Raw genomic sequence first — 55,755 nt, 5'->3', positions numbered from 1 at the left:
CGCCCAGCGCATCACCTCGGAGACCCGTCCGGGGGTGTGCCGCCGGTCCAGCGCCGCCAGCACGTGCGGCCGGTCGCTCTGCATGCCGAACGAGACCCGGGTGAAACCGGCTGCCCGCAACTGCTCGAGCTGGGCCGGGTCGACCGATTCCGGGTTCGCCTCGGTGGTGACCTCCGCGTCGGTGGCGAGTCCGAACTCGGTGTCCAGGGCGCGCAGCAGTCGGGCGAGGTCGTCCGCGGAGAGCAGGGTCGGCGTACCGCCGCCGACGAACACGGTGGAGATCGGCAGGTCGGTGTCGCCCAGCACCGCCCGGGCCAACCGGATCTCCTTCGTCGCGATGTCGACGAAGGTCGTCAGGCCCACCGAGGAGATCAGGGCGCCGCCNAGATCCGCCGCCGTGTAGGTGTTGAAGTCACAGTAGCCGCAGCGTGCCGCGCAGTAGGGCACGTGCACGTACGCCCCGAACGCGCGCTCGGTCAGCTCGGCCAGAGCGGCCGGCGGGAGAGCGCCGTCGTCGGGCGGAGGTGACCCGTCGGGAGGCTTTTGTGGCATGCCCCCAGTGTGCCCCCAACGGATGGGGTTACAGCAACGCCACGTTTGTCAAGCGCACGAGCGGGCCGAAGATGGCCACACCGGGACCACGCCGGGATAAGCACCGGAAACGGGGGTCCCCGTCGGCGCCGACGAGAGGTCGAGCACGTTTTGCCCCCGTTGTTGACGGAAGATCAGATATGGGCGGAGCATCGTCGANCGGTCGAGCCCGGTGCGAAAAGATCCGGCCATGGACGATGACGTCAGGGCCGTTCTCGAGGAGATCTCCGAACTGCTCCCGCCCCGAACCACCGTGTATCGTTCCAACGCCGCCGCGCCCGCCGGGGACCTCTCGCTCNCCGAACCGGCGACCGAACCGATCCGCCTGCCGGCGAGTCCGCTACCGACGAGCTGACGACGCGGGACCCCCCGGGGGGTGGCCGTGATCGGCGGTCTCCCCCCGGGTCAACCCGCCCGGTCTTCCCCGGCCGGGGGTGGGTCACTTGCTCGTCGCGGGCTTCCCGGTGTCGGTGGACAGCGCGGCGATGAACGCCTCCTGCGGGACCTCGACGCGTCCGATGGTCTTCATCCGCTTCTTGCCCTCCTTCTGCTTCTCCAGCAGCTTGCGCTTGCGGGTGATGTCACCGCCGTAGCACTTGGCCAGCACGTCCTTGCGGATCGCCCGGATGTTCTCCCGGGCGATGATCCGGCTGCCGATCGCCGCCTGGATCGGCACCTCGAACTGCTGGCGCGGGATCAGCTCGCGCAGCTTGGCCGTCATCGCCACGCCGTAGGAGTAGGCCTTCTCCTTGTGCACGATCGCCGAGAAGGCGTCGNCCGTCTCGCCCTGCAGGAGGATGTCGACCTTGACCAGGTCGGCGAGCTGNTCGCCGGCCGGCTCGTAGTCGAGACTCGCGTACCCCCGGGTCCGGGACTTCAGCGCGTCGAAGAAGTCGAAGATGATCTCACCGAGTGGCAGGGTGTACTTGAGCTCGACCCGGTCGGTGGACAGGTAGTCCATCCCCTTGAGCACGCCGCGGCGCCCCTGGCAGAGCTCCATGACCGCGCCGACGAAGTCGGTGGGCAGCAGCAGNATCGCGTCGACGATCGGTTCGTACACCTCGGCGATCTTGCCGCCGGGCCAGTCGCTGGGGTTGGTCACGGTGACCTCGGAGGCGTCCTCCATCACCACCCGGTAGACGACGTTCGGCGCGGTGGAGATGAGGGTCAGGTTGAACTCGCGTTCCAGGCGCTCCCGAACGATCTCCAGGTGCAGCAGGCCGAGGAAGCCGCAGNGGAAGCCGAAGCCGAGCGCCGCCGATGTCTCCGGCTCGTAGGTCAGCGCGGCATCGTTGAGCTGGAGCTTGTCGAGCGCCTCGCGCAGCGCCGGGTACTCGCTGCCGTCGATCGGGTACAGCCCCGAATACACCATCGGCAGCGGGTCGCGGTAGCCGCCGAGCATCTCCGTGGCCGGATTGCGGGCGGTGGTGACGGTGTCACCCACGCGGGCCTGGCGGACGTCCTTGACCCCGGGGATGACGTAGCCGACCTCGCCGACCGACAGCGAGCCCGTCGGATGCGGATCCGGCGAGATCACCCCGACCTCGAGCGTCTCGTGGCTGGCACCCGTCGACATCATCAGGCAGCGGTCCCTGGTGGTCAGGGTGCCGTCGACGACCCGGACGTAGGTGATGACGCCGCGGTAGATGTCGTAGACACTGTCGAAGATCATTGCCCGGGCGGGTCCGGCGGGGTTGCCGACTGGCGCGGGCACCTGCCGGACGATCTCGTTGAGCAGCTCCGGCACGCCCTGGCCGGTCTTGCCCGACACGCGCAGTACGTCACCCGGGTCGCAGCCGATGATCGCCGCGATCTCCTCGGCGTACTTCTCCGGCTGGGCGGCCGGAAGGTCGATCTTGTTCAGGACGGGGACGATGGTCAGGTCGTTCTCGATCGCGAGGTAGAGGTTCGCCAGCGTCTGCGCCTCGATCCCCTGCGCGGCGTCGACCAGCAGGACCGCGCCCTCGCACGCGGCCAGCGACCGGCTCACCTCGTAGCTGAAGTCGACGTGGCCGGGCGTGTCGATGAGATGCAGGATGTAGTCCTGCCCGTCCTGCGCCCGCCAGGGCAGCCGCACGTTCTGGGCCTTGATGGTGATCCCACGCTCGCGCTCGATGTCCATCCGGTCGAGGTACTGAGCGCGCATGTTGCGCGCCTCCACGACTCCGGTCACACCGAGCATCCGGTCGGCAAGGGTCGACTTGCCGTGGTCGATGTGGGCGATGATGCAGAAGTTGCGAATCATCGCGGGGTCGGCGCCGGGCGCCAGGTGCGGGGCTGCGGACACGCGGAGAGTTCTCGTTTCGCTCGCGGTGGTCACGGGAGCCGTCCCGTGCCGGGATCTGGGTCGACCTCCCTTCATCGTGCCAGGAGCCGGCACGGAGGTTGCGCCGGTGCACCGGCCGGCAGCGGTTTGATATTCTGGGCGCCGCCTTGGTGGGCCGCGTCGCCAACCCGAGCGGTCCGGCCGCCTCCGACCCCGCGTGACACCGGGTTCGGCGCAGGTGGCCGGCCTCCGAGGCGCCGGTACTCCGAGCCCGCCGCGCGCGGCCGGCGTCCGTATGATGACGTGTCCGCACCATCCCGACTCGACAACCAGAGGTTCCTCCGCGTGGCCAACATCAAGTCGCAGATCAAGCGCAACCTCACCAACGAGAAGCGGCGGCTGCGCAACAAGGCTGTCAAGTCCGAGCTCAAGACGCACGTGCNCCGGTTCCGCGACGCGGTCGAGGCGGGCGACGCCGAGCGCGCCAGCGAGACCCTGCGGGTCGCCTCCCGCAAGCTGGACAAGGCTGTCAGCAAGGGCGTCATCCACCCGAACCAGGCCNCCAACAAGAAGTCGGCGCTGGCTCGCGCGCACGCGAGCCTGACGGCTGGCTGAAACCGCGCGGCGGAGCCGGGGCGCCAGGGGTGCTCCGGCTTTTCTGCGTGTCCACGTTGCCCGCGGGCCCNCTCGATTCCCTGCCCGTCTGCCTACCGCCCGTCGCGGGTGCGGTGCGGGTGCGGTGCGGGTGCGACCGAAGCGGTCCCCAGCGGATCGGAGCGGTCCTAGCGGGTAGCCGGGTCGCCCGGCGGCTTCTGCGCACCCGCCGGATCGGTGTGCGCCGGCTGGATCAGCCGTTCGAGCACCTCGTGGTACGCGACCATCGCGGCGACGGTCACCGGCAGGACGCCGACCACCCAGGCGCTTGCCAGGTCTCCCAGCGCGACGACCACCGTGACCAGCCCTGTGACGGTCGTGAGCAGCCCGCGCATCCAGCCGGCGGGCAGAACCTGCAGCCCGAACCAGCCTCCCGGCGGCGGCGCATCGGTTTCGTCGGGATCCACGGCGTCGTGCCCCCTGGCCGGCTCTGGCCGGCCACCTGCCCCGCCCGCCGGGGACGACCCCTCCGGCCGCTGCGTCCCGCTCATCGAAGCCCGCCGCGGTGGGCGCGATCCCGGGGGAAGGACCGCGCCACGGCCACCTCACGCAGGAGCTTCTCCAGCGCATAGCCCGCGTCCACGGACGCCCCCTTCACACCGGCATCCGCCGTCGCCGACGCGCGCAGCGCGAGCGCCAGGCCCGGATCGGACCAGGCGCGCGCGGAACGCTGCGCCTTCTCGACCTTCCAGTCGGGCATGCCGAGTGCGCGGGCGAGGTCCCACTTCGTCCCCGGGCCGGCCGAGGACACCCGCGCGAGATCCCGCAGGCCGCCGGCGACGGCGCTGGAGATCAGCACGGCCGCGGTCCCCCCTTCGATGGCCTGGCGCAGCAGCGTCAGCGCCTGCGGCAGGTCACCCCCGATGATCGCGTCGGCGACGGCGAACCCGGTGGCCTCGGCGCGCCCCCGATGGAACCGGGCCACCGCGGCCTCGTCCAGCATGCCGCCCTCGGTGTCGGCGACGAGCTGGTCACACACCGCGGCGAGCTCACGCAGATCGCCACCGACGGCATCGAGCAGGGCCCGCACGGCACCGTCGCTGATCCGCCCACCGAGGCGANGGACCTCGGCGACCACGAAGTCGTGCCGTTCCCGGGGCTTGGTGATCTTCGCGGCGGGCACGACACGGGCNCCCGCCGCCTTCATGGCGTCGGCCAGCTTGCGGTTCTTCACCGCACCGCTGTGCACGAGCACGAGCACGACGTCGTCGAGGGGATGGCTGATGTAGGCCAGCAGCGCGTCGCGCAGCTCCTCCCCGAGGTCCTGGACCCCCCGGACGACGACCGCCCGGCCACCGCCGAACATCGACGTGGCACCGAGGTCCACCATGTCCGCCTCGCTGAACTCGGCGGCTGCCCGGTCCACGATCTCCACTTCGGGATCTCGGGCGCGGGCCGCGTCGAGGACCTCGCGGACGGCTCGCCCCACGAGCAGGTCCTCGTCGCCGGAGACGAGAACGAGCGGGGGTGCTGGAGAAGCTGGCACGCGGGTGAGCATGTCACGATCCCTCCCCCGACCGGCGGCGCACCACCGAGACCGGGTTGCGGGCCGGCGCGCCGGGCCGGTCCGGCCGATCCGTCCCAGGCTCGGGGCAACGCTGACCGGGCTGACCGGCCCCGGGCGGCGCCGCGGGTGCGACCACCGCCAGCGCCCCGTCGCGATCGGTCCGGGCGACGGCCATCCCGGCCCGGTTCAGCGCGCGCAGCGTCGATGCCGCCGGATGACCGTAGTCGTTGCCCGTCCCGACGCTGATCAGCGCGAAGCGGGCCCCGCTCGCCGCGAGGAATCCAGGGTCCTGGTTGGCGGACCCGTGGTGCGGAACCTTGAGGACGTCCGCCCGTAGCCCGGCCCGGTCCTGCGGACGGCCGAGCGACAGCCGTTGGGCGGTTGCCTCCACATCCCCCGTGAGCAGGATGGTCGCGGCGCCGACCCGGGCGGAGAGCACCAGGCTGTCGTTGTTGGGATCGCTGTCCGTGCCGTGCAGGATGATCCGGGGCGCCAGCACCGTCCAGCAGACCGCGCCCGCCCGGCCCCAGGCACCCGCGCCGATGGTGCGCAGCGGCACGCGCGCCCGGTCCGCCCATCGACGGACCGAACGCCACTGACCCGCCGGTTCCCGCAACGGGCCGACCAGCACCTCCCCCACCGGCAGCCGGCCGAGCACGCCGGGGAGCCCGTCGACGTGATCCGCGTGNAGATGGCTCAGGACGATCACGGGCAGGCGGCGCACGCCGAGCTCGTTGAGGCAGCGGGCAAGCAGGTCCGGATCCGGTCCCGCGTCGACCAGCACCGCACTGCCGGGCCCGGCCGACAGCACCAGCGCGTCCCCCTGCCCGACGTCNCAGGCCACCAGCCGCCAGCCGGCGGGCGGCCAGGAGGCGAACCGCTCGACGACGGCGCAGCGCGCCAGGAGCAGGCCGACGACGGCTGCGGTGGCCACCCGGCGCCCCCACCGCCGGCGCAGCACCGCCACCGCGACGAGGGCGGCGAGCGCCGCCGCGCCGGCGCCCAGCACCCCTGCGGGCCAGCCAACCGTGGCCGCCGGAAGGTGGGCGCAGCGGCGCGCGACCGTCACCAACCACCAGCAGGGCAGGTCCGCAAGGTGCGCCAGCATCCGGGCCAGCGGGGGCGACACGGCGGCGACGACCAGGACCAGGACGCCCAGCATGGTCGCCGCGGGCACCGCTGCTACGGCGAGGACATTCGCGCCGATCGCGACCAGGCTCAGGCCCCCGCCGATCCACGCCAGCAGCGGCATGCAGGCAAGCTGAGCGGCCGCCGCCACCGCGAGCACCTCAGCGAGCCGGTCGGGCAGCCACCGCGCGAGGGCGGCGTGCCAGCCCGCCGCGAAAACGATCATTCCAGCGGTGGCCTGGACGGACAGGGCAAAGCCGACGGAGACCGCGAGGGTGGGCTGCGCGAGGACGAGCACGGTGACGCTCGCGGCCAGGGCCGGCAGGACCGCGCGAGGTCGGCCGGCAGCGAGTGCTGCCAGCCCGATGAGCCCCATCACGGCGGCGCGCAGGACGCTGGCGGAGGGTCGGGCGAGGACGACAAACCCGACCAGTGCGGCCGCGCCGCCCGCCGCCCGCCCGCGCAGACCACGCCGCGCCCGCGCCGCCACGACCAGGGCGGACGCGGTCACGACGGCGACATTGCCGCCGGAGACGGCGGTCAGGTGCGACATCCCGGCGCTGCGGAAGTCGGCGCGCAGGTCCTCGTCGAGTCCGGAGACGTCCCCGACGACGAGCGCCGGCAGCAGGCCGCGCCGCGGTTCGGGCAGGCCGGCGGAGGCATCGCGCAGGCCGGCCCGCAGTCGCCCGGCGAAGCGCTGCAACGCGTCGGGATCGCCCCTCAGACGCGGCGCTCCGGTGGCCAGCACGACCGCGGCGACGGTGTCGCCCGCTCGGGGAACGGCGAACCGGCCCACGACCTCCAGATGTTGGCTGGGCAGCAGATCACCCCAGCCGGCGCCCCGCCCGAGCAGGATGGCCGAGGCACGCAGCCGCACCACGACGGGCCCGGCGATGACGCGCTCCAACCGGACGGCCACGACGAACGTGGTGGGGGTAGCCGTCGGCGGACCGACTCCGGGCGCGGCCGGGGCGGCCGGCCGCGGATCGTCCGTGACCACGGCCTGGGCGGTCATCGGTACCCCCTGCCGCACCAGGTCGGCGAGCGGGCCTCGGTCACCGGGACGCGTCGCCAACCCGCCTGCGAGGACTCCGGCGGCGAGGAACACCACGGCTGTCAGAACCACCCTGGCAGCCGTGGGCAGGATGCCATCCTGATCGCCGTCGCCGTCGGCATCGCCGTCGCCGATCGGCGTCGGCGCCGCGATGCGCCCGCTGCCGGTATGGCGCCGGCGGCGGGCCCGGGTCAGCAGGCCCGCCGGCACCGTCAGGACTGCCGCGGCGGCGAGGACGAGTGCGGCGTCCGGCAACGACCAGTGGACCGCGACCGCCGCGCCGCCCCAGGCCGCCAGCGCGGGCGTGACCAGCCGGGCATCGGCCGGCGCAGCCGCGGGCGACGGCCGCTGAGGCAGCGCGAGGCCGGTCTCCATGCCCACGGCGACCATCGCCGCGTCACACCTTCACCAGCGGCAGCAGGTCCGCCAGTCGCTTGTCGCCGAGGCCGGTGACCTCCCCAAGCTGTTCCGGGGAGCGGAAGGGCCCATGCTCGGTGCGCCACTGGACGATGCGCCCGGCAAGCACCGGACCGACCCCGGGCAGGCCGTCGAGCTGCTCGGAGCTGGCGCTGTTGAGATCGATCGGGCCGTTCTGTGTGCCACCGCCACCGCCACCGCCACCACCGCCACCGGCGGCGGGGGACGCGCCCGCGACGGACGCCGGCGCGGCCACGGCGGGCGGCGGCCCGGGGCGGCCATCGACGAGGATCTGCTCACCATCGACCAGCACCCGGGCCAGACCGATACCCGTCGTGTCGGTGCCGGCAAGCACTCCCCCGACCCGGTCGATCGCGTCGACCACCCGAGAACCGGCAGGCAGCCGGACAACACCGGGCCGCGTCACCCGGCCGGCAACGTCGACCACCACCTCACCGGCGGCGCCGGCGAGGGCCGGGGTGGCCGCCACACCCACGGCCGCACCCGCCGCTGGGGTCCGGCCGGCGTCCGTCCTGGCAGCGTCGACGAAACCGCCGTCCGCGGCTGCACTCGACGCGACGACCACCGCCGAGGGCCGGCCGACCGGCGCGGCGACCGACACCGGCCGGTGCTGCCAGGCGAACCAGGTCGCCAGGAGCGCGGCGACGAGCGCGACCAGGGCCAGGACCAGCGTCGCGCTCGCGGCCGGCGCCGTCACCACACCGCGAAGGCTGGCCGGGAACCGCCGCGCCAGTCGCTCTCGAACCGCCCGCCAGCCACCTTCCGGTAGCGCAGCGCTCCCCGTCCAACCGGCCGCGTCGTCCACGACCGGCGCCGCAGAAGGACGGGCGGCCGACCGGTCCGGGGCGCGCAACGAGCCGTCGTGTCCCGTCTCCGGACGGGCGTCCAGGTCCGTCTCGCCGGCGATGACGCCACCATCGGTGCCACCCGAGCTGGGTCTCCCGTCGGCATCGCCGTCGTGGCGGTCAACCCGGCCTGGGACGGCGGCGTCGGCGATGGCGTCGAGCCACTCCTCGTCATCGGCGAAGACGCCCTCGCGCACCCCACCGGGTGGATGCGGTTCGCCGGCGGACACCGGTGGGGGCGGATCGGGCGGGAAGGGCTCGGGGAACCGAGCCGCGAGAAGGGGGGATGGGGACGGGCACCCGGGACCGGGGGTGATTGTGACCATGACCGGACCGTAGATCGATCTGCGGTCCATGCGCCGGGCCAGATGGCGATCTGTGGACAACGGCGGGTTATCCACAGATCGGCCCGGGGCTCTGGGCGGACGACCGAGATCTCGTTACGGTCGTCACAGATCAGCAGGCAGCGCCCGGAATACGTCTCCCGCCGGGACGTTGACCCGAGCTGTAAGTTGCGCCTGCAACGACCTGGCGGCGGAACCTGCCGACCGGTCAAGCACGCCACACCACTCCGTCGCCGGGCAACCGACATGTCCGGCGGCTCCCTCTGGAGGACGCGATGACCACGACCACCGCCCTGACCGACCTGACCGGCACCTGGACGATCGACCCCGCCCACTCGCGGATCGGCTTCGCCGCGCGGCACGCCATGGTCACGACCGTGCGGGGGCAGTTCACCGCCATCGAGGGCACCCTGAACCTGGACGGTGCCGAGCCGACGGCGTCCACCGCCACCGTGACGATCCAGACCGGCTCCTTTGACACCGGCGTGCCGGACCGCGACGGCCATGTGAAGTCGGCCGACCTGCTCGACATCGCGACCTACCCGACGATCACCTTCGTCAGCACCGGCGCGGTCGCCGGCAAGGGCGACGACGAGTACGTGCTCACCGGCGATCTGACGATCCGCGGCGTCACCCACCCGGTCGACCTCGACATCGCCTTCGAGGGCAGCTCCAAGGACCCGTTCGGCAACGTCCGGGCCGGCTTCACCGGCACCACGACCCTCAACCGCAAGGACTTCGGCCTGACCTTCAACGCGGTGTTGGAGACCGGCGGCGTCCTCATCAGCGACAAGGTCAAGGTCGAGCTGGACATCTCCGCGATCAAGGCGTCCTGACGGCCCACCTGGGAGCGGCGCATTGCCACTGTGGCCTGCGGAGGTGACACTTCTGTTCCTCCACCGGGCCCAGCGGTAGGGTCCACGCGACGCCGACATTCTGGGAGCATCACGGGAGGTGCGCCGATGCACGTGACCGTCAACTTCGACCGTTGCGCCAGCAGCGGCACGTGTGTCCAGCTCGTTCCGGACGTCTTCGAGATTCGGGACGACGGCTACCTCTATCTGCTGATCGAGGAGCCGGACGACGCGCGGTGGGACGACCTTCAGGAGGCAGCCGACTCCTGCCCGACGGAGGCGATCAGCATCAGCGACGGCTGACGGGCCCGNCGGACCGCGGGGCGGTCGAGGGGCCGCCGAGCGGTGCGGTCGGGCCAACACCGGGTAGGAACTCGGTACGGATCCGCACGGGTGGTGCGGGTCGGTACAGGAGGTGCCTCGATGGCGACGATCTACCGGCACCAGCGACACCGGCAGACGCCCAGCGCCGTATGGCCGGCGCTACTCGTCGTCGGTCTGGCTGTCACGGTGCTGGGACTTCTGCTGATCCTCAATCCGTTCGCGACGGCCGGCACCCTGGCCGTGCTTGCCGGGGTGTCTCTGGTCCTGTCCGGGATCGGCGAGACGCTGGCCGCCGCCAGGGCCGAGAACTCCGCGGGCACCGCCTTCTTCGGGATCCTGCTCACCCTCGGCGGCGTCGTCGTCCTCCTGTGGCCGGGAGTGACGTTGCGGGTGCTGGCGTTGCTCGTCGGCGCCATCCTGATCATCACCGGCGTCGCGCGGGCGCTGGTGACCCGGGCGTTGCAGTCGCCCGAGGCCGGTGCCCGCAGCACGGTGCCCAGCTACGCGGTGGCGGCTGTCAGCGTGGTGCTGGGTGTGCTCGCCCTCGCCTGGCCGGACGCGACGATCGTGGCGCTTGCGGTGATCTTCGGGATTCAGCTCGTCGTCACCGGAGTCACCGAGATCGCGCTGGGGCTGGCGTTGCGGCCGCGCACGCCGGCCTGACGTGGGTCTGGCGGGTTGCTACCGACGGTCCGGCCGGCGCCGGCCGGACCGTCGGTAGACGGGCCACCACTCGCGGGTTGCCGGCCCGCTCAGGCGTTGCCGGGCCCGCTCAGGCGAGGAGGCGGTCGCGCCAGCGGCGGATCGACTCCTCGCCGGCGCCGTGAGCCCGGACCCAGCCGGCCACCCCGCCGGGATGAGCGTCGGTCGTGGCGATGACCGCCTCCGCGGCGGCGAGCGACGTCTTGACCAGCTCGCGGCCCCGCTTCGGGTCGCTCACGCCGGGCAGCAGGGCGTGCCCCTTGAGCCGCCTGACCACGCCGCGCATGTTCTGCTCGGTGGCCGCGTAGTCGGCGAGGACGTTCTCCTCGACGACGCCGGCGAGGCGCAACAGCACGGCGATCGTGACACCGGTGCGGTCCTTCCCGGCGGCGCAGTGCACGAGCACCGGGCCCGGCGCCTCCCCCACGACATCGACGATCGCGGCGAGTTGGGGCGCGGCGTGCTCGACCATCGCCACGTAGAGCGCCTGCAGGCCGCCCTCCATCGCCCCCGAGGTGGCGGTGTGGCGGCCGGGCGCCGCCTCGTCGCCGAGCAGCGGGAACACCCTGATCTCGGCGCCGAGAGCGGCGAGCGGGTGCGGATCGGGCCCGCGCTCGACGGCCGAACNCAGGTCGATCACCGTGCGCGGCGGCCAGGTCATCGACTCCGGCGGCGGGCGGTCCCCGACCTTGGGCATCTCGCTGCGGTAGAGCACGCCAGGGCGGGTGCGACGGCCGTCTGCGGTCGTCATGCCTCCGACGTCGCGGAGGTTGACCAGCCCGGCGACGTCCGCCGGCGCCGGCGCCTCGAGCGGCGGGGCGGAACCGGCGCCCGCCGCGTCGGTCGGATCGGTGAGGGACGTCATCGGGTTCTCCTCCGGCCGTGCGTGCCTGGTCATGGTCATGGCCGGTCGGCGCCGGTCGGGCTGGACCGCCGCCGGCCCGAGTCGCATCGGACCCAGACGGCGGGCCCGTCCGCCCGTGACGCCGCCGCCGGCGGCATCCCCCATCCTCGCGGATTTCCGCCGGATGAACCTGCAATCACATGATGCGTCCGTCCACTCACCGTTCGCCGCGGGCGGTGACGTCGCCGGTCACCGCGTCGGCCGGATCGAGTTCGAACAGCGACAGGTCCACGGCGGCCCCCGCCGGGCGCGCCTCGGCCGATCCCGCTCGGCTGCTCGCGGCACCGCTGCCGGTGGCCAGGTCCACAGCCGCCACCGTGGGACCGCCCGCCAGCTCCACTGCCTCCGCCACCGCCGGATCGAGGTCGACCGGGTCGGTCAGCCGGGGATCCTTGTTGCGGACGTTGCCCACCGCCGCGCCCACCGGATGGGCGGCGAGCACCCCGACCGGCGCCGGACGCAGCAACGGGGCGAGCGCGGCAGGGTCGGCCGCCGGATCGATCCACCGGTCCCAGGCCGCCGCGGGCAGGATCACCGGCGAGCGGTCATGCAGGAACGCCAGGCCCTCGGCCGCCCCGGTGGTCAGGATCGTGAAGGTCACCAGCGGCGTCTCCCCCTTGCGCCACACCTCGTAGAGGCCGGCGAAGGCGAAGATCCCCCCACTCTCCGGATGACCCGCCGGGTAGATGTAGAACGGCTGCCCGCGCCGGGATCCGCCGCCCGGATGGAACCACTCGTAGAAGCCGGTGGCGGGCACGAGGCAGCGCCGGGCCGCGAAGGCCGCGCGGAACGCCGGCTTGGTCGCCACCGTCTCCGCCCTGGCATTGATCATCTTGGTGCCGATCGCGCGGTCCTTGGCCCAGGACGGCACCAACCCCCAGGTGGCCAGCCGCAGGACCCGGCCGGCCGGCGCCCGTCCCGACCGATCGTCACCCGACGGGGCCCCCGAGTCGCCGCCGGCCGCGCCACCCGGTCCGCCGCCGGCCGCGGGCGGCTCCGCAACGACGATCGGCATCGTCGACGTGGGGGCAACGTTGTAGCTCTCCCTGACCCCACCGCCGGTCTCGTCGCGGGCAGACATGGCGGCGACCAGATCGTCGGCCTTCAACTTCTGCGTGTAACGACCGCACATGCCGACCAGTGTGGCAGCCGGGTCCGACATTTCCTGGCAGCGCCCAGCACCCCATGATCCCCAGTGCCCCTGATCCCCAGCGCCCCTGATCCCCAGCGCCGGTGACGCCGACGCCCGCCGACGCCGTCACGCCCGGCGGGGTCCTGGCGCTCAGCCGAACAGCAGACCGCCCCCGCCGGCGAGACACGCGAGCCCCGTCAGGCCGAACAGGCCCACCCAGAAGCCCGGTGGAAGCCCGGTCAGCCGGGCGAGCTGATCCGGATCCGAATCCCTCCCCCGGCGACGCCGCCGTTGCCGCTGCACCTCGACCACCGGCCGCAGCGCCCCGAACAGCAGGAAGCAGGCGACGTAGGCGGCGAACCCGGCGCGCGCGGTGGGCGGCGCGAACCAGGAGACCGCCAGGATCGCCGCGGTGCTGACCAGCAGCGACATCACCCCGAAGCCGTTTCGGATCACGACGAGCATCGCGAGCAGCATCGCCACGCAGAGCTGGAGCACCAGGCTCGTGCGGCCGGTGGCCAGCAGGGCGGCGGCGCCGAGTCCGATCAGCGAGGGCGTGGGATAGCCGGCGGCGACCGTGGCGATCACGCCGGGGCCCGTCGGTCGCCCGGAGGAGACGGTGACCCCGGAGGTGTCCGAGTGCAGGCGGACGCCTGCCAGGCGACGGCCACTCGCGACCGCGGCCAGGGCGTGCCCGCCCTCGTGCGCAATCGTGATGACGTGTCGGGCGACGGGCCACAGCCGATCGCTGAGTACCGTCACGGCCGCGAGGACCGCGGCGACNACGAACACCCACTGCGGCGGCGCCGCCTGCGCCTCGATGCTGCGCCGCAGGATCTCCATCCGGCCGCTCCCTCCCAGATACGTGCGCGTCGCCCGATGCGTCGCCACCTCTTCCGATACGTGGCCGTTGGCCCCACACCGGCCGACGGCGCCCGTTCGGACATCATCGATCCTCGGGCCGGGGGAGCGCGAAGGTGCCGGCGGGGGTCCTCGAAAGGGCGAGCGCTCCCCTGTCAGGCGCCCCCGTGGTCGGGGGGCGGCGGTAGGGTCGGGAACGCGTTTGGGTGCCTGGGGGAGACCGCGAGGACAAGCTGAGGAGTGGCCCGTCGTGGCGGAATACGTCTACCGGCCGGTTATCACTGTGGCGAGGGGGCTGTTCGGCGCGCTGCGCCTGCGGCTCGACATGCGGGGTGCGGAGAACATTCCCGCCTCCGGTGGCGGCATAGTCCTGATCAATCACGTCTCCTATCTCGACTTCGCGCTCGCCGGCCTACCGTTCTGGACCGCCCGGCGGCGGCTCGTCCGTTTCATGGCCAAGAAGGAGGTCTTCGACCACCGGATCTCCGGTCCGCTGATGCGCGGGATGCACCACATCCCGGTCGACCGGCAGGCCGGGGCCGCGTCGCTGCGGGACGCGCTGAAGGCGCTGCGCGCCGGCGAGTTCGTCGGGGTCTTCCCCGAGGCGACGATCAGCCCGAGTTTCTGCCTGGCCTCGTTCAAGTCCGGTGCGGCCCGGATGGCGGCGCACACGAACGTCCCNGTGATCCCGGTGATCCTCTGGGGCAGCCAGCGGGTCCTCACGAAGGGGCATCCGTTCACGCTGCGGGACGCGATCGGCACCCCGATCTCCATCACGGTGGGCCGCCCGGTCCCCCCGGCCGAGCTCACCGACCGCCGGACTGGGACGGACGTCCTGCACAAGGTGATGACGGAGCTGCTCGACGAGGCGCAGCGAAGCTATCCGCGCCCCGCGCCCGGCGAGCCCGACTGGTGGGTGCCCGCGCACCTTGGCGGGTCGGCCCCGTGGCCGCCCACCGAGCCGGACGACCCGGAGGCGTGAGCGGCCCACAGCCCCGGACCGGCGCCTGGCCCTGACCCGCGCAGGCATACCGACCCTGGGCAGGCTTGCCAACCCTGGGCAGGCGACACGGCCCGCAGCCTTGACCGGCCGCGGCCTGCGTCGNAGCGGATCATCCGGGGCCGGCAGCTCCTCGTCAGCTTTCTTGACCACCGGCACGTGCCTCCGGAAATCTCGAGCCGAGGAATTCGGGCTCCGCACCGCCGAGCGGGCGACGGCGGGGTGCGATGGCGATCGAGGTGTTCCAGACCGGCGATGACAAGATGTTCGTCGACGCGCCACCCAAGGTCGATCCNCACATCCGGCTGGAGCCCGCATCGACCTGCGAAGCCTCTCCCGCCGACCCCGGCCGCCCGCCCGGTAATCCGCATCGATCCCGCCATTCAGACCGGGCGGGATGGGAGCNCCGGCGGCTGGTAACACCGGCTGAGGCGGTAACGCCGGCTGAGGTTCCTGCATCCGGTGACGGGGATATTCTTCCTTCCTTGCTCAGGGCGCGGCCCTGCTCCTGGCCGATCAGCGGGTGCGTTATGCCGACATCACCGTCGTCCCCCGGACCTACCTCCATCGGGGGTTTCAGCCCGCGACCCTGTTCGCCGCCCTCGACGGCGGCCGGCACGCGGGCGAGGACGAAACGGGCATCCAGCTCCGTCGGCTCGCCGGAGTGCCGGACGCCCGCGCCGGCGAGCCGCGCGTCGCGGCGGAGCGCACCATGGAACTCGCGCTGACTCTCGGCCACGAAACCGTCATCGAGATCGAGATCGAGATCGGGATCGAGATCGGGATCGAGATCGGGATCGAGATCGGGATCGAGATCGGGATCGGGATCGAGATCGGGATCGGGATCGGGATCGGCGCCGGGCGTACCTGTCCGCCTGCAGGTGCTCGGCCTGATCGGGCGCACCTGGTCGCGCCGATCCGGTCGGCCGTCGACACGTCGTTCCCGCCGAAGCCGGGGCGGACGATCCTGCGCGCCGAACTCGCCGAACTCGCCCTGGCCTGGAATGCGGCGAGGCGGAACGAGGCGCGTCGCCACGCCCCCGACGGCACTATCGGGGCCCTGGTACGCCCGGTTCCGCTTTCCCCGCGTTTACCGTGAAGGCACCTGGGTACCCGACCGGGCGGATCATGATGCGGAAGAGGGACGTCAGGCGGAGGTTTTCCCGTGCTCACCGTAGGCTGGATTTTACTGGTGATCTGCGCCGTCGCCGTCCTCGCCAGCGTCATGCTCCTCGGGCAGCGTGACAGCCGACGGGCAGGGCTGCAGCGGCGATTCGGTCCCGAGTACGACCGCGTGCTCGCCGAGCACGCGGACCGGCGATCGGCGGAACGCCAGCTCCGGCAGATCGCCGACCGGCGCGACGCGCTCACCATCAACCCGCTGACCCAGACCGACCGGGCGACCTACACGGCCCGCTGGGAGACGCTGCAGACCCGTTTCGTGGACGATCCCGCCGAGGCAACCAGCCTGGCGGACGCTCTCGTCGGTGAGGTGATGCGGGCCCGGGGCTATCCGGCCGGCAGTTTCACCGAACGCGCCGAGCTGCTGTCCGCCGACCATCCGCGTGTCGTCGCCGGCTACCGGGAGGCGCATAAGCAGACCACGGCCAAGCCGGACGGGAAAGGTGCCGCGGGCCGGCGGGACACCGAGAGCCTGCGCGCGGCCTTCGTGCGNTACCGCGAGGTGTTCAACCAGCTTGTCGGCGTGACCGCCGGCGCCGGCAGCCACGCCGGCTCCACCGGCGACCGGACGAACCGGCAGGACCGGCAGGACCGGCCTGCCGCCGGCCTCGCCGCCACGCCCGGTCAGCAGGAGGCGTGAACCCCCGCGAACCCGGATTCGTCCACCAGAACCCGTCTCTCGGCCGGGTGACCTCCGCGGTCACCGCGCCGACGGCACCGACGCCGCCCTGTGGCCGGCCCCCCTCGTAGCACGACAGGAAGGACCGTCATGAGCCTCGACGGCATTAGGCACGACCGCCGCCCCGCGGCGAACTCCCGGCCCGGCCAGGGGCGCGACGCCGACCGGTGGCGGGAGATCCTGCTCGGCTTCGTCGACGATCCTCGGGCCGCGGTCGAGCAGGCCGACCGCCTGGTCGACGAGGCGGTGCGCGCCCTGCAGGATCGGATCGAGGCGCAGCGCGGCGACCTGCGCGAAGCCTGGCGCTCCCGCGGCGAGGCGTCGACGGAGGATCTGCGCATGGCGCTGCGTGGTTACCGCGATCTCTGCCAGGATCTGCTCGCCTACGACCGCGGGGAGTCCCGCAGCTTCGCCCCGGCGGGGTCGACGTCGGTGGTGGCGCGGGACGCGGGCCGGGCCGCCGCCGGGCCGAACGGCGCCGCCGATCCCGCCGCCGACGCCCGACCGTCGGCCGCCGCCCCGGCCCGGCCGGCCTCGGACGACGAACGGCCCCGGACGCCCATCCCGATGGAACCGTCCCGGTCGCGGATCGCGCCGGCGGGTGCGATGTGGGACGGGATCCGCTAAGCGCGGTAACGGGCCGCCAGAGCGCGCCGCCGCGGCGGATGTACGTTCGCCCGGCTCAGGTCGCCGCCGTAATGGGCGACGACGCGGTCGTCCATCAGCCGGAACCACACCGGGGGCAGGTACGCGGCGAGCAGCAGCGTGGCGTATCCCGCCGGCAGTTGCGGCGACTCCTCGAACGAACGCAGGACCTGGTAGCGCCGGGTGGGATGGGCGTGATGATCGCTGTGTCGTTGGAGCTGGTAGAGCGCCAGATTGCTGGTTACCGCGTCGCTGTTCCAGCTATGTCGCGGGGTGACGGGCTCGTGACGCCCGTCGGCGGTACGGACCCGGGCCAACCCGTAGTGCTCGATGTAGTTGACGCCTTCGAGCAGGGTGAACCCGAACACCGCCTGCGCGGCGAGGAAGACGAGCACCGACGGTCCGAAGGCGGCGGCCAGCGAGCCGAACAGGGCGGCGGTGAGCAGCCAGCCAAGCAGCACCTCGTTGCGCAACGAGACCACCCGCGCGCCGCGCAGCCGCAGCCNGCGGCTCTCCAACGACCAGGCCGACNGCAGGCTACCCACCACGGTGCGCGGCCAGAAGCGCCAGAAGCCCTCCCCGAGACGGGCGCTGGCCGGGTCGGCCGGCGTCGCGACCCGCACGTGATGACCCCGGTTGTGCTCGACGTAGAAGTGGCCGTAGCAGGTGGGCGCGAGCATCAGCCGCGCCAGCCACCGTTCGAGCCGAGCCCGCTTGTGGCCCAGTTCGTGGGCCGTCGTGATGCCCACCCCGGTCACCGTGCCGACCGAGACCACCACGCCGACGCGGGCGGCCGGCGACAGTTCGCCGCCCGCCCAGGCCGCGGCGCCGAGGACCAGACCGATGCCGGCCAGCGGCAGGTAGAGGTAGGTGCACCGGCGGTAGAAACGATCCGCTTCAAGAGCGGCCCGGATCTCTTCGGGAGGATTCACCGAATCCGCGGGCGTCGATATGTCCAGCAGCGGGACAAGGACGAAGACGAACAGCGGGGTGATCCACCAATGCACCCCGAGGCCCGTACGGTGCCACAACCCGTAGCTCACGATGGCGAGCAGTGGCACGATGATGGCGGTCAGCCACATATACCGTTTACCGTCACGCCAGGCAATCCCACCGGGCGCGGTGAGCACGGGAGCCGCCACCGGCACCTCCGATCCGCCGGGCCGACCGGCAGGTCACCGACCGGGCCAATGCAGGCACGAAACGGGCATCCGACGGTTCGGCAGAACTGATCCGTCAATCTGCCATCCGTCCTCCACAATGACAACAGGATGTCCGCCACAACGACCCGTGAGGAGTAACTCGGCAGTGGCGATGGACGGTGCGCGTTCCCGGCCGGCGGGCCGGCGGTCGCGGTCGATGAGCGACTCGCCGCCCTGGATCGGCGGGGTGATGGTGGGCACCCTGCTGCTGGCGGCCCTCGTCCTGATCACCTACACACTGCTGCCCCTACCCGGTCAGGAACGCCTGGGCGAGGGTAACTACCTGCTCGCCGCGGCGCTGTTCGCCGCGAACATCGCGTTCCCCCGGCTGCTGCGCCGGGTGCGTCGGGCGCGCCGACGCCGGGCGGAGCGCCGCTGACCGGCTGAGCTGCCCGCTGACCGGCTGAGCTGCCCGCCGACCGGCCGAGCTGTCGCAGACCGTGACGTGGGCTGGCCCACGTGCGGCCCTGCACGGCGGCGCCGACTGCCACGATGGCCGGATGTCCGCCCTGGTCGTCCTGCTTGTCGGCCTGGTTGCGGGCATCGTGGTCCGGCGCCGGCAGCGGCTGCCCGCCCAGNCCGCCGCGGTCGTGAACACCTGGCTGCTCGACATCGCGCTGCCGGCGCTCGTCCTGCGCGCCATGCATACCGTGACCTTCCCGGGCAACCTCGCGCTCGTGGTGGCCGCGCCCTACCTGCTGTTCGTCCTGTCCACGGCGCTGTACCTGCTCGCGGCGCGGCCGATGGGGCTGTCCCGCCCGACGGTGACGGCCCTGGTCGCCGCGACGGCGGTGGCCAACACCAGCTTCGTCGGCTTTCCGATGGTCACGGTCTTCTTCGGGGCGTCGTCGGTGCCCATCGCCGTGCTCGTCGACCAGCTTGGTTCGTTCCTGCTGCTCAACACCGTGGTGCTCGGCGCCGTCACGATCATCGCCGGGGCGTCCCTGCCGCGCGCGGAGCTGGCTCGCCGCGTCCTGACCGCGCCGGCGCTGTGCGCCCTGGTGGCCGCGTTGGCGCTGCGGCCGTTGGCCTTCCCCGACTGGCTGGACTCGGCGCTGGCCTCGCTCGGCGCGACCCTCACCCCGCTCGCCCTGTTCTCGATCGGCCTGCAACTGGAGGTGCGAGCCGTCCGGCAGTGGTGGCGCGAGCTGGCGCTCGGCCTCGGTGTGAAGCTGGTCGTCGCCCCCGCGCTGGTGGTGGGGGTCTACGCGCTGACCGGAACGCTCGGCGACCACGACGTGACGATCGCGCTGTTCGAGGCGGCGATGCCACCGATGGTCGCGGGCGCGCTCATCGCCGCCCGGCACGATCTCGCCACCCCGCTGCCCAGCCTGCTGGTGGGGGTCGGGGTGCCNCTGTCGTTTGCCACGCTGCCCATCTGGTCGTTGCTGTTGAAGTCCTGACCTGGNCCGACGTCCGATCTGATGAGCGGAACAGGCACACGGACTAGGCTGGACGTGGACACGGAAGCGGTGTCCGGAGCCGTCGCCCCCAGCCGCCCGACGCCTCGTGGAAGCGGGCCGAGATCCGTCGCGCGCCGCCTGCGGTTGACGTGCCGCGCCCGCGTGGCCGATCGTCGTGGCTGCCGCGGTTCCGGCACCGTCGATGTCCCCCAGCAGATTCGGGATCAGGCGAGCGCGAGGAGTGACTTCGGTGGATGCGGTGCAGACAGCGGACCCCGTCGCCCGGGCGGCTGCCGCCGAGGTGACTGCCGCCGAGGCCGACTCGGGTTCCACGTTCACCCGCCTGGGCGTGATCGGGTGCGGGCTGATGGGCTCCGGGATCGCCGAGGTCGCCGCCCGCGCGGGCCTGGACGTCGCCGTCCGCGAGATCGACGAGCCGGCCCTGAGCGCGGGTCGCACGCGGCTGACGTCCTCGCTGGACCGCGGGGTCCGCGGCGGCAAGCTGACCGAGGCGGACCGGGACGNGGTGCTCGCGCGGCTGACCTTCACCACCGATCTCGGCGACTTCGCCGACCGTGACGTCGTGATCGAGGCGGTCGCCGAGAACGAGCAGCTCAAGGCGGACATCTTCGGGGCACTCGACAAGGTCGTGACGCGGCCGGACGCGATCTTCGNCTCCAACACCTCGTCTATTCCGATCATGAAGCTGGGCATGGCGACGTCCCGGCCGGAGCAGGTCGTCGGCATCCACTTCTTCAACCCGGTGCCCGTCCAGAAGCTCGTCGAGATCGTCCCGTCCCTGCTGACGGCGCCGGCGACCGAGACCGCCGCCGAGGGCTTCGTCACCGGCCGGCTCGGCAAGGAGGTCATCCGCTCGAAGGACCGGGCCGGCTTCGTGGTGAACTCGCTGCTCGTTCCCTACCTGCTGGCCGCGGTACGGATGCTGGAGTCCGGCTTCGCCGTCGCGGAGGACATCGACCGCGGCATGGTGCTCGGCTGCGCCCATCCGATGGGCCCGCTGCGCCTGTGCGACCTCATCGGCCTCGACACCATCAAGGCGGTGGCCGAATCGATGTACGAGGAGTTCAAGGAGCCCCTGTACTCGCCGCCGCCGCTGCTCATGCGCATGGTCGACGCCGGGNTGCTCGGCAAGAAGACCGGCCGCGGCTTCCACAACTACGCGGCCTGACCGACGACGCGGACTGACCGACACGGTCTGAACAACGACGCGGACTGAATCCCGTGCGCGGCCTGACCCCTCGTGCCATCCGAGGACCCGACGACCAAGGCGGCCTGCTGTGAACCCGAGCTTCGACCTCTACCAGCTCGCCGAGGAGCACACCGCGCTGCGGGAGGCGGTGCGCACGCTCGCCGAGAAGGACATCGCGCCGTTCGCCGCCGACGTCGACGAGCACGAACGGTTCCCGGACCAGGCGCGCGAGGCGCTCGACCGGGCCGGCTTCGCCGCGGTGCACGTCCCGGAGAGCTACGGCGGGCAGGGGGCGGACTCGGTGGCCACCTGCATCGTCATCGAGGAGGTCGCCCGCGTCTGCGCGTCGAGCTCGCTGATCCCCGCGGTGAACAAGCTCGGCAGCATGCCGATCATCCTCGCCGGCTCCGAGGAGCTCAAGCGCCTCGTGCTGCCCTCCCTGGCCAGCGGCGAGGCGATGATCTCCTACGCGCTCTCCGAGCGGGAGGCGGGCTCCGACACCGCCTCGATGCGCACCCGCGCCCGCCTCGACGGCGACCACTGGGTCCTCGACGGCACCAAGACCTGGATCACCAACGCCGGCGTGTCGACCTGGTACACCGTGATGGCCGTGACCGACCCGCACGCGACGAAGAAGGCCGACGGCATCTCCGCCTTCGTCGTGCACCGCGACGACCCCGGCTTCGAGGTCGGCTCGAAGGAACGCAAGCTCGGCATCAAGGGCTCCCCCACCCGGGAGATCCACCTCACCGGCTGCACGATCCCCGCCGACCGCATCATCGGCGAGCCGGGCACCGGCCTGCGCACGGCGCTCGCCACCCTTGACCACACCCGGCCGACGATCGGCGCGCAGGCCGTGGGCATCGCCCAGGGGGCGCTCGACGCCGCCATCGCCTACGTCAAGCAGCGCCGCCAGTTCGGCCGGGCGATCGCCGACAACCAGGCCGTCCAGTTCATGCTCGCCGACATGGGCATGAAGATCGAGGCGGCCCGCCACCTCGTCTACGTCTCCGCCGCCCGGGCCGAACGCGGCGAGCCCAACCTCGGCTTCGTCTCTGCCGCCGCCAAGTGCTTCGCCTCCGACGTGGCGATGGAGGTCACCACCGACGCGGTGNAGCTCTTNGGCGGCGCCGGCTACACCCGCGACTTCCCGGTCGAACGAATGATGCGCGACGCCAAGATCACGCAGATCTACGAGGGCACCAACCAGGTCCAGCGCGTCGTCATGTCCCGCGCGCTGCTCAAGGGCTGACCTCAAGTCGTTTCCCCTGTCAGGAGCCATGATCTGTTCTCCCTGTCCGCTCGCGACGGTCCCGACTATTCCCGACCGGTGGCGACCGACCCCGATCGTTTATGGACGTGGCATGGACTCATCGGCAGGCGCATCGAGTAGCAAGGCGGCTTCGATGCGCCTGCGGGCCGCTTCGTCCTGGCCGACGATGCATCGGGCGTAGGTGTGCAGCAGGACGGCTACCGAGTGCCCCGCCCACTCCGCGATCTGGGTGGGCGCTACGCCGGCGTTCAGCCACGTCGACACCGCAGCGTGTCGAAGGTCGTATGGTCGGCGCGCAAGCGGTGAGGCTACTTCAGCGGGGGTCAATGCTCGCTGGCGTGCCTTCGCCCATACCTCCCGATGGCGGACTGAGGTGACCGGGCCGCCTTTCAAGCCGCGAAACAGCCGTCCGTCCGGCGCAGTGCCGAACTTGTCCAGGTGCGCCCAATACAGGTCGACCAGCGGTGGAGGAACCGGCATCTCCCGGGTCTCGCCGGGCGCGCGGTGCTTAAGCTCCCGGGCTCTCCGCTCCCCCTCGTCCGTCCATCCGGGCGCCATCTCCGGGTTGTTGCCGACCAAGACGATCNCTCCCCACCGACCGGACCCACGTGGTGGCAGCGTCAGGTTCTCGGGGTAACGCAGCTCCTGCATCTCCCCTGGTCTTTGCGCCCCGTAGTACATCCCGCCGTACCAGGCGACCAAATCCGGCGCCACCGGCCGCACCCCCATCTCCAGGAGTGCACGGGCCTGCATGTGGTTCACGACGACTCGTCTGTCCACCTGGTCCCGGGTCTTCGGTGCGGCCCGGTCCAACGCAGGCAGANGGTTGGCCGGCAGGTCGCCACGGACGACGGCGAAGTTCAGGCAGGCTCCGAACGCGATCCGCTTGCGCAGCTCGGTGTTCGGCGCAGCGGGTCCGCCGGCAAGTTTGCGTCCCAGAAGGGTCAGGCAGGCACGCATGAGGTCGGGATCCATCAGCTCCGGAAGCGGCATGGTGTGTTCTTCCAGCCAGGCCACGGCCTGCGTCAGTTTGGCCGGCGGCGGGTTCTCCGCCCACGTGCCGTCGTCGGTCGACGACCGGCGGGATCCGCTCTGAAACAGCCAGCCGAACAGTGCCTCACGCACCAGGTTAGAGATCTCGTCCGGTGGTCTCTCGGAGAAAAGGGCTGGTGTGACCGTCGCCAGGGCGTCGGCGAGCGCCCGGCGGGTGCCTGGGGCCTGTCGCTCGTCCCATCGGGCATCGGCGTAGTCGCGGGCGTGCTCCAGCCAGGTNCGCGGACGTGTAGGCACCTCCGCGGCCAGTGCAGCGCGGACCTCACCGATCGGGACTCCCAGTTCGACGTCGAAGGCCTCGCCCTTCTTCGTCGCGGCAAATAGCTCGGCATGACGGGCCTTGGCGAGTGGCAGCGTGGCGAAGTTCTTCGAGTTGGGCTTTGGGCGTCCTGCAACCCTCCAGCGGACTTGGTAGGTGTCCGGCCGCGACTTGTTCCTGATCGTCTTGATGGCCCAGATGCGAACGTCGAAGGTGGTGGGCCGGCCGCCCTGGTGGGGGCGGCCGGCGTCGTGCGGGGTGGTCATACGGCGGGGTCCTGGGTGCGGCTGTCGAGCCAGGCGTTGAGGTCGGCGCGGTCGATGCGGAGTTGCCCGTTGGGCAGCTTGATGACCTTGGGGGCGGCGCCGCGGGCGCGCCAGTCGTCGAAGGTGCTGCGGGCGAGCGGGCCGCGCTCGTCGCCGAGCTCGGCGAGGACCTGGGCGAGCGGCAGGAGCTCGCGGGGGCCGGGTTGCGGTGGCGGTGCCATTGCCTTCCTGGCCCGTGTGGTCGGCGAGCTTCGACGGGTTGGGTGTCTTGGTGTGGTCCCGTCCGTGACTGGGGTCGACGGCGTGGCGCTCGGGGTCATGCTGGGGTTGCTCCGTCCTNCTTCGGGTGGGTTGGGGTGCGGTCCCGGCGGGTTGCTTGGTCGGCTGGTCGTCGGGGCCGCTTCGAGCGGTCGGTCGGGGGTGCGGGTTGGCGTCCTGGCGGTGGTGGGGCGCGGGAGGCGTTGACACGTTGACAGTCGGGCCGCATGGGAGCGTTCTTGCGGTTCATGGCGGGTTTTTGGGTGTCAACGGGGGTGTCGACAGGGCGTTGACAGGTGTTGACACCTCGCCCGTCTCGCCTTGGGCGTCAACGGCTGTCAACGGGGTGTCGGCGGGGGTGTTGACACTGGTTTCGGTGTCCTGACCTGCGGTGAAGGCGCTGTTGATGTTGGTTGTCAACGTGTCAACGGTGTCGGCGAGGTCTGCGGCGCGGGGGTGGAGTTCGTAGCGGCCGTCGGGGCGTTGGCGGGTCCAGCCGAGGGCGCTGAGGGTGTCGAGGACGGCGGCGACGTCGCCGGTTTTGGGGAGTTGGCGGATGAGGCGGCGGTGGAGGTCGCGGCGGGTGAAGTCGGTGATCTTCTTGTCGATGAGGAACCGCAGGGTCCGGCCGGCGGGTCCGCTGTTGGGGTCGGCGGTGACGGTGTGCAGGGCGGTGGCGTAGTGGGCGGCGAGGACGTCGGCGAGCCGGATCGCGCCGGCCATCTGCTCGGCTTGCAGGGGGCGGCGCCAGCCGTCGGTGGGGTGGTGGGCCATGTGCAGCAGGCCGGCGATGCGCAGGGTGGTGCCGGCGAGCTTGTTGGCCCAGTCGCGCATGTCGCGGTAGGTGCCGCCGGGGCGTAGCTGGGTCTCGATGCGTTCGGCGTGCGCGACCCGTAGGGCGGTGGCGTCGTCGGTGAGGGCGACGACGGCGGGGTCGGTCCATTCGGCCAGCGTCGCGGCGAGGTCGTGGATGCGGCGGGCGTAGACGTCGGCGACGGGTTCGGGGACGGGTGGGGCGTCGACGTCACGCCAGCCGGCGAGGGACGCGGGCAGGACGAACAGGAACCGGGCGACCAGGCCGCGGCCGGCGAGGTCATCGTTCTGACCGAACTTCCGCAGGACAGCGGGTTGGATCATGACGCCGACGGTGAGGGCGGGTGTGGCGATGAATTCCGAGGGCCGGCCTTTGCGGTCGACGCGCATGGGCCGTCCGGCGTGGCCTTTGAGGTAGGGGTCGAGGTTCGGGGCGGAGGAGAAGCGGCCGGCGAGGACGTCGAAGATGCCGCCTTCGTCGCTGATCAGGGCGATGCGTCCGCCGTGTTCGGCCATGAGGGTGGTGAGGGCTTCGGGGGTGGCGTCGTCGCCGAGGAGCCGGGGTGTGGTGGGCACGGTGATGGCTTCGGCTTCCAGGGCTGCGGCGACGGCGTCGTCGGTCAGACCCTTGCGCTTGTCCTTCGCCGCGCGGGCGGCGGCGTTCTTGGCCTGTTCGGCGGTGCGTTCGGCGATGTCGCGCAGCGCGGCGTTCTCCGCGGCCAGGGGGGTGACGCGGGTGATCAGGGTGTGTTCGGCGGCGAGCAGGGGGGCGACCAGGGCGCCGTGGACGGGACTTTTGCGTTCCCCGGGGTCGGCGACGGCGGCGAGGAACAGGTTCACTGGTTCCCGCCAGCCGGGGCGGGGTTCGACCTGTAGCCGGCCCCCGGCGCAGGTCGACAGGACGGCTAAGGCGACGGCGCCGGCCATGGCGGGGTCGGTCTGGGTGAACGTCGCGACTGCGCGGACCATGTCGGCCAGCCAGCCGGGGAACACCTCCAGCGGGAACGGCTGCGGTGGCGCGGCGCGGGCGAGCGGGACGGGAAGTTCCCACATCGGCCCGTCGCCGATCGGTGGGGTCAGGGTCGGGTCGTCGGGGCGGATCGGCCAGACGTTGCCGGATGGTGGTGGGCTCATGGCACCTCCTTCGATGTGCGGGGGCCTGCGGCGGGCCGCCGGGCGGGGGTTAGACGGGTGTGGGCATGCCTTCGGCTTCGAAACCGCCTTTGATCGCCCCGCGGATGTCGCGGGGGGTCTGGCCGTTGCGTTCACCGGTGGCGGTGAGGGCGGCGACGGCGTCGGGGGCGGTGAGGGCGTCGGCGGCGACCATGCGGGCCAGGCCGCGGGCGGCGCCGTAGAGGGTGACGCGGCGGCGGCCTTTGGGGGCGTGGTCGACGGCGGCGAGCGTCGCGGCGAGCAGCGCGTCAGGGTGGGAGATGGCCCCCCCGCCCTGGCGGCGGGCTGGTCTGGGCGTGGGAGTGACGGTCGACGCTGGGACCGCCGGCCCCGGACGGGTCCGGCAGGCCTGGAGAAGGCGGGGGGCCATCTCTCCCACCGGCCGGGCCGGGACGGTCCACCGGTAGCCGCGTGGGGCGCCTGCGGGGGTGGACGGTGGGGCGACGACCAGGCCGCCATCGGTTTTGATGTCGATGCCGTCGCGGCCAGGGAGTTTCGCGGGCAGGGGCCGGCCGGGATGGGTGTAGTAGAGGTGCCAGCCCCCGCCGGGGGTGGCCACGGCTGCGGTGGGGGTCATCAGCGTCCGGTCGAGGCGGCCGCCGTGGCGGGGGTCGATGTCGACCACCGCCAGCCCGGACACGGCGCCGGTGCGGATCGCGAGCAGACCGTCGGGGTGCGCGGTGAGCATGGCGGCGATCCGGTCGGGGTCGATGGTGGCGGCGTAGAAGCCGTGGCAGGTCAGGCAGGGGCAGGCGTGCGGGTCGTGGTCGGGGCCGGCGGCGGCGCACCGCGGGCAGTTCGCGACGGGTCGTTTGGTGCGGCCGAGGACGAACACATGCCAGCCGCGGGCGGCGTACCCACGGGCGGCATGCAGCCGGCCCGCGGCGCCGCTCATGCCGCCCTCCGATGCTCCGGCCGGGCCGCTTCGACGCGCGCGGCGGCGGCGCGGGCGGCGGCGGCGCGGGCGGCGGCGCGGGCGGCGGCGGCGCGGGCGGCGGCGAGGCAGCGTGGGCACAGCGGGTTCCCGCTGGGGCCGTAGAGATGGCAGAAGGCGGCGCAGGACCCGCACGGCCCGACCTGCGCCAGGGGAACCCCGAGGTGTAGGGCGACGGTGCGCAGCGCCGCGGTGGCCGCCGCCTGGGCGTCGGCGTAGGCGGTGGTGTGGCCGGGGCGCCAGTGGCCGTGCTCGTCGATCGCGTCGTGCAGGACCTGCCAGCGGGCGGCGTCGATGTCACGGGCCCATTCCCCGACGGTGAAACCACCGGGAGCAGGGGCACCGGATGCGGCGGGCATCGGACCTCCAATCGAGATGCGGGCGGGGCAGGCCGGCCGGGCCGGCCCGGCCGGCCCCCGTCTTCCGCCGTGGGCGGGGCAGGTCAGAACGGCGGTTCCGTGCTGTAGGCGGGGTCCGTCTCGTTCGTCGCCCCGGCGGCGGCGGGCCGCTGGCCGGTGGCGGTCGCCCAGGCGTCGTCCCCGGCCGTGGTGGTGCCGCGGGAGGCGCGGCGCACGCTGGCGGTGGCGAACAGCAGCGACGCGCCGACGTCGTCGACGTCCAGGCCGAACATGGAGCGGTGCTGGCCGGTTTCGGGGTCGTCCCAGTGGTGCTGACGTAGCCGGCCGGTGACCACGACCCGCATGCCTTTGGTCAGCGATTCGGCGACGTTCTCCGCGGCGGTCCGCCACGCGGTGCAGGTCAGGAACAGCGCCTCCCCGTCGACCCACTTCCCGGTGTCCTTGTCGTAGCGGCGGGGGGTGGAGGCGACGGTGAACCGGCACAGCGCCGCGCCGGCGGGGGTGAACTTCAGCTCAGGGTCGGCGGTCAAATTCCCGCTGATCGTGATCGGGGTTTCGTTCGCCATCGGAGATGTCCTTTCCGGGGGTTATGCGGCGGTGGTCTGGGGTTGCTGACAGTCGAGGCACTGGCCGTAGCGGGCCGGGATGACGTAGCCGACGTCGGCATGGCAGGTCGGGCAGCAGCGGCGGCGGGCGCGGGCCGCGGCGAGCTGGACCAGCCGGGCCGGGCTTGGCGGGTCGCGCAGAACGGTGTGGGCGAGGTGGTAGAGGGCGGCGGTGCGGTAGCCGGCGCCGCGGCGCCGCCCGGGGCGGCCGGCCCACGCGAGCTGGGCCACCGGGTCGCCGACAGGTCGTAGGCCCATCGCGGCGAGCTGCGCGCGGGTGGCGAGATGGTCGGGGGCCATCCGGAACGGGAAGGTCGGCAGGCCGTACCGGCGGCCGGCCGGGTCGTAGAACCTCACGGGCGTTCCTGCGCGGGGCTGCCGGGTGGGACGGTGAGATAGATGCGGATCCGGCCGCCGGCCCGGTCCGGGTAGGGGCGGCTCGCCGTTCCGGTGAGCAGAGCGGCGCGCAGGACGGCCAGGACGGCGGCGACGTCGGTGGGAGCGCCGTGCAGGCGGATCCCGACAGGGCCGGCAGCGTCGGGCGTGCCCGGGGCGGTGGTCATGCGGCTTCCCGCTCGCCAGGCGTGGCATGGGCGGTGGTGTAGGCGCCGCGGTCGAACCTGCGGAGGATGTCGAGGGCCTGGTCGCGGACGAAGCCGAGGACGGCGGCCCGTTGGCGGCCGGGGTTGGTGTCGGTCCAGGGGATGGGCAGGCGGGCGAGGTCGGCGGCGGCCGCGCGGACCGCGGCGACCGGTTGCTCGAAGGCGAACGGGCTCAGCTCGAGGCCGGCGGTGGTGATGAGTCGCCAGGCCCAGTGGGGCCGGTGGGGGCAGGACGCCGGCCAGTCGACGTCGTCTTCGCAGGTCGTGAACCACTCGTGCTCATCGACGGTGAGGATGACCGGGCAGTAGCGGTGGCCTCGGGCCAGGTACAGCCCGGGCGTGAGGGCCAGGGCGGCGATGCGTGGGGGCTGGCCGGTCCCGTTCTTGACGGTGAGGATCCGGGCGGTGGTCATGTGGTGGCGGATGCCGACCGGGCCGGTGGCGGGTTCGGTGGTGGTCACGAGTGCTCCAGGGCGGTGAGGATGCGGGTGGCGGGTGGGTAGGCGGGCCGGGTTCGAGGTCTGGTGGGACATGAAGGCCCGGCCCGCCTGCTCGGCTTGCTGGTCGTGATCGGTAGGTCCGGCTGGTGGGTGCCGATCGGCCGGGGTGGGTCGGCTAGCTGCGGCGGGCGGCGCGCAGGGCGCGGCGGGCGTCTTCGAGGGACTCCCACGGGCGCGGCGCGTCGGGGTGGCCGGGCCAGGTGTGGGCGCGGGCGATCTCGATTGCCCGGTCGGGGTCGAGATTCGAGGCGTCGGTGAAGCCCTCGATGTCCTGCCAGTACCGCTCGACCGGGACGTCGTAGTCCTGGGCGGGGGCGACGGGCCGGTAGCTGCGGATCTCGCCGTCGCGGGTCAGGCCGGTGATCCGGGCCAGGGTGACCTCGACGGCACCCGGGGGACGCCCGCGGTAGCCGGGTGCCTTCCTGACCAGTGCGACAAGGTTGCCGCGGCGGGCGACCCGGCCCTCCGGTTGAAGCGGCATGCTCCGGATCGAAAATTTCGTCATGGTCCGGTCACCGCGAGTCGGCGGATAGCGGCGGTGGTTTTCGGTTCGTTGCCGTCGTGGATGGCGCTGAGAAGGCTGCCGACGGGGAGTTTGTAGTCGTAGAGCACGACCGTGGCCGTGTCCCGGTCGGGGAGCTTTCCGGGCAGAACGCCGAGGCCGTGAATGCTGATCCAGTCGAGAGTCGACGTCGTCCTGCTGTCGGGGAATGCTCGCCGGACCGCTTCGGCGGTCACGGCGAGGTACCCGCGTCCCTCCCGGGCGACGTCCCACCGCATGTTGACCATCGGATCGGGAGACCGCCTGTTCGGGATTCCGGCGAAGTAGCCGGGCCGGATGCCGGTGAAGGACTGAAGTTCGCGGGCAGCTTCGGCGAGATCGGCGGCGCCCGGCTTTCCGGCGCGGACTTTGCGGGCCAGGTTGACGACGTCGGCGATGAGGTCTTCGTGTGCCATGGGAGTCCCTTTCCAACGGGGTCGCGGTGTGCGGGTTAGAGGGCGTGGACGAAGGTGGCCAGGCCGTGGGCGGCGTGCAGGGCGTGGCCGGTGAGGGTGCCGGCGGCGGTGGCGGCGGGCTGGGGGGAGTGCGCGGCGTAGGCGAGGAAGGCCAGGGCGGCGAGGGCGACCAGGAACGGCCAGCGGTTCCGGCGGGCGGGCGGGGTGAACCTCACGTGGGATCGGGTCCTTTCTGAGGGGGGTGGTGCGGCGGGGTGATCGGCACCCCGCCGCACCACGGGGTCAACAGGGGGTTAGCGGCGGACGACGGGTTTGCGCAGGTCGCGGTGGGTGACGCGGACCTTCGCGAAGGTGTGGAGGCCGTCGGCGATGGCGTCGGCGACGGTGGGGGCGCGGTGGCGTCCCCCGGCGCAGCCGATCGCGACGCGCAGGGGCTCGGACTGGCGGCGACGAGCACGGGTGCGCAGGTCGGCGACGGTCGCGTCGACGAGTTCGCGGATACCGGGGGTGCTCATGACCGCCTGGCGGACCTGGGGGTCTCTCGCGGTCAGGTCACGCAGCTCGGGTGAGATGTGCGGGTCCCGGTAGGGGCGCAGGTCGACAACGACGTCGGCCGGCGGCGCGGTGTTGTGCAGGTAGCCGAAGGAAGTGATGCGGATCTTGCGGGGCATGGCGGTCTCCTGAACCGGGGTCACGGTCGGGCGAGAAAAGAAGGGGGGCGGTGGCTGGTGCGCTCAGTCCCTGATCTCGAGGTCGGGGTTCTGTCCGTTGAGGGCGATAGTGCCGACCGTGGCCTTGAGCACGATCTTTCCGAGGTCGCGGCGGGTCAGTCTGCTGGACGTGATCGGCTTTCCGGGCTTGTCGCCCCAGGAGGTGCGCTGGTCGTCCTTGTTCCGGCCCATGAATGCGTTCCTTTCCTCGGTTCCCGGCCTGTTTTCGGCATGGGGGTAGCGCGGGCTCGGTACGAAAAGGATTTGGGGTGTAGTCAGGGAATGCGTGTGGTGAAGGTCAGGTGGATACGGCGGTGCCCGGCGATGTTAGGAGTGGCGGCCCTTCTTCGGGCTGTTCTGATTGGCGGGCTGCCCTTCCCTGCGGGCGACGGGAGCCGCGGGGGTGGTCTTCTTCTCCTTCGGTGGGTTCTCCAACCTGAACAGGCCCACGGTGTTCTCCTTCGACGTGATCGTTCGGGGTGGGGGTCGGTGTTGCCTGCCGGCGGGCTCGGGTGTGGTCAGNCGAGGCCGTAGAGGGCGGCGGCGTCGCGGATGATCTGTTCGTGGTCGAAGGCCAGGCGGCCCTCGGCGAGCACGGTGGCCAGCGGACGCCAGCGGGCCGCGGCCGCGTCGTCGCCAGCGGTCGCCTTCGGGGTTCGGCCGACCAGGGCGGTGAAGGCGTGGCTGACCAGCGGGCCGCGGGGGTCGCGGCCGGGGGCGTCGTAGCCGCCGGGCAGGGCCCACCGGCCCCGGAACGGGTTGTGGCCGCGTTGGATGAGCAGGACCTGCGTGCCGGCGTCGGTCTGGGAGAACAGGACCATGTCGGCGGTCAGGATCGGTGTGGTGTGAGGCATCGGAAGGTCCTTCCGGTTCGCAGGGGTGTGGGGGCGGGTCGGTCAGGAGCGGACCGCGGGTCCGGGCCCGGCTCTGCGACGGCGGGCAGCGGGGGGCGCGTCAGCGGGGGCGCGTGGGGTGCGGGGCAGGAGGCGGATCTCGACGGGGGTGACGTTGTTGCGGTGGTCGCCGCGGTCGCGGTGTTCCTGCTCGTGCTCCTCGGCCCACTGCTCGGCCTCGGCCTGGCTGCGGACCCGGCGGGTGCCCATCACCCCGTGGTCCTGGTCGGTGCAGTAGATCGAGTACATCGGCTTCGGCATGGCGGATGTCCCTTCGGTGCCGGTCGGGTGGGGTGGGTCAGGCGATCAGCGAGCTTGGTAGTAGCCGCTGGCCGGGTCGGTGGTGTGGCTGAGGTGGACCTTGTGGGTGCCGCGCGTGCCGCCGTAGCCGTCCCAGCAGACCTTCTTGGCCGGGTCGGCGTCGGTGTAGGGGTGGCCGCAGGCGCCGCAGTGCGTGCCGTTGGATGGCTTGGTCCGGTTGGTGTCNCCGACGATCCGGTCGACGAGCCGCCTGCCAAGTCCCATCAGGGTCTCCTTGCCGTGGGTAGTCGGACGTGGGGGTGGGGGATGGTGGCCGCGGCCGGTGAGATCACGGGAACCGGGTTAGATCTCTAACCGGACGGTCCTGGATGATCGATATGGGTGCTGGTCTGCGGGGTGTTAGCGGGGTGAGGCCTGGTGAGGCGGTGAGTTCGGGGGTGTCGGCGGGGGCTGCGGGGCAGGGTTCGGACGGGGGNGGGGGGTCACTCACTCGTCGAGGTCGGCGGTGGACCTCCGGTTGATTTCCTCACGGACAGTGAGCGGGTCGAGGGGCCACCGGTTCCCGGTCGACGGCACCTTGATCCCTTCGGTGGCGAGGAGCTTGACCAGGGCGGCGCCCGTGAGGGCCTTGTACGCCGGCCAGGTGGGGGCGAGGTTCTGCAGCAGCGCGGCGGCCTTCGCGACGGGGAGGACCTCGGTGCCGAGGACCTGGTCGAGGTCGTCGAGCAGATCGCGGTTGCCGGTCTGGTCGGCGGGTCGGGGGGTGGTGGAGCCGGGGACGGGCAGGCCCTTGCGGTCCAGCTCGTCCAGGGCGCGGCGGATGAGGGCGGGGACCTGGTCGACGTGGATGAAGTAGGTCTGGGCCATGACGGAGCGTTCACCGGTGAAGCCCTTGACCACGGCGGTGCCCTTGTCGGTACCGGGGATGAGTTCGGTGGCTCGGTGGCCGGCCTTGTAGGCGCCTTGGCCCAACAGGGCGTCGTTGGCGACGTGGTCTCCAACGGCGTAGGCGATGCCGTTGGAGCAGTTGCGGGTGACATCGCGGGGCATCGAGTCCTTCGTCGGTGCCTGCGTGGACACGATCAGGTGGATGCCGCGTTTGCGGCCGAGCTTGACGATGTCGACGAGAAGCTGGGAGATTTCCGCGCCGTACTCGGGGTGCTGGATCGCGAGGTGGGCCTCTTCCAGCAGGCAGAACAGCGGGTGCAGCCCCACCCCCTGGCTGGNGATCTTCCGGGTGACCGCGGGAATCTTGTGGTCGACGAGAAGCTGACCGCGGGCCTGGACCTCGGCGTAGAGCTCACGGAGGTCTTCGAGGATCTGGCGGATCTTGTCGTCTTCGGCGCCCATCACGTAGCGGCTGGCGCGGGGCTTGAAGTACTCGAAGTCGAAGTTCGTGTCGGGTACCCAGATCCGCAGCTCGGCGGTGAGGTCCAGCGCTGCCCCGGCCAGCATCGTGCGGGCGGAGGAGCTTTTGCCCTGGCCTGGCAGACCGCCGGTGATGGTGTTGCGTTCCATGACCGGGGCGGTCAGGCCGTCCCCGCGTAGGGTCCGGCCGAACGGCACGCCCTTGAACACGTCGACGAACCCGTCGGACAGCAGCGGGTAGGGGCCGGCGCCTTCCTTCAACGCGCCGGGGTCGGCGATCCACACGTCGAGCAGGCCGGCGTCGTCGCCGGTGCGCAGCCACACCTCCCCGACGCGGCGGCGCAGGCTGGAGGNGATCGACTCGCGGCGGGTCTGCGCGGTGATGTAGCTGGCGGCCAGGCCGCCGGGCATCCGGATCAGCGCGTAGGTGCCGCGGCCGTCCTTGCGGGCGGGCACCACGTACTGCAACGGGGCGATCTTAAGATAGTCGGTGATCTGCTTGATCCGTAGCGCGGCGAGAGCCTGGGTGAGGCTGCGTTCGNCGACGACGATGTCGACGTCGGTCTCCCCGGACGTCGCGACCCATCCCGGGGCGTCGTCCCGGCCGGCCCGCCAGGCCGCCAGCAACCACGCGGGCACCAGACCGGCAGCGGCCAAGGGGATCAGGACGGTGGCCCAGGCAACCAGGGTGCCCAGCAGCCAGCCGAGGAACGTCCAGTAGGCATCCCAGCCGATCCCCAGCGGGGTCACGACCCCCACGATGATGCCGACGGCGACCAGGCCGGTGGCCACGACCAGCACCCCGGCGGCGGCGGTGATCGCGGTGGCCTTCAGTACCTCAGGCAGGCTCGCGAGCCGGGCCCGGCGGGCGTTCTTCGCCGCCTGCAACCGGTCCAACCACTCCGCCAGCTCCACCGCGTCGCCCCGGGCGCGTGCCGCGCGAATCTGCTCCCGGATCGCCGCATGCGTCGCCGCGTCGGTGGCCCGGCGCGCCCACACCGCATGCCCATAGCCGACCTGCACCACCACCCGGCCCACGGGCCGGGCCACGGCCCGCACCCGGTCAGCGCGGACCAGCGGACCCGGCCGGCGCGGCTCCAACGCCCGGCCCACCACACCGGCGTCGACCGGTGCGGCGGCGTCGACGGTCTCGCCTTCGACCACGCGGGTCTCGTCGAAGTCGTCCAGGTCGCGGAGAGGCACCCAGGGGCCGGCCAGCACCGTGCCGTCAGGGTCGGCCTGGTCAAACGTGGGCTGTTCGCTCATCGGAGGTCTCCTTGCCAGGCCGGGGCGGGAACGTCGGCGGGCAGCAGGACGGTGGAGGCGCCGAGGGGGCTGATCCCGGCGGCCGTGCCGACCGCGACATCGATCCGTTCGGCGATGTCCACGACCAGCGCGACGGCCAGGCCCACCGCGCGCAATGCCAGGACGATCAGAGCGAGGGCGATGACGGGGCCGAGAGCCCACCAGGGCAGGCGGCGTAGGTCGGCACGGACGCCGGTGGCCATCAGTGGNGTCCGAGGCGGCGCCGGCCGGACGGGGTGGCGCGCGTCGGGGCGGGCCGCGGGTCGGTGAGGGACTGCGCGCCGCGGGCGATCAGCCACTCCTCGATAAGGCCGTCGTAGTCCCTCTCGTGAAGGGTGACCCGCTTGCCGGGGTGCATGCCTTTCAGGAGCTTGATCGCGGTCTTGGTGTGCGAGTGGCAGACGCGGGTGAACTGGTTGCCTGCCTCGACGANGGTCGGGCCTGTTTCGGTGCAGTCGATCTGGTCGCAGATCCCGATGGCCATGGCGGTCTTCTTCCTGTTGTCGGGTGTGGTCGGGTGGTTCAGGAACCGAACAGTTCGCTGTTGATCTGGTCGCGTAGTTCGCGGGCGAGCTTCGGGGCGATCTGCAGGGCGGTGCGGAGCTGGTCGGCGGTCAGGGGCCGGCCCTGCCGCTTCGCGATGCGCCGGGCGGCCTTCGCGGCGTCGGTCGGGCTGGTCTTCTGTCGGGCCTTCGGGTCGATCGGCCGCCGCGGTGCCCAGCCGGCCGGCGGGGGTGCGGGCGGGTCGGCGACAGCGATCCCACCCGATTCGGATGCGGATTCGTGCTGGTCGGGCTCGGTAATCGGGTCGGCCCACAGGTCGGGTTCGGCCGGTCCGCCGGTGGGGTCGAGGTCGACCAGGGCGGCGTCCCAGCCGTCGGTGACGGGAAGGCCGGGCACGACAGTCGGGACCAGGCGGCGGCGGCGGGGCTGGTAGGTGCCGGGGGTGTAGAGCAGGGTCGCGGTGCCGTCCGCGGCCAGGGCGACGACGGCGCGGCGGGTCGCGATCCGCCGGGCGGTGTGTTCCCGGCGGGCCGCGGCCCGTGCCAGCCGGGCCGCGGCCCGTTCGGCGCGGGTGAGGCGGGCGGTAGCGGTGACGAGCTGGTGGGCGGCGACCCCGGCGACGGACACGACGGCCATGACCAGGCCGGTGACGATTCCGCTCTTGCTGAGGCCGTGGGCGAAGTTCAACCCGAAGCCGACCGCAGCGAACACGCCGATGCCAGCGGTCAGCCAGCCGGTCGGCCGGTCAGGGGTCTGCCGGCGGGAGGTGGTGACGGCCCCGGCGAACGCCCACATGCCCAGTTCGCTCAGGACGGGCAGGAGAAGGCCGGTGGCCCCGAAGATGTGCAGGCCGAACGCGGCCATGGCCGGGATCGCCATCGCGGCCGCTACGACGGCCAGCGGGTAGATGAACAGGTCGACCGCGTGCGCCGCCCGCCACGCCCGCCCGGCGGCGCGGCGCCGGTCCCGGTCGGCGCGGCGCTGCTGGCGGGCCCGGTCGGCCAGGTCGGCGGCGGCGGCCCGGTCCTGGCGGGCCCGGGCGGCCGCGGCGTCGTCGTCGAGGCGGGCCTGCGCCCGGGCATCGGCCCGCTCGGCGCGGCGCTGCTCCGCCCAGGTGCTCATGCTCCGACCGCCTGACCGACGATCCCGGTGAGCGCGAACACGGCCAGGGCCACGCCCAGGGCGTGCAGGCCGCGGCTGTTCCAGGCCCATTTCGCTTCCACAGCGGTGGCCAGGTGCTCGGTCTGCCGGTCGGCGGCGTCGATGTCGCTGTCGGTGCGGTCCAGGACCGCGGTCAGCTCACCGGCGCGGGCGGCGCGGGTGACGTCCCAGCAGTGCCACGCTGCCACCGGCACCCCACTGCCGCGGGGGATCGAGGGGCGCAGGCTCCTGCCCAGGGCGGCGATGCCGGTGGCGGCCGCGGCCATGCCCAGCCACCACAGCACCGCGGCCGCGGTGGGCAGCCGGTCGGGGGGCCAGGTCGTCGCGAGGAACCCGACGGCCGCGACAGCACCGGCGAGGGTGATCCCGATCTGGCTGTCGCTGCGGGCCGCTTCGGCGCGCATGGAGGCGACCAGGTCGATGCGGGTGCGCATCCGGGTCCCGACACCGGCCGCGGTCACCCACCCGGACCGGGGGGCGCTCACCGGGACTCCCAGGACAGGTGGACCGGGGTGGCGTAGGGAGTCGGTCCCGTCGGCGAGAGGGTCGTGGCGGCCAAGGCGNCCAGGGACAGGGCGATCGACGTCAACGCGGCGATTTGGGCCCGCTCGGCGAACTGCTCGGTGAGCTTCGGCTCGCCCAGCCAGTCGACCCAGGCGCGGGCCTGGTTGGCCAGGTGGGTGGCTTCGGTACGGAAGTCGGCAGGGTCGGTCATGATGGTGTCTCCTCTGTGGAGGAAGCCGGGGTGCGGCGCCGTCTTGGTGGGTGTTGCCGCACCCCGGGCAGGGTCAGGACGGGCAGCCGTCGGCGCAGAACGCGCCCTTGCGGGTCAGCCGCAACGGCCCGGCGGTGCTCTCGCACCGGTCGCAGGCCTGCGGGTTGATGCCGGTGGTGTCGGGTGGGGCGAGGCCGTCGGGCAGGGCGGAAACGGTCTGCCGGCCGCGGCGGGTCTGCACCACCCCGATCGGGGTCAGCCGGGTCGAGGTGCCGGTGAGCCGGTCGGCCAGGCGTTGCCCGGCCCCGACGACCCGATCGCCGATCGCACCGGACGGGTTGCAGGCCTGGCACAGGTTCTTGCCTTTCCTCCCGGTGCCCTTGCACCGGGGGCAGATCTTCGGCTTGCTCATGGCGGGTTCCTCCGCGTGAAACACGGGACCCGGGGCGGGAACGACCGCCCGGATCCCTGGAACGGGAAGATCAGGCGGCGGCCGGGAAGCCGGCGGGGTTCTGCGCCGCGGGCCGGCGGGCGGCCGGGACGGCGGGGGCGTCGAGGAGATGACCGATGAGCCGGTCCAGGTCGGCGAGGCCGGCGGCGATCACCGGCCATTCGGCGTCGATCGCGCGCAACTCCCGGGCGGTCGGCCCGCGTAGCCCGGCGAGGTAGTCGGCGGTCATGCCGCCGCTCCCGTCGGCTCGGCGGCCGGGACCAGGACGCGGGCCGCGGCGATCGTTTCCCGGTCTTCCAGGTCTTCCAGCGGGGCCCACAGGTCGATCTCGACCCCGTCGATCACGACACGGGCGGTGATGCTCGCGCGGTCGTCGTACTCGTGGAACTCGGTGAAGGTCGCGTTCGCCGCGGCCACGGCGGCGCGCAGGTCCGCCAGGCGGACGGCATCCGTGTCCGGCCCGGTGGTCTCGCCCCGACCGCCGCGGGCGCACACCATCGCNTTCGCGGCCGGCGGCTGGTCGGGATAGGGCGCNTGGAAGGTGAGGTAGAAGACGGCGGCGTCACCGACCCGGTCGAGCAGGACCAGGGCCGCGCGCAACGCGGCGGCGTGCCGTTCGCTGACCATCTCGGCGGTGGGGGCGGTCATGGCGCTCACCGACCCGACTCGTCCGCGGAACCCGCGGACGGCTTCGGCTCGGGCGTTGCGCGGACGATCGGCGCGGGCCGGCGGCCCTGCGGGCAGCGGTGGCCCTGCTCGGAGGTGTAGGAGCCGTGGCACCGGTTGCACGTCTGCCAGCGAACCCGAGCGAAGCGCGACATCAGCGGCCACCGCCCGACGTACGCCGGCCGTCGAGGATCACAGTCCACCGCTTCGGCTCCGGGTCGTTCGGCAACACCGGCCACGGCCAGTCGCCATCCGAACCCGCCAGCGGGCGGGAGAAGGCATGCTTGAACAAGGTCTACCTCCAGTGGGGGGCGGATCTAGGACCCCTGGGGCGGGCTTGCCGGCGAGCCCCGGGGGTCTGCTTGCTGGTGCGAGACCCATGCAACAGCGCCAACGAGCGCTAGTCAAGCGCTAACGATCGCCAATCTTGGGATCGCGGTGACAGAGATGAGCGTTCTGCTGGTGGAGCGTGGTCGTAGGCTTGTAGATCTCTGGTGATCCCGAAGGGCGGCGACGTGGAAGACTGGTCAGCGGTCGCGAAGGCAGTCAAAGAGCGGATGGACTCGACCGGGATCTCACAGAAGGAGCTCTCCGACCGGACGGGGCTGTCGACCGCCACCCTCAGGGAGCTGACCAAGCTGGACAGCGACAGGAAGCGCAGCAGCGCAACCCTGGCCAAGGTCTCGGATGCTCTCGGTTGGCCAACCGGGTACCTGCTCNGGATCGCTCGGCACACTGCGTCGACCGAGGTCGAGCCGGCGAACGCCGAAGAGAACGCATTGCTCACGGAGCTGCGGGCGATCCGCGACGTCCTCGAGCGCATCGAGACGCGCCTTAGTAAGTGAGCTCATCTGCTGGTGCATGTCATCAGCAAACCCGCAGTGACCGTGGCCGAGAAGTGTGCACGGTGGGGTGCATGTGTGCAACTGGGGGTGCATGGGGGTNCACCCCGGGTGCTTTACTGAGTGCCGAGGTGATAGTCGATGGGGTCGATCAAGCAGCCGAACCACCGTCTAGCTGCGGTGATGGCTTCGGCCGGAGTGAGCAACAAGAGCCTTGNCGCACGCGTAGCGGCCCTCGCTCGCCGCGACGGCCAGGCGATCTCTCCTGATCACGTCTCGGTTCGGCGATGGCTGGACGGCGTGGTTCCGCAGGGCAGGACACCCCACTACATTGCGCTGGCCCTGAGCGACAAGTTGGGGTACCCGATCACCGTTAGCGACATTGGGCTTGATCGAGGTGATTCTGCAAAGCTAGACGACCTGCCTCGAGACGGTGCTCGGTATCCGACTGAGTGGGCAACATCGGTCGACCTGTTGACGAAACTTTCAGGGGCCGATCTCAATGATGACCCTGCCGCCATTCAGGCGCCCTGGCGGACCGATGCGACTCCGGGTTTGATTACCGGATTTCTGTTCGGCGAAATTCCGACCGAACCGATATCGGATGATGGTGGGATGCCATCAACAACATCCGGCGGTCCCGCCGACGCAATTCGGGCGACGGCGGCAAGTTTGATGGATCTGGATTTTCGATTTGGCGGCGGTCACGTCAGACGCCTCCTACTCTTCTACTTCCGTTCAGAAGTACTACCTCTACTCCGCAAACATCACTCTGAACCGACGAGGCGTGAGCTCTTTCGAGCTGCCGCCGAAGTTATAGAACTATTAGGGTGGAGCGCCTACGACGCCGGTCGATTTGGAGCCGCTCAACGCTATTACGCCCAAGCGCTCCGACTCGCACGAGAGGCTGCGGACGACCTTCTAGGCGGCTGGATGNTCGCCAGCCTGAGCCACCAGGCGAACTATCTTGGTCGATACAATGACGCTGTTCAGCTCGCCCGCGCCTCATACTCGACCGTGGGCAAGTCCAACGTCACGGCCGGATGCCTTTCGCTGGCTATGGAAGCACGCGCACTCGCAAGCCTAGGCGAAGCTCAAGGATGCACTCGAGCCATTCACAAGGCAGAACAGCTTTTTGAGCGTCAAACTCCGAACGACGATCCGCCCTGGATCGCGTTCTTCAATTCCGAAGAGCTTGCCGGCGAGGCGGCACATTGCTACAGAGACCTGGGCCGCGCCCGGGAGACCCGAATCTTCGGGGCAATGGCACTTGATCCAGCGAACACCCCACCGCGGACTCGCGCGTTCATTGGCATGGTGAACGCGGCAGGCGCCCTCAGCGGAGGCAGTCTAGACGAAGCCGTAGCCCTGGCGTCCGAGGCTGTCGACTACGCCATCTCACTCCAGTCGAAGCGCTACCTCCGTTACCTGGTCGACTTCCAGCGCCAACTCCGCGCCGACTACCCCCAAGATCCTCTAACAGTCTCCTTTGTCGAGAAAGTTCAGAACCACTACCCGAACCTCAAACCCACCGGAATGAGATCGGGCTAGAATGCCTTCCAGCCGCCAGCAATCCCAGTCCTCAGAGTATGCATCCTGCGCTCATACTCGACCGCGATGTCCCGGGACTCTCGTATATTCTGCATCAGCCATGTGGTCATCTTGATCTCATGTGCGCGGCGAAGCACCTCGAACCCGCTCCATTCGGTCACATCGAANCCGTAGGCGTCGACGAAGCTCGCATATTCGGCGTCGCTCCACCACCCTGCCGTCCTGTACTCGGTCGCGGTCATTGAGAGATCCCATTCGGGCTGTCCCCATGCGACCCTCTCAAGGTCGATGAGGATCGGACCGCGGCCATTTATCATTATGTTGCCCACATGAGCGTCGCCGTGGGTCGGCCCCGGGGGCAGCGGAAAGACGAGGTCCGAAAGCTCTGCTCGAATCCTCCGGCACCTATCAAGGAGAAATTCTCTATCGGCCGCCAGTGTCGGCGCGTTCGCAATTCTGCCTTCGACGCGTCCAAGAATGTTCTCGTGTGGCAATCGAAAAGTAGCCGGCGCATCGAGGTGATGTAGGCGGCGAAGCAGGAATCCGAGATGTGCGACATCACCTTCCGATTCCGTTCCATCGCGCCCATCGATCAGGTACCAGAAAGTCACGGGGTGACCTGCCACCTCTACAGGCTGCGGAAGGTCGTATAGCCTGACGGCCGGATAATTCGTTTCGGCGAACCACTGAGCGACTCGCACCTCCTTAACCGCATCGTCCCAATAACCCTTTCTTGCGATACGTACGACCACGGGGACGACGGAGAGGCGGTACAAGGCATTCTCCCCCAACCGGATGAGGGTCGCATCCTCGTCGCTCAGTCCGACCCGCCGGCAAACGGCCCTTAAGGTAAGGCGACTGGATTCCACACCAAGGTCAGACCGTGATCCAGCGGTTTCGATGCCTATCGGCTCGTTTGCCGCCGGCCCTGGAGTCGCGTTCGTCATGACCACCATCCTCGCCGTCCAGTGGTCCTACCGCCGGCCTTCACCCTCGGAGCGACAGCGCAGAGGCCCGAGGGGGCCCGGCTGGAGCTGGCTCGGCGACCACCTCAGCCGACCACGACCGACTGACCTGGCGGGGCGACCAGGTCTCCGACGGACGCCAGAAGATCGCTCTGTCGCTGCGCCGGCAACCATCTTGATCAAGCCTTATGGCCGTGGCGTGGATTCTATGNCGGCCATCCGATCGCGACGGCACGTCAGTGCAGGTAGACGGCATGATCGGTCGACATAGACCAAGATCACGCAGATCTACGAGGGCACCAACCAGGTCCAGCGCGTCGTCATGTCCCGCGCGCTGCTCAAGGGCTAGATCAGCCGCCNTCTCCCCTGGCGGGCACGATCATTGGATGCAGGAAGCTGCGGCCGTGGTGGTCGGCACGGCCGTCGGGCTTGCCGTCGCGGTCGTGCCTCCCAGCTCGGCGGCCTTGGCGGTCGGGGCGGAGTCCGGCGTCGTGATCTGGGGGGTGATGGCAGCGCCCGGCAGAGACGGCCCGGCGACGATGAGGCTGGAGCCCGCCAGGCTGACCCGGCCGGAGGCGCGTGCGGCTCCGGCCGACGCCGGTGCCTCCGGGGAGACGGTCGCGGTCGGGGCGGTCCCGGCTGTGCCGGCGGCCGGGACGGTGACCGAGGGGCTCGGCCCGGGCTGCGGGGTGACGCCTGGCGAGGCCACGGGGTCGGTGCCCGATGACGCTGCGGGATCCGCGGTGGCCGACGCGCTGTCGCCGTCGCCCATCGTGCGGGCGAAGAAGGCGCGCACGGCGTCGGGATCGTAGAGGAAGTAGAACGCCGGGTGGGCGACCTGCCCGGTGACCGGGATCGTCGCGAAGGTCACCGTGCCGCTGTTCATGCCGTGCAGCCGGCTGGCGAGCCGGCGCAGGTCGGCGGGGTCGGTGGCGTCGTCGAGGACGGTGGACCGGGTGACGGCCCCGAGGAACGCGGCGAGCTTGGCGGGGCGCAGCAGCACGTCGCCGGAGGACACCTTGCGGAACACCGCCGCCAGGAACGCCTGCTGGCGGTGGATGCGGGACAGGTCGCCGTCGATGAAGCCGTGGCGCTGGCGGACGAAGGCGAGGGCCTGCGCGCCGACGAGGTGGTTGTTGCCCGGCTGCCCGACGAACCCGGAGCTGGGATCGTCGAGGTTGGTCGCGTGGACCCGCCGGCCGTTGTCGAGGGTGACCGTCTCGATGTACGGGGACGCCGTCAGGCAGACGTCGACCCCGCCGATGGCGGTCGTCATCTGCTGGAATCCGCCGAAGTCGATCTCGGCGTAGTGGTCGATGCGCACCCCGGTGAGCTGCTCCAAGGTCGCGACCAGCAGGGCCGGGCCGCCGCTGTTGAAGGCGCTGTTCACACGGTCCCGGCGCGCGCGGTGGGTGCCGCCGTCGCCGTCGGTGTAGGCGGGGATCGGCAGGTAGAGGTCCCGCGGGATGGAGACGATCTGGGTCGTGCCGTCCGATGACAGGTGCGCGATCATCATCGTGTCCGAGCGGGCCCCGCCGACCTTCGCGGCGTCCGTGCCGGTCCGCACGTCGGAGCCGACGAGCAGCCAGTTCTCCGTTCCCGCCGGCACCGCCGGGGGCCGGGAGACGTCGACGTGCGGCAGGGCGATGCTCGCCCGCGCGATCTTGCGGTCGTAGACGGTGAGGACCACCCAGCCCGACACCGTCGCGGCGAGGACGGTGACGCTCAGCACGGCCGCGAGGACGAGCGTGATCCGGGAGCCCACGCCGCGGCGGCGGCCAGGACCCCGCGCGGCCGGCTCGGCCCCGGACCCGCCGCCCGGATCCCCCGAACCACCCACCGGATCGCCGGGTCCGCCGGCGACCGGCCCGCCCGGAACCGCGGACAACGGCGACGCGACGGGTCGGGTGGACGCGGCCGAGGGTCCGCGGTAGATCGGCGCCGTGGCGTCGTCGGTGCCGACCGCCGCACCGGTGGCTGGCGGTCTCGGCTCGGCGGCCACCGGAGGACCGTCCGCCCCCGCTGCGGCGGGCCCGGCCTTCCCGCGAGCAGCGGGCGGATGGGACCGGCCTTCCGCGGGCGGAACGTCAGGGGAAGCTGAGGCGGGCACCGGTCGCTTCACGTCGCCGCCCCTCCCCGCGATGATGCCGGCGAAATGACCGGATAGACCTACCACAATAAGCGGTATTTCCCGGTCATCGGCAACCTGGACCGCGCTATGTGACGACGGCCGCCCTTACCTGGGCAAATCCAGCACCGGCCGCATCATGCCGGCCACCCAGGCGGATCCNCCCGGCCCGCCGGTACGGGCAGCCGCGTTCATCTCCGTCCTCCCACTCCCTCTGTGTCCGTTTTGTCCCTACAGGCGGCGCGGCTTTCCTCCAGGGAAAAGGGAGGGGCCGGGCATGCGCGCCCGTAACGCACGGCCGCGGGCACGGGTCCGGCCCGCGGCTCTGGTACGACAGAAGGGTCAAAGCGGCGCGGTNCAGGGAGGCTTCTTGTCCAGATCGGTCCTCGTCCTCGTCCCGACCGACGGCGGTGTCACGGCGCTGTCGGCGGTCCCCGGGATCGAGCCGCTGCGGTACGACCCGGACGCGCCCCTGCCGGCGGCGGCCCGCGAGGCCGAGGTGCTGGTCGTGGCGGCGAGCACGGTGCAGCGCCAGCTCGACGCGATGCGGGAACTGCCGAAGCTGCGTCTGGTGCAGACCATCAGCGCCGGCACCGACCAGTGGCACGGCCGGCTGCCGGCGGGGGTGGCCCTGTCGAACGCCCGGGGCGCGCATGGCGGTTCCACCGCTGAATGGGCGGTGGGCGCGCTGCTCGCCCTCTACCGCGAGATCCCGCGCTTCCTCTCCGACGCCACAGCCGGCCGCTGGGAGCCACACCAGACCGGGACCCTCGCCGGCCGGCGGGTGCTCGTCCTCGGCGCCGGCGATCTCGGCACCGCGCTGCGCCGGCGGCTCGAACCGTTCGAGACCGAGGTCACCATGGTGGCCCGGCGACCGCGGCCCGACGTGCACACCCTCGACGAGGTGCCCGGCCTGCTGCCCGACCACGACGCCGTGGTGGTGATGCTGCCGCTCGCCGACGAGCTGCGCGGCCTGGTCGACGCCGCCTTCCTCGCCCGCATGCCCGACGGCGCGATCCTGGTCAACGCCGCCCGGGGGGCCCATGTCGTGACGTCGGCGCTGCTGGCGGAGCTGGAGTCCGGGCGGCTGCGGGCGGCGCTGGACGTCACCGATCCGGAGCCGCTGCCGCCCGACCATCCGCTGTGGCGGGCCCCGGGCCTGCTGCTCACCCCGCACGTGGGCGGACTGACCACCGGCGTGTCGCAGCGGATCTGGAGCGTGATCGCCCGTCAGCTCGACCAGTACGTCCGCGACGGCCGACCGGAGAACCTCGTCGGCTGACCAGAGAACCTCGTCGGCTGACCAGAGAATCTCGCCGACCGATCGGAGAATCTCGCCGACCGGCCGGAGGACCTCGTCGACCGGCCACGGGTGGGCGCGGGATCCGGTCAGGCGCGGTCGAGCTCCGCGAGGGTGCGACGCAGGCCCTCGGCCAGCGGAGTCGGTTCCCAGCCGAGCTCGGTCTGGGCCCGGGTGGCGTCCGGGATCGCGTTCCAACGCAGGTAGTGGAGCTGGCCGCGGGCGAGCGGCGGCGGGCGGCGGGTCAGCCGGGCCACCGCCTCGCCGCCCGCGGCGAGCGCCGAGGCCGCCGCGGCCGGGATGGTGACGGCCGGCGGGCGACCGCGTCCCCCGGCGACGACGACCGCCGCGGTCAGCTCCCGCAGGCCGACGTGCATGTCGGAGAGGATGTACCGCGCGCCGGGGCGGCCCGCGCGGGCAGCCGCGAGATGACCGCGAGCCAGTCCCTCGGTGAAGACCAGCCCGAACCCGCCGGGCGGGACGGCGGGCAGNAGCCCGCGCAGCGCCGGGCGGAACATCCGGCTTTCCATCGAGGTCGGCCCGTAGGGCGGGAAGCCGTAGACGGTCGCCGGGTTGACGATGACCACCTGCATGCCACCGGCGGCGGCGAGCACCGCCCGTTCCGCGCGCTGTTTGGAACGCTCGTACGGAGTTCCCTTCGGGGCGGCGGCGAGTGCGGTCTCGTCGAAGCGGCCGCCCGGTGGGGCGTCGAACACGTCGATGGTGCTGGTGTGCACCAGCCGGCGCACGCCGGCCTGCGCCGCCGCCCGTGCGACGTTGTCCGAACCGGCCACGTTGACCCGGTCGAACTCGTCGGCGTCGGGTAGCCACTGCTCGGGAACGCCCATCGCGTTGAACACGATCTCGATCCCGGCCACGGCGGCCGGCAGCGTCGCCGGGTCGGTGACGTCCCCCACGACGACGTCGACCGGCCGGGGCAGGCCGGACGCCCGGGCCGGGTCGCGGACCAGGGCCCGCACCTGGTGGCCGGCCTCGAGTGCGGCCCGCACGACCGCCCCGCCGACCTTGCCGGTCGCGCCGGTGACCAGGACCCTCACCGGCGCGAGCCTACGTCGGGTCGTCTCCCGGGCCGGGCCACGACCCGCCGCCCCGGCCGCCCCAGCCGCCTCCCGAGCCGTCGGCCGGGTCCCGCCGGCCCCGGCCGACCAGCCGGGAGCGGCCGGCGGCGGTGCGCCTGGCCTCGACCATCCCGCGTGCCACGTACCAGCCGGCGCGGTACCAGCCGGCGCGGTACCAGGAGGTGGGGGACCAGCCGGTGCGCACCACGGCGGTGGCGTCGGGCCCCGGTCGNCCCTGTGCGGCGCGCGGTCGGGGCAGGCCGAGCAGCAGGTCCGCGCCCGCCGGCGGGGTGGTCGTGTGGGTGCTGGTAATCGCCGAATAGTCGCCGAAGAACTTCACCTCGAGGCGTTCCCGGCGGATCTTGCCCGACCCGTCCGGGATGAGGCGCAGGAAGTACAGCACGCTGGTCCCGCCCGCGGCGGCCCGGTCGTGCGGGTTGTAACCGCCGCCATCCCAGTGGAACTCCGCGCGGGTCCGCAGCACCCAGCGCAGCCCCTCGATGATGATCGGGTTCGGCTGGGGCAGCCGCATCGCGAAGTGACGTTCCAGCTCGAAGGCGCGCTCCTGTTCGACGAGGCCGGGCGGCAGCTCGGGGGTGCGCCGCACCATGAAGATCTCGACCGTGCGGCCGGCGCCGGCGTCGGAGCGCAGCGACGCATGGGTGAGGCGCACGTCGAGCAGGTCCGGCCGCACGCCGTAACGCTCGCCCAGCCGGGCCCGCACGATGACGCTCGGGACCAGCGCGCTGGGCTCAAGCCCGAGCGAGGCCAGCGCGGCCAGGGCAGCGTCGAAGTCGTCGACGGCGATCAGCAGAGCCGCGTGGTCGAGCACGCAGTACGCGGCGACGAGCGCGACCAGCTCGGCGGAGCCGTCGATTCCATCGAACAGGCCGGCGAGCAGCCCCTCGGTGTTCAGTGACCGCAACGGCACGCAGACGGCCTCGATGCGGCGGACGTCGACCTCGTCGATGGCCGTGGGGGCGCCTCGTCCGGTGACGGCGCCCCCCCGTGAGCCCCGTAGTGGCCCCCGCTGTGGCCCGGTTCCCGTCGGCGTGTCCGTCATTACGTGCCGCCTCTCGCCACGCGGCGCGGGCCCGATCGGGCGCGCCGGTCCGGTCCCGGACCGGTCCCGGACCGGGACCGGTGGGGCGGCCGCGGTCCTGGTCGTCAGGGCCGGGCCCCCGCACCGAGCCGGCTGGCTTGCTGCAGGCATCCGGGTGGGCGCCGAAACTTTTCCGGGAGCCTAGCGGCAGCGTGTGACGGCTTCGTTATCAGCTCCCTACCGAAGGCGGGAAGCGGGTAAAATCGCGCATGAGACCCGGGCGGCGTCAGGCCGGTGCGCGGCCGAGGCNGGCGACGCCCGTCGTCCGGTGGTCCCCGGCCCCGGCGGAATGCCGGCGGCGTCTGCCGCGCTTCTTTTCAGGTGACGGAAGCGACCGGTGGTGTAAGGAGGACCTCGATCGTGCTTGATCCGCAGGAGCTTTACAGTCTCACCGAGGACGCGTCCGACGACCCCATCGACGCACATCGCCCGATCATGCTGGAGGCGCTGACCGGCGTCGTCGACGCCGGCAACGCGGTCAGCCTCGCCGGCGAGCACCTGTTGACCGCGCTCGACCATCGCATCGTCGCGACGTTCGACGTCGATCAACTGCTGGACTACCGGTCCCGCCGGCCGACCATGATCTTCTCCGAGGACCACTGGGAGAGCTACACGGACCCGGTGCTCGCGCTCTACCAGCTTCGNGACGAGTCGGACACGCCGTTCCTCCTGCTCACCGGCCCCGAGCCGGACCTGCAGTGGAAGCGCTTCACGGCGGCCGTCCGCGGGCTGGTGGCCCGGCTCGGCGTCCGCCTCACCGTCGGGCTCAACGCCGTGCCGATGGCGGTTCCGCACACCCGCCCCGCGACGATCACGGCACACGGGAGCAGCAAGGAGCTGGTCGTCGGCTACGAGCCGTGGCTGCGCCGGCTCCAGGTCCCTGGCAGCGCCGGGCACCTGCTGGAGTACGAGCTGGGCCGCGACGGCCGGGACGCGATGGGCTTCGCCGTCCACGTCCCGCATTACCTGGCCCAGACGACCTACCCCGCAGCCACCGAGGTGCTGCTGACGTCCGTATCGAAGGCGACCGGCCTCATGCTTCCGCTGGACGGGCTGCGCTCCGCGGCGGTCGCCGTCCAGGACGAGGTCAACAGCCAGATCGCCCAGGGCGGGGAGGCCGCGGCGCTCGTCCACGCGTTGGAGGAGCAGTACGACGCCTACCAGCGGGGGCGGCGCGGCCCCAGCCTGCCCACGATCGACGCCGAGCAGAAGTTGCCGACCGCCGATGAGCTCGGGGNGGCGCTCGAACGCTTCCTCGCCGAACAGTCCGAGCCGGGCGGTCCGAACCCGCTGTCCTGAATCCGACACTCTGAACCGGCCGTTCGGAACCGGCCGCTCGGAACCAGCAGACCCGGCGTCGACCGGTTGTACCTCTTGTCGCACATCGTGCAGGAACTCTGCAAATCCCTGAGCGCNCACGACCTTCCGGTTTCTGCTGTTTCCTGGCGACATCCGCGAAATACCACTATTCCGTTTCGCCACCGGCGAGAGTCACCCTTTCGCCGGCACGCCGTCACCCCGGTTTGCATCGGTCTCCCGCCGCCACGACGGCGGGAGACCCGAACCCGATCCGGGCGGTCTCAGCGACGGTCGGGCACGCGGCCGATGCTCGCGTCCGACAGCGCCCGGACCGACAGCCCGTCGACGAACCGCTCGACGATCGCCCCCACCGGCCAGCGGTCGACCTCTGTGAGCAGGCGCGATGCCTCCGCGTCGGCGTGGCGGGCGTCCCACCCCTGCGCGTCCAGACTATTACGCAATGCCTCCAGGTAATCCGTTTCCGTAATTCCGGGAAGGTCTCGGACCATCGCCGTCGTCGTTCCGTAGAAAGAGCCCAGGCCGACGAAGACCCGGCCGCACTCACACCGGCCATGCGGCCGGTCCAGGTGCATGTCACAGAACGCACGCAGGGTTACGAGCTCACCTTCCACCGCCCAGTGGAAATCGTCGACACGCAGGCCCTGCGCGTACGCGGTGGCCGTGAGAAGTTTCATGACTCCCAAGCTCCTCGTGGTCGCCCGACCGCTTCCGGGTGGGAAGCGGATGCCCTCCGGATCTACGAGAAGACAACCATCCCCCACCGACAAAAGTCTCGGCTTAGCCATGATCGGGGTACTCTCGACGCACGTCCCGGACCGGCCGCGGGGACCGGCCCGAGACGATTCCGGTGGGAAGATCCAGTGGGAGGACGGCAGCCGGTGACTGCGCCTGTCGCCGCCACGGCCGACCCCGCCCCGGCCCCCGAAGGTGCCGGATCCGCCGAGGCCGCCGCGCCCCGCCAACAACGGCTCGCCGCGGGCGCCGCGACCTGGCGGGGTGTTCTGTTCCTGCTGCTGAACCTCCCTTTGGGCATTATCGGCTTCGTCTGCGTGACGACGGCGCTGGCCCTCGGTGCGGGCCTGGTGGTCACGGTGATCGGGATACCCGTGCTCGCGTTCGGCCTGCAGTTGTGCCGCGTGTTGGGCACCATCGAGCGGGTCCGGGCGCGGTGGCTGCTCGGCCTGCGGATCGGCGCGCCGTCGCGGCGGCCGCGCCGCCGGGCCGGCGGGCTCGGCTCGATGTTCGCCGCGCTGGCCGATCCAGTGTCCTGGCGTACCGCGTTGTACCTGTTCATCCGCCTGCCCTGGAGCATCATCAGCTTTGTGGCGGCGGTGCTGCTGCTCACCGTGGGCTGGGTGGTGCTGCCCTCGGCCACGCGCGGGCTCGTCGCGGTCGATCGGGCGATGATCCGCGGACTGCTCTCCCCGTCGGAGGGGGTGGAGCGACGGATCCGGGAGCTGGAGGCGGACCGGGGCGCGCTCGCCGACTCCGCCGCCGCCGACCTGCGGCGGATCGAACGCGACCTGCACGACGGCGCGCAGGCCCGGCTCGTCGCGCTGGCCATGGGCCTGGGGCTGGCGAAGGAGAAGCTCGCCGACGATCCTGACGCCGCCGCCCAAATGGTCGCCGAGGCGCACGGCGAGGCGAAACTCGCCCTGCAGGAGCTGCGCGACCTCGCCCGCGGCATCCATCCCGCGATCCTCACCGATCGCGGCCTGCCCGCGGCCCTGACCTCGCTTGCCGCCCGGTGCACCGTGCCCACCCGGGCCGCCGTCGAGCTGAGCAGCCGGCCGGCCCCCGCCCTGGAGGGCATCGTCTACTTCACCGCGTCGGAGCTGCTCACCAACATCAGCAAGCACAGCCAGGCCAGCGCCGCCACGATCGAGCTGCGCCGCCCCGACAGAGCCAGCCTGCTGCTGCGGGTCAGCGACGACGGCGTCGGCGGCGCGNATCCCCGCTGCGGTACGGGTCTCGCCGGTCTGACCGGGCGCCTGGACGCCATCGACGGCACCCTGGTCGTCGACAGCCCGCCCGGCGGCCCGACGCTGGTCAGCGTCGCGCTGCCCTGGCGGGATGCCACCGACGACCCCGGCTCCGGGCACTGATCTTCGGTGCCGTCCGCCGCCAGGGCACCGCTCGGGCGAAACCGTCAGACTGGCCGCNCCACCGGGCCCGTCTCGCCAGGTACGAGACCCGGCGTGCCCGGGTCAGGTCCGACAGCCGACTCCGCCGCAGCCGATCCGTCCCGTGGTGCCGCAGGCCGCGGACTGCCGGCCGCCCGACCCGGCAACAGCAGGNCCATCGGAACGGCGAGTACGGAGAACCCCAGCGTCCACCAGAACGCCACCGCGTAGGCGTGCGCCTGCGCGCCGAGGTCTACCGCGGCGCCACCCGACGTCGTCCCCCGTAGCTGATGGGCCAGAACCACCGCGAGCACGGCGGTGCCGAGAGAGCCGCCGATCTGCTGGAAGATGCGCACCGCCGAGGTGGCGCGGGGAATGTCGGTGGGACGTAGTCCATGGTAGGCCGCCGACATGACGGGGATCGACGCGGCCGCGAGGCCCATTCCCCGCAGCACCAGGGAGCCCCCGAGGAGGACCTCGCTCGTGTCCGCGCCGACCTGGGTGTAGGCCACCGAGCCCAGCACGCTGAGCACGATCCCGATCAGGACGAGCAGCCGCGGGCTGGTCCGATCGACCAGCCGGNCGACCAGAATCATCGCAAGCATCATGCCGAGCCCCTGTGGCGCGAGCAGTAGCCCGGCCTCGATGGCGCTGCGCCCCCGCACCTGCTGCTCGTAGAGCGGAAGCAACAACATCGCGCCGTAGAGCGAGAGCCCGAACAGGAACATCATCCCCGCGGAGCCGCAGAACGACGCGAAGCGGAACAGGCGCAGATCGATCAACGGAACGATTTTGGTCCGCAACGCGTGCCAGGCAAACACGGCGATCATCGCCAATCCGGTGAGCAGAGGCACCAGCGCCCTCGGGTCGGTGAAGTCGCCGCGCCGACCCGCCTCGGACAAGCCGTAGATCGCGACGGCGAGCCCCGGCGAGAGCAGGGCAAACCCGACCCCGTCGAACGGGTGGCGCTGCGCTACCNGCATCTCGGGCATCAGGCGCCAGGCCAGCGCGATGGCGACGACACAGACCGGCACGTTGACGAAGAAGATCCACCGCCAGCCGAGATCGTCGATGAGCACACCGCCGACGACGGGGCCGAGCACGGGGGTGAGCAGGGCCGGGACGGCCACCGTCGCCATGAGCCGGCCCAACCGCGCGGGACCGGCCGCCTGGGCGAGGATCGTCTGCATCAGCGGCAGCAGCAGCCCGCCCCCCGCGCCCTGGACGATCCGGAAGGCGATCAGGCTGCTCGCGGACCAGGCGATCCCGCAGNGCACGGAGCCCACCAGGAACAGCGTCAGCGACGCCAGCCACATCCGCTTACCCCCGAAGCGTTCGACCGACCAGCCGGTGAGTGGGATCACCACCGCGAGGGCCAGCAGGTAGNCGGTGCTGACCCACTGGATTGTCGACACGCCGACGTCGAAGGACCGCGCGAGGGTGTCGAGCGCGACCGACACGATCGTCGCGTCGAGCTGCACCACGACCGCTCCGACGAGAACGACCAGCGCCAGCCGGACGAGCTCGGGATCCAACCGGTCGCCACTGCCCGCGCCGGCGCCATCCGCCGTCGACACCTCGGCCTGCACAGCCATGGGCCCACACCTCCGGAACGGTTCAGGGGATCACGTCACGGCGCCACCAGCGCGGCGGATAACCGGCACTCGCCAACCCACGCCTGAACGATACACCGTCTCGCTTTCGCTACGGCGCATCGTGACTCGTACACCGTAACGATGTCGTCGGACCACGTAACCTCGAGGTATGGGTGACCACACCCGCGCGGAGAGACTCCCGGCGGTACCGACGGCCTTCGTCCCCCCGGCCCCCGCACACCGCCCGGCAGCACCCGCAGGCCCGACACCCACGAACCTGACCCCCACGAGCCCGACCCCCACGAGCCCGACGCTCGCCGGGGTGACGGGCGCGGCAGACCGCCCGGCGCCGGCGGGGGGGTCGTCCGGGATCGTCTGGGCCCGGCCGGCCGAACGCCGCCGGCCGCGGCTGACCCGGGAGGCGATCGTGGACGCGGCTGTCGCGATGGCCGACGCCGAGGGGCTCGAGGCGGTCTCGATCCGCCGGGTCGCGGCGGCGCTCGACGCCCGGCCGATGAGCCTGTACTCCCATTTCGACCGCAAGGACGACCTGCTCGCGCTGATGAACGACCAGGTGGCGGCCGAGGTGATCGTGCCCGAGCCGCTGCCGGCGGACTGGCGGGACGCCCTGCGCGCCATCGCCCACCGCACCCGGGACAGCAGCCTGCGCCATCCCTGGGTCCTGCAGACGCTCGCCTGCCATCCTCGCCTCGGCCCGAACGGGCTGCGCCACGCCGAGCAGTCCGCGGCGGCGGTGTCCGCCCTGCCGCTACCGCCCCGCCGGCGAGGTGCGCTGCTGCGCGCCGTCGACACCTACACCCTCGGGCACGTCACCGCCGAACTGCGGGAGCGCCAGGGCTATCTCGGCGGCGCCGACCGGGCGGGGGTGCAGCGCTATCTGACCGGCGTGCTCGAGAGCGGCCAGTACCCGCACCTGGCCCAGTTCCACAGCCAGGACCTCGTCCTGGTCGGTGAGGATGCCCGAGAGAGCTTCGCCGAGGGCCTGGAATGGCTGCTGGCCGGGATCGCGGCCGCCATCGGCGCGACACCGTCCTGACCAGCACCGCCCTGACCAGCACCGTCCCGATGTGCCCACCCGCGCCCACCGCGATCAGACGCTGCCCAGCACCCGGGTGATCCGCACCTCCAGGACGACCCGCAGCGGGTTGGCCCGCGGCTCGCGGTAACGCTGCGCGTAGCGCCGCTCCGCCTCCGCGATGCTCGCCGGATCGTCACGTACCACGGCCAGCCCCTCCAGCGTCGACCAGCGGCGCCCGTCGATCTGGCAGACCGCGACCGCGGTTCCCGCGGCGGGCCCCGCGGCGATCAGCCGCGCCTTGCGGGACCGGCCGGAGGTGATCACGCGGGCGAGCCCGGCCGCCGGGTCGAGGGTCGCGCCGACGGCGACCACGTGCGCGCTGCCGTCGGCGCGCACCGTGGTCAGGCTGCACAGGTGCCGCTCCCGCCAGAAGTCGAGGAACTCCCCGCCACGACCGGTCAGGTCGGGCGGCCGGGCGGACTGGTTCGACATGCCGCCAGCCTGCCACGGACAGGCGGGGCCGTCCGGCAGCCACGCAACCGGAGAGCACTGCCACGATACGCACCCAAAACAGCACCTTTACCAACCCGATACCCACACGACACGAGCCGGAAAGCACCGCTGCCGACCCTCGTCGCACGACGCATCTTCGCTGGTCCGACGCTCGCCCACGGACCACGGGGACACGCACAACGGCGGCGCAGGGACTAGGAGCGACACGCCGTTCGACTTCGGGACGATCGACACAGGGGACACCGCCTGGGTGCTGGCCAGCGCCGCCCTCGTCCTGCTCATGACGCCGGGCCTGGCGTTCTTCTACGGGGGGATGGTCCGGGTCGAGAACGTCCTGAGCATGATCATGCAGAACTTCTTCTGCATGGGCATCGTCAGCGTGCTGTGGGTCCTGGTCACCTACAGCCTGGCCTTCGGCGGGGCGAACGGGTTCGTCGGCGGGTTCGACCACGTCGGGCTCGCCCATATGAACGTCCAGGTCGCCGGTTACACGGGCGCGGCGGGGCAGACCATCCCGCCGGTCGTGTTCGTCTGCTTCCAGCTCATGTTCGCCGTCATCACGCCGGCGCTCATCACGGGGGCGAGCGCGGACCGGTTCCGGTTCAGCGCCTTCGCGCTGTTCATCGCGCTGTGGTCGGTGCTGGTCTACGGCCCGGTCGCACACTGGGTCTTCTCCCCCACCGGCTGGCTCTACGAGCACGGCGCCGAGGACTTCGCCGGGGGGACCGTCGTCCACGCCAACGCCGGCGCCGCCGCACTCGCGGTGGCTATCGTGCTGGGTCCCCGCCGTGGCTGGCCCAGCGGCGACTTCCGCCCGCACAACGTCCCGTTCGTTCTGCTCGGCGCGGGCCTGCTGTGGTTCGGCTGGTTCGGCTTCAACGCCGGCTCCNCGCTGCACGCCAACGAGCTGGCGGGCAGCGCGTTCGTGAACACCAACACCGCGGCCGCCTGCGCCATGCTGGGCTGGATTCTCATGGAGCGCCTGCGCGACGGGATGGCCTCCACGCTCGGCGCCGCCTCCGGCGCCGTCGCCGGCCTGGTGGCGATCACCCCCGCGGCCGGGTACGTCACCCCGGTCGGCTCGATCGTCATCGGTCTGCTCGCCGGCGGCGTCTGCGCCCTGGCCACCGCCGTCAAGGGCAAGGTCGGCATCGACGACGNCCTGGACGTCGGCGCCGTGCACCTCGTCGGCGGCGCGCTGGGCGCCCTGCTCATCGGACTGCTGGGTAGCAGCGACATCGGCGGCAGGGACGGGCTGTTCTACGGCGGCGGCAGCCGCCTGCTACGCGAGCAGATCGTCGCCGTCGCGGCGGTGGTGGCCTACTCGTTCGTCGTCTCACTGATCATCGCTGGGGCGGTGCGGCTGGTCCACCGGCTGCGGGTGACCGCGGACGAGGAGGCCGAGGGTCTCGACACCACCCAGCACGGCGAGGTCGCCTACCGGCTCTGGTGACCTCCAGCCGCTGGCGACCTCGATCCTGACCCCGACCCCGACCCTGACCCTGAGCCCGACCATGACCCTGACCCTGAGCCTCCCATCCCCGGTGACCCCGGCCGCGGGAGCCGAGGGTCGCGAACTGGCCGCAGGTCGGGCGTCAGGGCCGCACGCCGTCCGCGTCCGGGACGATGGTGACGCCGAGCCGGCGGTGGGTGAGCACCGGGAACTCGGCGCGGACGGCGGCCGGGAGGGCCGGGTCGAGCTCGGCGCGGACCCGGGCGGGGCCCTGGCCACCCTCGGCCAGCACCACCCCCCACGGGTCTACGACGACGCTCGCCCCCGCCATGTCGCGGCCCGCGTGCCGGCCCGCGAGGTTACAGGCGACGAGGTGGACCTGGTTCTCGATCGCGCGGGCCCGGGTGAGCACGCGCCAGTGCTCCAGCCGGGCCGCGGGCCACGCCGACACGACCGCGACGAGATCGGCACCGGCGTCGCCGAGCAGCCGGAACAGCTCGGGGAAACGAAGGTCATAGCAGGTGGCCAGGCCGATGCAGCCGAGCTCGGTGCGCACGGCGTCGGCGGTCGTTCCCGGCGTGAGCAGCCTGGCCTCGTCGGATTCGTAGCCGAACAGGTGAATCTTCCGATACGTGTGCAGCATGTCGCCACCGGGACCGATCAGGGCGGTCGTGTTGTACAGCCGGCCGTCGTCGGCCCGCTCCACCAGGCTGCCGGCGACCAGGTGGAATCGG

The 55,755-nt window shown here is 72.0% G+C and carries 44 protein-coding genes and 37 pseudogenes (2 of these 81 running past the window's edge); 30 read left to right on the top strand and 51 right to left on the bottom strand.

Going from position 1 to position 55,755, the window contains the following annotated elements; all coding sequences use genetic code 11:
• Together hemW and FF86_RS44345 are read right to left on the bottom strand one after the other, a co-directional pair.
• A pseudogene (hemW, locus tag FF86_RS09320) lies at positions 1–384 on the bottom strand (radical SAM family heme chaperone HemW); its annotated part reaches 684 nt to the left of the window's first position; the annotation flags it as partial.
• 1 nt (position 385) lies between these two features.
• Positions 386–552: pseudogene (locus FF86_RS44345) on the bottom strand (coproporphyrinogen III oxidase); the annotation flags it as partial.
• Positions 553–670: 118 nt separating this feature from the next.
• Between FF86_RS44345 and FF86_RS65740 the strand changes: the two are divergent.
• Positions 671–718, top strand: a pseudogene (locus tag FF86_RS65740) (zinc finger domain-containing protein); the annotation flags it as partial.
• Between the two features lie 312 nt (positions 719–1,030).
• Here FF86_RS65740 and FF86_RS44340 read toward each other — a convergent pair.
• The 5 genes and pseudogenes from FF86_RS44340 to lepA form a co-directional block, all read right to left on the bottom strand.
• Positions 1,031–1,367, bottom strand: a pseudogene (locus FF86_RS44340) (elongation factor 4); the annotation flags it as partial.
• A 1-nt stretch (position 1,368) separates the two neighbouring features.
• Positions 1,369–1,417 (bottom strand): annotated as a pseudogene (locus tag FF86_RS44335) (hypothetical protein); the annotation flags it as partial.
• A gap of 1 nt (position 1,418) precedes the next feature.
• Positions 1,419–1,624: pseudogene (locus FF86_RS44330) on the bottom strand (elongation factor 4); the annotation flags it as partial.
• 1 nt (position 1,625) lies between these two features.
• Positions 1,626–1,826: pseudogene (locus FF86_RS44325) on the bottom strand (elongation factor 4); the annotation flags it as partial.
• Between the two features lies 1 nt (position 1,827).
• A partial coding sequence (gene lepA / locus FF86_RS44320; protein WP_304438114.1) for a translation elongation factor 4 occupies positions 1,828–2,878 on the bottom strand: 1,051 nt, incomplete at its 3' end.
• A gap of 324 nt (positions 2,879–3,202) precedes the next feature.
• Here lepA and rpsT (FF86_RS44315) point away from each other — a divergent pair.
• From rpsT (FF86_RS44315) to FF86_RS62095, 3 genes and pseudogenes are all read left to right on the top strand, one after another.
• Positions 3,203–3,299: pseudogene (gene rpsT / locus FF86_RS44315) on the top strand (30S ribosomal protein S20); the annotation flags it as partial.
• 1 nt (position 3,300) lies between these two features.
• Positions 3,301–3,418: pseudogene (rpsT, locus tag FF86_RS44310) on the top strand (30S ribosomal protein S20); the annotation flags it as partial.
• Position 3,419: 1 nt separating this feature from the next.
• Positions 3,420–3,472: hypothetical protein (locus FF86_RS62095; RefSeq protein WP_255355747.1), on the top strand; the 53-nt coding region annotated here is incomplete at its 5' end.
• Positions 3,473–3,639: 167 nt separating this feature from the next.
• On the opposite strand, the gene FF86_RS09300 is transcribed toward FF86_RS62095, so the two are convergent.
• From FF86_RS09300 to FF86_RS31755, 8 genes and pseudogenes are all read right to left on the bottom strand, one after another.
• Positions 3,640–3,918 carry a hypothetical protein gene (locus FF86_RS09300; RefSeq protein WP_236706243.1) on the bottom strand — a complete coding sequence of 93 codons (279 nt, stop codon included), beginning with the start codon at positions 3,916–3,918 and terminating at the stop codon, positions 3,640–3,642.
• 80 nt (positions 3,919–3,998) lie between these two features.
• Positions 3,999–4,572: pseudogene (holA, locus tag FF86_RS44305) on the bottom strand (DNA polymerase III subunit delta); the annotation flags it as partial.
• Between the two features lies 1 nt (position 4,573).
• Positions 4,574–4,643: pseudogene (locus tag FF86_RS44300) on the bottom strand (hypothetical protein); the annotation flags it as partial.
• A 1-nt stretch (position 4,644) separates the two neighbouring features.
• On the bottom strand, positions 4,645–5,009 hold a 365-nt coding region (locus tag FF86_RS44295; RefSeq protein ID WP_396229822.1), incomplete at its 3' end, for a DNA polymerase III subunit delta.
• A 1-nt stretch (position 5,010) separates the two neighbouring features.
• A pseudogene (locus tag FF86_RS44290) lies at positions 5,011–5,706 on the bottom strand (ComEC/Rec2 family competence protein); the annotation flags it as partial.
• Between the two features lies 1 nt (position 5,707).
• Positions 5,708–5,802, bottom strand: a 95-nt coding sequence (locus FF86_RS44285; RefSeq protein ID WP_242418449.1) for a hypothetical protein, incomplete at its 3' end; no start/stop codon positions are given.
• 52 nt (positions 5,803–5,854) lie between these two features.
• Positions 5,855–7,161, bottom strand: a 1,307-nt coding sequence (locus FF86_RS44280) for a ComEC/Rec2 family competence protein (protein WP_242418448.1), incomplete at its 3' end; no start/stop codon positions are given.
• 436 nt (positions 7,162–7,597) lie between these two features.
• On the bottom strand, positions 7,598–8,713 hold the full coding sequence (locus FF86_RS31755) for a ComEA family DNA-binding protein (protein WP_095212089.1): 1,116 nt from the start codon (positions 8,711–8,713) through the stop codon (positions 7,598–7,600).
• 389 nt (positions 8,714–9,102) lie between these two features.
• Between FF86_RS31755 and FF86_RS09280 the strand changes: the two genes are divergently transcribed.
• The 3 genes from FF86_RS09280 (at position 9,103) to FF86_RS09270 (ending at position 10,668) form a co-directional block, all read left to right on the top strand.
• Positions 9,103–9,663 carry a YceI family protein gene (locus FF86_RS09280; protein WP_044882991.1) on the top strand — a complete coding sequence of 187 codons (561 nt, stop codon included), beginning with the start codon at positions 9,103–9,105 and terminating at the stop codon, positions 9,661–9,663.
• A 126-nt stretch (positions 9,664–9,789) separates the two neighbouring features.
• On the top strand, positions 9,790–9,984 hold the full coding sequence (locus FF86_RS09275; protein WP_044882990.1) for a ferredoxin: 195 nt from the start codon (positions 9,790–9,792) through the stop codon (positions 9,982–9,984).
• A gap of 120 nt (positions 9,985–10,104) precedes the next feature.
• Positions 10,105–10,668, top strand: coding sequence for an HdeD family acid-resistance protein (locus FF86_RS09270; protein ID WP_044882989.1), 564 nt, complete (start codon positions 10,105–10,107; stop codon positions 10,666–10,668).
• Between the two features lie 109 nt (positions 10,669–10,777).
• On the opposite strand, the pseudogene FF86_RS09265 reads toward FF86_RS09270, so the two are convergent.
• The 4 genes and pseudogenes from FF86_RS09265 to FF86_RS09255 form a co-directional block, all read right to left on the bottom strand.
• Positions 10,778–11,334, bottom strand: a pseudogene (locus FF86_RS09265) (tyrosine-protein phosphatase); the annotation flags it as partial.
• A 1-nt stretch (position 11,335) separates the two neighbouring features.
• On the bottom strand, positions 11,336–11,572 hold a 237-nt coding region (locus FF86_RS44275; RefSeq protein WP_242418437.1), incomplete at its 3' end, for a tyrosine-protein phosphatase.
• A 196-nt stretch (positions 11,573–11,768) separates the two neighbouring features.
• The gene (locus FF86_RS09260; RefSeq protein WP_052680875.1) at positions 11,769–12,773 is read right to left on the bottom strand and encodes an SOS response-associated peptidase; all 1,005 of its coding nucleotides are present in this window, start codon (positions 12,771–12,773) and stop codon (positions 11,769–11,771) included.
• Positions 12,774–12,893: 120 nt separating this feature from the next.
• Positions 12,894–13,526, bottom strand: a pseudogene (locus FF86_RS09255) (M50 family metallopeptidase); the annotation flags it as partial.
• Between the two features lie 328 nt (positions 13,527–13,854).
• On the opposite strand from FF86_RS09255, the pseudogene FF86_RS44270 reads away from it, so the two are divergent.
• Positions 13,855–14,285, top strand: a pseudogene (locus tag FF86_RS44270) (lysophospholipid acyltransferase family protein); the annotation flags it as partial.
• Position 14,286: 1 nt separating this feature from the next.
• Positions 14,287–14,586, top strand: a pseudogene (locus FF86_RS44265) (1-acyl-sn-glycerol-3-phosphate acyltransferase); the annotation flags it as partial.
• Positions 14,587–15,010: 424 nt separating this feature from the next.
• On the opposite strand, the pseudogene FF86_RS35650 reads toward FF86_RS44265, so the two are convergent.
• A pseudogene (locus tag FF86_RS35650) lies at positions 15,011–15,640 on the bottom strand (hypothetical protein); the annotation flags it as partial.
• Between the two features lie 915 nt (positions 15,641–16,555).
• Here FF86_RS35650 and FF86_RS09235 point away from each other — a divergent pair.
• The gene (locus FF86_RS09235) at positions 16,556–17,092 is read left to right on the top strand and encodes a hypothetical protein (RefSeq protein ID WP_052680873.1); all 537 of its coding nucleotides are present in this window, start codon (positions 16,556–16,558) and stop codon (positions 17,090–17,092) included.
• On the opposite strand, the pseudogene FF86_RS44260 reads toward FF86_RS09235, so the two are convergent.
• Both FF86_RS44260 and FF86_RS44250 read right to left on the bottom strand, forming a co-directional pair.
• A pseudogene (locus FF86_RS44260) lies at positions 17,089–17,615 on the bottom strand (fatty acid desaturase); the annotation flags it as partial. The gene FF86_RS09235 and the pseudogene FF86_RS44260 overlap by 4 nt on opposite strands.
• Positions 17,616–17,642: 27 nt before the next feature.
• Positions 17,643–18,252: fatty acid desaturase (locus FF86_RS44250; protein WP_242418436.1), on the bottom strand; the 610-nt coding region annotated here is incomplete at its 3' end.
• A 217-nt stretch (positions 18,253–18,469) separates the two neighbouring features.
• Between FF86_RS44250 and FF86_RS09225 the strand changes: the two genes are divergently transcribed.
• The 10 genes and pseudogenes from FF86_RS09225 to FF86_RS44230 all read left to right on the top strand — a co-directional run.
• Positions 18,470–18,691, top strand: a complete 222-nt coding sequence (locus FF86_RS09225; RefSeq protein WP_044883058.1) for a hypothetical protein — start codon at positions 18,470–18,472, stop codon at positions 18,689–18,691.
• Between the two features lie 121 nt (positions 18,692–18,812).
• A pseudogene (locus tag FF86_RS65735) lies at positions 18,813–18,890 on the top strand (hypothetical protein); the annotation flags it as partial.
• Position 18,891: 1 nt separating this feature from the next.
• Positions 18,892–19,666 (top strand): annotated as a pseudogene (locus tag FF86_RS09220) (AEC family transporter); the annotation flags it as partial.
• Between the two features lies 1 nt (position 19,667).
• Positions 19,668–19,715: a hypothetical protein gene (locus FF86_RS62090; RefSeq protein WP_304438116.1), complete on the top strand. Its 48-nt coding sequence runs from the start codon at positions 19,668–19,670 to the stop codon at positions 19,713–19,715.
• Between the two features lie 259 nt (positions 19,716–19,974).
• A pseudogene (locus FF86_RS44245) lies at positions 19,975–20,239 on the top strand (3-hydroxyacyl-CoA dehydrogenase NAD-binding domain-containing protein); the annotation flags it as partial.
• A 1-nt stretch (position 20,240) separates the two neighbouring features.
• Positions 20,241–20,389: pseudogene (locus FF86_RS44240) on the top strand (3-hydroxyacyl-CoA dehydrogenase NAD-binding domain-containing protein); the annotation flags it as partial.
• A gap of 1 nt (position 20,390) precedes the next feature.
• Positions 20,391–20,856 (top strand): annotated as a pseudogene (locus FF86_RS44235) (3-hydroxyacyl-CoA dehydrogenase family protein); the annotation flags it as partial.
• 1 nt (position 20,857) lies between these two features.
• On the top strand, positions 20,858–20,904 hold a 47-nt coding region (locus tag FF86_RS62085; protein WP_255355745.1), incomplete at its 5' end, for a hypothetical protein.
• A 109-nt stretch (positions 20,905–21,013) separates the two neighbouring features.
• Positions 21,014–22,039, top strand: a pseudogene (locus FF86_RS09210) (acyl-CoA dehydrogenase family protein); the annotation flags it as partial.
• A gap of 9 nt (positions 22,040–22,048) precedes the next feature.
• A partial coding sequence (locus FF86_RS44230) for an acyl-CoA dehydrogenase family protein (protein WP_255355744.1) occupies positions 22,049–22,177 on the top strand: 129 nt, incomplete at its 5' end.
• A 1,595-nt stretch (positions 22,178–23,772) separates the two neighbouring features.
• On the opposite strand, the gene FF86_RS09200 is transcribed toward FF86_RS44230, so the two are convergent.
• The 17 genes from FF86_RS09200 to FF86_RS34175 form a co-directional block, all read right to left on the bottom strand.
• Complete coding sequence (locus FF86_RS09200; RefSeq protein ID WP_044882983.1) at positions 23,773–23,997, bottom strand: AlpA family transcriptional regulator; 225 nt, start codon at positions 23,995–23,997, stop codon at positions 23,773–23,775.
• Between the two features lie 283 nt (positions 23,998–24,280).
• Complete coding sequence (locus FF86_RS09195) at positions 24,281–25,981, bottom strand: YfjI family protein (RefSeq protein ID WP_095212087.1); 1,701 nt, start codon at positions 25,979–25,981, stop codon at positions 24,281–24,283.
• Positions 25,982–26,030: 49 nt separating this feature from the next.
• Positions 26,031–26,915, bottom strand: coding sequence for a bifunctional DNA primase/polymerase (locus FF86_RS09190; protein WP_055865661.1), 885 nt, complete (start codon positions 26,913–26,915; stop codon positions 26,031–26,033).
• Positions 26,912–27,313 (bottom strand): hypothetical protein, encoded by a 402-nt coding sequence (locus FF86_RS34185; protein WP_044882982.1) that lies wholly within the window; start codon positions 27,311–27,313, stop codon positions 26,912–26,914. The genes FF86_RS09190 and FF86_RS34185 overlap by 4 nt, the downstream gene beginning before the upstream one ends.
• Positions 27,314–27,396: 83 nt before the next feature.
• Positions 27,397–27,879: a single-stranded DNA-binding protein gene (ssb, locus tag FF86_RS09180; protein ID WP_055865658.1), complete on the bottom strand. Its 483-nt coding sequence runs from the start codon at positions 27,877–27,879 to the stop codon at positions 27,397–27,399.
• A gap of 21 nt (positions 27,880–27,900) precedes the next feature.
• Positions 27,901–28,275 carry an RRQRL motif-containing zinc-binding protein gene (locus FF86_RS09175; protein ID WP_044882980.1) on the bottom strand — a complete coding sequence of 125 codons (375 nt, stop codon included), beginning with the start codon at positions 28,273–28,275 and terminating at the stop codon, positions 27,901–27,903.
• Positions 28,272–28,481: a hypothetical protein gene (locus FF86_RS09170; protein ID WP_044882979.1), complete on the bottom strand. Its 210-nt coding sequence runs from the start codon at positions 28,479–28,481 to the stop codon at positions 28,272–28,274. Before FF86_RS09170 ends, FF86_RS09175 begins: the two co-directional genes overlap by 4 nt.
• A complete protein-coding gene (locus FF86_RS09165; RefSeq protein ID WP_055865655.1) occupies positions 28,478–28,981 on the bottom strand; it encodes a hypothetical protein in 504 nt (167 codons plus the stop codon). Before FF86_RS09165 ends, FF86_RS09170 begins: the two co-directional genes overlap by 4 nt.
• Positions 28,982–29,135: 154 nt before the next feature.
• Positions 29,136–29,501 (bottom strand): hypothetical protein, encoded by a 366-nt coding sequence (locus tag FF86_RS09160; RefSeq protein ID WP_052680872.1) that lies wholly within the window; start codon positions 29,499–29,501, stop codon positions 29,136–29,138.
• 20 nt (positions 29,502–29,521) lie between these two features.
• Positions 29,522–29,977 carry a hypothetical protein gene (locus FF86_RS09155; RefSeq protein WP_044882976.1) on the bottom strand — a complete coding sequence of 152 codons (456 nt, stop codon included), beginning with the start codon at positions 29,975–29,977 and terminating at the stop codon, positions 29,522–29,524.
• Between the two features lie 35 nt (positions 29,978–30,012).
• Positions 30,013–30,192, bottom strand: a complete 180-nt coding sequence (locus tag FF86_RS09150) for a hypothetical protein (RefSeq protein WP_044882975.1) — start codon at positions 30,190–30,192, stop codon at positions 30,013–30,015.
• Between the two features lie 78 nt (positions 30,193–30,270).
• The gene (locus FF86_RS09145) at positions 30,271–30,648 is read right to left on the bottom strand and encodes an RNase adapter RapZ (RefSeq protein ID WP_044882974.1); all 378 of its coding nucleotides are present in this window, start codon (positions 30,646–30,648) and stop codon (positions 30,271–30,273) included.
• A 63-nt stretch (positions 30,649–30,711) separates the two neighbouring features.
• Complete coding sequence (locus FF86_RS34180; RefSeq protein WP_157866937.1) at positions 30,712–30,879, bottom strand: hypothetical protein; 168 nt, start codon at positions 30,877–30,879, stop codon at positions 30,712–30,714.
• A 704-nt stretch (positions 30,880–31,583) separates the two neighbouring features.
• On the bottom strand, positions 31,584–31,841 hold the full coding sequence (locus tag FF86_RS09135) for a hypothetical protein (RefSeq protein WP_044882972.1): 258 nt from the start codon (positions 31,839–31,841) through the stop codon (positions 31,584–31,586).
• A 3,195-nt stretch (positions 31,842–35,036) separates the two neighbouring features.
• Entirely contained in the window at positions 35,037–36,140 is a 1,104-nt protein-coding gene (locus FF86_RS09110; RefSeq protein WP_044882967.1) for a hypothetical protein, read from the bottom strand.
• 827 nt (positions 36,141–36,967) lie between these two features.
• A complete protein-coding gene (locus tag FF86_RS09095; RefSeq protein WP_044882964.1) occupies positions 36,968–37,306 on the bottom strand; it encodes a hypothetical protein in 339 nt (112 codons plus the stop codon).
• 70 nt (positions 37,307–37,376) lie between these two features.
• Positions 37,377–37,574, bottom strand: a complete 198-nt coding sequence (locus FF86_RS34175; protein ID WP_044882963.1) for a DUF6284 family protein — start codon at positions 37,572–37,574, stop codon at positions 37,377–37,379.
• Positions 37,575–38,568: 994 nt separating this feature from the next.
• On the opposite strand from FF86_RS34175, the pseudogene FF86_RS65730 reads away from it, so the two are divergent.
• A pseudogene (locus FF86_RS65730) lies at positions 38,569–38,730 on the top strand (helix-turn-helix domain-containing protein); the annotation flags it as partial.
• A gap of 1,842 nt (positions 38,731–40,572) precedes the next feature.
• Here the strand turns inward: FF86_RS65730 and FF86_RS65725 are convergent.
• Together FF86_RS65725 and FF86_RS09065 are read right to left on the bottom strand one after the other, a co-directional pair.
• Positions 40,573–41,351, bottom strand: a 779-nt coding sequence (locus FF86_RS65725) for a phosphotransferase enzyme family protein (protein ID WP_396229821.1), incomplete at its 3' end; no start/stop codon positions are given.
• Between the two features lie 397 nt (positions 41,352–41,748).
• A complete protein-coding gene (locus FF86_RS09065) occupies positions 41,749–43,371 on the bottom strand; it encodes an LCP family protein (protein WP_236706246.1) in 1,623 nt (540 codons plus the stop codon).
• Between the two features lie 496 nt (positions 43,372–43,867).
• Here FF86_RS09065 and FF86_RS09060 point away from each other — a divergent pair, with 496 nt between their 5' ends.
• Positions 43,868–44,779 carry a 2-hydroxyacid dehydrogenase gene (locus FF86_RS09060; protein WP_044883052.1) on the top strand — a complete coding sequence of 304 codons (912 nt, stop codon included), beginning with the start codon at positions 43,868–43,870 and terminating at the stop codon, positions 44,777–44,779.
• Positions 44,780–44,886: 107 nt separating this feature from the next.
• On the opposite strand, the gene FF86_RS65720 is transcribed toward FF86_RS09060, so the two are convergent.
• Positions 44,887–45,288 carry a hypothetical protein gene (locus FF86_RS65720; RefSeq protein WP_396229820.1) on the bottom strand — a complete coding sequence of 134 codons (402 nt, stop codon included), beginning with the start codon at positions 45,286–45,288 and terminating at the stop codon, positions 44,887–44,889.
• A gap of 1 nt (position 45,289) precedes the next feature.
• Positions 45,290–45,855: NAD-dependent epimerase/dehydratase family protein (locus FF86_RS44225; RefSeq protein ID WP_255355742.1), on the bottom strand; the 566-nt coding region annotated here is incomplete at its 3' end.
• 1,483 nt (positions 45,856–47,338) lie between these two features.
• Between FF86_RS44225 and FF86_RS44220 the strand changes: the two are divergent.
• Together FF86_RS44220 and FF86_RS44215 are read left to right on the top strand one after the other, a co-directional pair.
• Positions 47,339–47,622: pseudogene (locus tag FF86_RS44220) on the top strand (PAC2 family protein); the annotation flags it as partial.
• Between the two features lies 1 nt (position 47,623).
• Positions 47,624–48,215: pseudogene (locus tag FF86_RS44215) on the top strand (proteasome assembly chaperone family protein); the annotation flags it as partial.
• Positions 48,216–48,558: 343 nt separating this feature from the next.
• Here the strand turns inward: FF86_RS44215 and FF86_RS09040 are convergent.
• Positions 48,559–48,972 carry a hypothetical protein gene (locus FF86_RS09040; protein WP_044882957.1) on the bottom strand — a complete coding sequence of 138 codons (414 nt, stop codon included), beginning with the start codon at positions 48,970–48,972 and terminating at the stop codon, positions 48,559–48,561.
• Positions 48,973–49,176: 204 nt separating this feature from the next.
• Between FF86_RS09040 and FF86_RS09035 the strand changes: the two are divergent.
• Together FF86_RS09035 and FF86_RS65715 are read left to right on the top strand one after the other, a co-directional pair.
• A pseudogene (locus FF86_RS09035) lies at positions 49,177–50,247 on the top strand (sensor histidine kinase); the annotation flags it as partial.
• A gap of 1 nt (position 50,248) precedes the next feature.
• Positions 50,249–50,403, top strand: a pseudogene (locus tag FF86_RS65715) (sensor histidine kinase); the annotation flags it as partial.
• A gap of 193 nt (positions 50,404–50,596) precedes the next feature.
• Here FF86_RS65715 and FF86_RS44210 read toward each other — a convergent pair.
• The 5 pseudogenes from FF86_RS44210 to FF86_RS44190 all read right to left on the bottom strand — a co-directional run.
• A pseudogene (locus FF86_RS44210) lies at positions 50,597–51,003 on the bottom strand (MFS transporter); the annotation flags it as partial.
• A 1-nt stretch (position 51,004) separates the two neighbouring features.
• Positions 51,005–51,399: pseudogene (locus tag FF86_RS44205) on the bottom strand (MFS transporter); the annotation flags it as partial.
• Between the two features lies 1 nt (position 51,400).
• A pseudogene (locus FF86_RS44200) lies at positions 51,401–51,693 on the bottom strand (MFS transporter); the annotation flags it as partial.
• A 1-nt stretch (position 51,694) separates the two neighbouring features.
• Positions 51,695–51,807 (bottom strand): annotated as a pseudogene (locus FF86_RS44195) (hypothetical protein); the annotation flags it as partial.
• 1 nt (position 51,808) lies between these two features.
• Positions 51,809–52,016: pseudogene (locus FF86_RS44190) on the bottom strand (MFS transporter); the annotation flags it as partial.
• 322 nt (positions 52,017–52,338) lie between these two features.
• On the opposite strand from FF86_RS44190, the gene FF86_RS09025 reads away from it, so the two are divergent.
• Complete coding sequence (locus FF86_RS09025) at positions 52,339–53,073, top strand: TetR/AcrR family transcriptional regulator (protein WP_044882954.1); 735 nt, start codon at positions 52,339–52,341, stop codon at positions 53,071–53,073.
• Positions 53,074–53,127: 54 nt separating this feature from the next.
• On the opposite strand, the gene FF86_RS09020 is transcribed toward FF86_RS09025, so the two are convergent.
• Positions 53,128–53,547 (bottom strand): pyridoxamine 5'-phosphate oxidase family protein, encoded by a 420-nt coding sequence (locus tag FF86_RS09020; protein WP_044882953.1) that lies wholly within the window; start codon positions 53,545–53,547, stop codon positions 53,128–53,130.
• A 247-nt stretch (positions 53,548–53,794) separates the two neighbouring features.
• Here FF86_RS09020 and FF86_RS44185 point away from each other — a divergent pair.
• The 3 pseudogenes from FF86_RS44185 to FF86_RS44175 form a co-directional block, all read left to right on the top strand.
• Positions 53,795–54,457 (top strand): annotated as a pseudogene (locus tag FF86_RS44185) (ammonium transporter); the annotation flags it as partial.
• Position 54,458: 1 nt separating this feature from the next.
• A pseudogene (locus tag FF86_RS44180) lies at positions 54,459–54,728 on the top strand (ammonium transporter); the annotation flags it as partial.
• A gap of 1 nt (position 54,729) precedes the next feature.
• Positions 54,730–55,021 (top strand): annotated as a pseudogene (locus tag FF86_RS44175) (ammonium transporter); the annotation flags it as partial.
• A 142-nt stretch (positions 55,022–55,163) separates the two neighbouring features.
• Here the strand turns inward: FF86_RS44175 and FF86_RS09010 are convergent.
• A protein-coding gene (locus tag FF86_RS09010; protein WP_242418435.1) for a carbon-nitrogen family hydrolase crosses the window boundary here: on the bottom strand, positions 55,164–55,755 show its 3' portion. 296 nt of this gene lie beyond the right edge of the window; 592 of the gene's 888 nt are visible here — the last part of the coding sequence; its start codon lies beyond the right edge, outside the window — the gene reads right to left on this strand; it ends in the stop codon at positions 55,164–55,166.

This window comes from Frankia sp. CpI1-P (assembly GCF_001421075.1).
GTDB lineage: Bacteria > Actinomycetota > Actinomycetes > Frankiales > Frankiaceae > Frankia > Frankia torreyi.
This window is presented reverse-complemented; position numbering and strand designations above follow the sequence as displayed.

Excerpts from the sequence above, each read along its gene's own strand:
- FF86_RS09225 (WP_044883058.1), top strand. The coding sequence starts at position 18,470 with ATGAGCGACTCGCCGCCCTGGATCGGCGGGGTGATGGTGGGCACCCTG.
- FF86_RS34175 (WP_044882963.1), bottom strand. The coding sequence starts at position 37,574 with ATGACCGCCGACTACCTCGCCGGGCTACGCGGGCCGACCGCCCGGGAG.
- FF86_RS09280 (WP_044882991.1), top strand. The coding sequence starts at position 9,103 with ATGACCACGACCACCGCCCTGACCGACCTGACCGGCACCTGGACGATC.
- FF86_RS09200 (WP_044882983.1), bottom strand. The coding sequence starts at position 23,997 with ATGGCACCGCCACCGCAACCCGGCCCCCGCGAGCTCCTGCCGCTCGCC.
- FF86_RS09190 (WP_055865661.1), bottom strand. The coding sequence starts at position 26,915 with ATGAGCGGCGCCGCGGGCCGGCTGCATGCCGCCCGTGGGTACGCCGCC.
- FF86_RS09160 (WP_052680872.1), bottom strand. The coding sequence starts at position 29,501 with ATGCCGCTTCAACCGGAGGGCCGGGTCGCCCGCCGCGGCAACCTTGTC.
- FF86_RS09145 (WP_044882974.1), bottom strand. The coding sequence starts at position 30,648 with ATGCCCCGCAAGATCCGCATCACTTCCTTCGGCTACCTGCACAACACC.
- FF86_RS09260 (WP_052680875.1), bottom strand. The coding sequence starts at position 12,773 with ATGTCGGACCCGGCTGCCACACTGGTCGGCATGTGCGGTCGTTACACG.
- FF86_RS09170 (WP_044882979.1), bottom strand. The coding sequence starts at position 28,481 with ATGACCACCGCCCCGGGCACGCCCGACGCTGCCGGCCCTGTCGGGATC.
- FF86_RS09040 (WP_044882957.1), bottom strand. The coding sequence starts at position 48,972 with ATGAAACTTCTCACGGCCACCGCGTACGCGCAGGGCCTGCGTGTCGAC.
- FF86_RS09270 (WP_044882989.1), top strand. The coding sequence starts at position 10,105 with ATGGCGACGATCTACCGGCACCAGCGACACCGGCAGACGCCCAGCGCC.
- FF86_RS34185 (WP_044882982.1), bottom strand. The coding sequence starts at position 27,313 with ATGCCCGCCGCATCCGGTGCCCCTGCTCCCGGTGGTTTCACCGTCGGG.
- FF86_RS09235 (WP_052680873.1), top strand. The coding sequence starts at position 16,556 with ATGAGCCTCGACGGCATTAGGCACGACCGCCGCCCCGCGGCGAACTCC.
- FF86_RS09275 (WP_044882990.1), top strand. The coding sequence starts at position 9,790 with ATGCACGTGACCGTCAACTTCGACCGTTGCGCCAGCAGCGGCACGTGT.
- FF86_RS09135 (WP_044882972.1), bottom strand. The coding sequence starts at position 31,841 with ATGCCGAAGCCGATGTACTCGATCTACTGCACCGACCAGGACCACGGG.
- FF86_RS09110 (WP_044882967.1), bottom strand. The coding sequence starts at position 36,140 with ATGAGCACCTGGGCGGAGCAGCGCCGCGCCGAGCGGGCCGATGCCCGG.
- FF86_RS09155 (WP_044882976.1), bottom strand. The coding sequence starts at position 29,977 with ATGGCACACGAAGACCTCATCGCCGACGTCGTCAACCTGGCCCGCAAA.
- FF86_RS09195 (WP_095212087.1), bottom strand. The coding sequence starts at position 25,981 with ATGAGCCCACCACCATCCGGCAACGTCTGGCCGATCCGCCCCGACGAC.
- FF86_RS09095 (WP_044882964.1), bottom strand. The coding sequence starts at position 37,306 with ATGAGCAAGCCGAAGATCTGCCCCCGGTGCAAGGGCACCGGGAGGAAA.
- FF86_RS09020 (WP_044882953.1), bottom strand. The coding sequence starts at position 53,547 with ATGTCGAACCAGTCCGCCCGGCCGCCCGACCTGACCGGTCGTGGCGGG.
- FF86_RS34180 (WP_157866937.1), bottom strand. The coding sequence starts at position 30,879 with ATGGGCCGGAACAAGGACGACCAGCGCACCTCCTGGGGCGACAAGCCC.
- ssb (WP_055865658.1), bottom strand. The coding sequence starts at position 27,879 with ATGGCGAACGAAACCCCGATCACGATCAGCGGGAATTTGACCGCCGAC.